Annotated in this window: 54 protein-coding genes and 1 tRNA gene (1 of these 55 only partly in view); 13 read left to right on the top strand and 42 right to left on the bottom strand. The window is 70.6% G+C overall.

Going from position 1 to position 55806, the window contains the following annotated elements:
- The 3 genes in view from ABD882_RS02895 to ABD882_RS02885 are tightly spaced (at most 40 nt apart) and all read right to left on the bottom strand, a layout consistent with a single transcriptional unit that may run on beyond the window.
- Nucleotides 1-1111 carry the 5' portion of a sensor histidine kinase gene (locus ABD882_RS02895; RefSeq protein ID WP_345184165.1) on the bottom strand. The gene continues 242 nt to the left of window position 1, outside the view, so the window shows 1111 of its 1353 coding nt (coding positions 1-1111); the start codon lies at nucleotides 1109-1111; the stop codon falls past the left edge of the window.
- A 40-nt stretch (nucleotides 1112-1151) separates the two neighbouring features.
- Nucleotides 1152-1973 carry an ABC transporter permease subunit gene (locus ABD882_RS02890; protein WP_345184163.1) on the bottom strand — a complete coding sequence of 274 codons (822 nt, stop codon included), beginning with the start codon at nucleotides 1971-1973 and terminating at the stop codon, nucleotides 1152-1154.
- A complete protein-coding gene (locus tag ABD882_RS02885) occupies nucleotides 1970-2914 on the bottom strand; it encodes an ABC transporter ATP-binding protein (protein WP_345184161.1) in 945 nt (314 codons plus the stop codon). Before ABD882_RS02885 ends, ABD882_RS02890 begins: the two co-directional genes overlap by 4 nt.
- Before the next feature lie 171 nt (nucleotides 2915-3085).
- On the opposite strand from ABD882_RS02885, the gene ABD882_RS02880 reads away from it, so the two are divergent.
- The 6 genes from ABD882_RS02880 (at nucleotide 3086) to ABD882_RS02855 (ending at nucleotide 7616) form a co-directional block, all read left to right on the top strand.
- Nucleotides 3086-3159 (top strand) — tRNA-Gly (locus ABD882_RS02880).
- A 162-nt stretch (nucleotides 3160-3321) separates the two neighbouring features.
- Nucleotides 3322-3741, top strand: a complete 420-nt coding sequence (locus tag ABD882_RS02875; RefSeq protein ID WP_345184159.1) for a hypothetical protein — start codon at nucleotides 3322-3324, stop codon at nucleotides 3739-3741.
- Between the two features lie 212 nt (nucleotides 3742-3953).
- A complete protein-coding gene (locus tag ABD882_RS02870; RefSeq protein ID WP_345184157.1) occupies nucleotides 3954-4868 on the top strand; it encodes a cyclase family protein in 915 nt (304 codons plus the stop codon).
- A gap of 36 nt (nucleotides 4869-4904) precedes the next feature.
- Nucleotides 4905-5480, top strand: a complete 576-nt coding sequence (locus ABD882_RS02865; protein ID WP_345184156.1) for a GNAT family N-acetyltransferase — start codon at nucleotides 4905-4907, stop codon at nucleotides 5478-5480.
- Nucleotides 5481-5527: 47 nt separating this feature from the next.
- Complete coding sequence (locus ABD882_RS02860; RefSeq protein ID WP_345184154.1) at nucleotides 5528-7177, top strand: acyl-CoA dehydrogenase family protein; 1650 nt, start codon at nucleotides 5528-5530, stop codon at nucleotides 7175-7177.
- A gap of 10 nt (nucleotides 7178-7187) precedes the next feature.
- A complete protein-coding gene (locus ABD882_RS02855) occupies nucleotides 7188-7616 on the top strand; it encodes a hypothetical protein (RefSeq protein ID WP_345184152.1) in 429 nt (142 codons plus the stop codon).
- Nucleotides 7617-7729: 113 nt separating this feature from the next.
- On the opposite strand, the gene ABD882_RS02850 is transcribed toward ABD882_RS02855, so the two are convergent.
- The 3 genes from ABD882_RS02850 to ABD882_RS02840 form a co-directional block, all read right to left on the bottom strand.
- Nucleotides 7730-9460, bottom strand: a complete 1731-nt coding sequence (locus ABD882_RS02850; RefSeq protein ID WP_345184150.1) for a phospholipase C — start codon at nucleotides 9458-9460, stop codon at nucleotides 7730-7732.
- A gap of 129 nt (nucleotides 9461-9589) precedes the next feature.
- On the bottom strand, nucleotides 9590-10885 hold the full coding sequence (locus ABD882_RS02845; protein WP_345184148.1) for a cation:proton antiporter: 1296 nt from the start codon (nucleotides 10883-10885) through the stop codon (nucleotides 9590-9592).
- A gap of 42 nt (nucleotides 10886-10927) precedes the next feature.
- Nucleotides 10928-11887, bottom strand: a complete 960-nt coding sequence (locus ABD882_RS02840; RefSeq protein WP_345184147.1) for a LysR family transcriptional regulator — start codon at nucleotides 11885-11887, stop codon at nucleotides 10928-10930.
- 82 nt (nucleotides 11888-11969) lie between these two features.
- Here ABD882_RS02840 and ABD882_RS02835 point away from each other — a divergent pair, with 82 nt between their 5' ends.
- Nucleotides 11970-13013: a YeiH family protein gene (locus ABD882_RS02835; protein ID WP_345184145.1), complete on the top strand. Its 1044-nt coding sequence runs from the start codon at nucleotides 11970-11972 to the stop codon at nucleotides 13011-13013.
- 28 nt (nucleotides 13014-13041) lie between these two features.
- Here the strand turns inward: ABD882_RS02835 and ABD882_RS02830 are convergent, their stop codons facing one another.
- The 6 genes from ABD882_RS02830 to ABD882_RS02805 all read right to left on the bottom strand — a co-directional run bounded on the left by ABD882_RS02830 (nucleotide 13042) and on the right by ABD882_RS02805 (nucleotide 19553).
- The gene (locus ABD882_RS02830) at nucleotides 13042-14058 is read right to left on the bottom strand and encodes a magnesium and cobalt transport protein CorA (RefSeq protein ID WP_345184143.1); all 1017 of its coding nucleotides are present in this window, start codon (nucleotides 14056-14058) and stop codon (nucleotides 13042-13044) included.
- Between the two features lie 59 nt (nucleotides 14059-14117).
- A complete protein-coding gene (locus tag ABD882_RS02825; protein WP_345184141.1) occupies nucleotides 14118-15398 on the bottom strand; it encodes a serine hydrolase domain-containing protein in 1281 nt (426 codons plus the stop codon).
- A gap of 134 nt (nucleotides 15399-15532) precedes the next feature.
- A complete protein-coding gene (locus ABD882_RS02820) occupies nucleotides 15533-16204 on the bottom strand; it encodes a response regulator transcription factor (RefSeq protein WP_345184139.1) in 672 nt (223 codons plus the stop codon).
- Complete coding sequence (locus ABD882_RS02815) at nucleotides 16201-17472, bottom strand: sensor histidine kinase (RefSeq protein WP_345184137.1); 1272 nt, start codon at nucleotides 17470-17472, stop codon at nucleotides 16201-16203. Before ABD882_RS02815 ends, ABD882_RS02820 begins: the two co-directional genes overlap by 4 nt.
- A complete protein-coding gene (locus tag ABD882_RS02810; protein ID WP_345184135.1) occupies nucleotides 17469-18056 on the bottom strand; it encodes a hypothetical protein in 588 nt (195 codons plus the stop codon). Before ABD882_RS02810 ends, ABD882_RS02815 begins: the two co-directional genes overlap by 4 nt.
- A 111-nt stretch (nucleotides 18057-18167) precedes the next feature.
- The gene (locus ABD882_RS02805; protein ID WP_345184133.1) at nucleotides 18168-19553 is read right to left on the bottom strand and encodes an ATP-dependent DNA helicase; all 1386 of its coding nucleotides are present in this window, start codon (nucleotides 19551-19553) and stop codon (nucleotides 18168-18170) included.
- A 124-nt stretch (nucleotides 19554-19677) separates the two neighbouring features.
- Between ABD882_RS02805 and ABD882_RS02800 the strand changes: the two genes are divergently transcribed.
- A complete protein-coding gene (locus ABD882_RS02800; RefSeq protein ID WP_345184131.1) occupies nucleotides 19678-20793 on the top strand; it encodes a hypothetical protein in 1116 nt (371 codons plus the stop codon).
- A gap of 22 nt (nucleotides 20794-20815) precedes the next feature.
- Here the strand turns inward: ABD882_RS02800 and ABD882_RS02795 are convergent, their stop codons facing one another.
- From ABD882_RS02795 to ABD882_RS02740, 12 genes are all read right to left on the bottom strand, one after another.
- Nucleotides 20816-22873 (bottom strand): bifunctional copper resistance protein CopD/cytochrome c oxidase assembly protein, encoded by a 2058-nt coding sequence (locus ABD882_RS02795; protein ID WP_345184436.1) that lies wholly within the window; start codon nucleotides 22871-22873, stop codon nucleotides 20816-20818.
- Between the two features lie 175 nt (nucleotides 22874-23048).
- Nucleotides 23049-23336, bottom strand: coding sequence for an HU family DNA-binding protein (locus ABD882_RS02790; RefSeq protein WP_045250850.1), 288 nt, complete (start codon nucleotides 23334-23336; stop codon nucleotides 23049-23051).
- Between the two features lie 279 nt (nucleotides 23337-23615).
- On the bottom strand, nucleotides 23616-23921 hold the full coding sequence (gene rpsN / locus ABD882_RS02785) for a 30S ribosomal protein S14 (RefSeq protein WP_345184128.1): 306 nt from the start codon (nucleotides 23919-23921) through the stop codon (nucleotides 23616-23618).
- Nucleotides 23922-23924: 3 nt separating this feature from the next.
- The gene (rpmG, locus tag ABD882_RS02780) at nucleotides 23925-24095 is read right to left on the bottom strand and encodes a 50S ribosomal protein L33 (protein WP_045250846.1); all 171 of its coding nucleotides are present in this window, start codon (nucleotides 24093-24095) and stop codon (nucleotides 23925-23927) included.
- Entirely contained in the window at nucleotides 24095-24331 is a 237-nt protein-coding gene (gene rpmB, locus ABD882_RS02775; protein ID WP_345184126.1) for a 50S ribosomal protein L28, read from the bottom strand. The genes rpmG and rpmB overlap by 1 nt, the downstream gene beginning before the upstream one ends.
- A gap of 162 nt (nucleotides 24332-24493) precedes the next feature.
- Nucleotides 24494-25330, bottom strand: a complete 837-nt coding sequence (locus ABD882_RS02770) for a DNA-3-methyladenine glycosylase (protein WP_345184124.1) — start codon at nucleotides 25328-25330, stop codon at nucleotides 24494-24496.
- Nucleotides 25330-27198 (bottom strand): Ig-like domain-containing domain, encoded by a 1869-nt coding sequence (locus ABD882_RS02765; RefSeq protein WP_345184122.1) that lies wholly within the window; start codon nucleotides 27196-27198, stop codon nucleotides 25330-25332. Before ABD882_RS02765 ends, ABD882_RS02770 begins: the two co-directional genes overlap by 1 nt.
- Nucleotides 27188-28018, bottom strand: a complete 831-nt coding sequence (locus ABD882_RS02760; protein WP_345184120.1) for a TIGR03943 family putative permease subunit — start codon at nucleotides 28016-28018, stop codon at nucleotides 27188-27190. The genes ABD882_RS02765 and ABD882_RS02760 overlap by 11 nt, the downstream gene beginning before the upstream one ends.
- Nucleotides 28019-28022: 4 nt before the next feature.
- Entirely contained in the window at nucleotides 28023-29030 is a 1008-nt protein-coding gene (locus ABD882_RS02755) for a permease (RefSeq protein WP_345184434.1), read from the bottom strand.
- 73 nt (nucleotides 29031-29103) lie between these two features.
- The gene (locus tag ABD882_RS02750; RefSeq protein WP_345184117.1) at nucleotides 29104-29505 is read right to left on the bottom strand and encodes a Fur family transcriptional regulator; all 402 of its coding nucleotides are present in this window, start codon (nucleotides 29503-29505) and stop codon (nucleotides 29104-29106) included.
- A gap of 241 nt (nucleotides 29506-29746) precedes the next feature.
- Nucleotides 29747-31045: a coiled-coil domain-containing protein gene (locus tag ABD882_RS02745; protein WP_345184115.1), complete on the bottom strand. Its 1299-nt coding sequence runs from the start codon at nucleotides 31043-31045 to the stop codon at nucleotides 29747-29749.
- Nucleotides 31046-31218: 173 nt separating this feature from the next.
- On the bottom strand, nucleotides 31219-31809 hold the full coding sequence (locus tag ABD882_RS02740; protein ID WP_345184113.1) for a TetR/AcrR family transcriptional regulator: 591 nt from the start codon (nucleotides 31807-31809) through the stop codon (nucleotides 31219-31221).
- Between the two features lie 89 nt (nucleotides 31810-31898).
- Here ABD882_RS02740 and ABD882_RS02735 point away from each other — a divergent pair, with 89 nt between their 5' ends.
- On the top strand, nucleotides 31899-32585 hold the full coding sequence (locus ABD882_RS02735) for a DUF899 family protein (protein ID WP_345184111.1): 687 nt from the start codon (nucleotides 31899-31901) through the stop codon (nucleotides 32583-32585).
- A gap of 13 nt (nucleotides 32586-32598) precedes the next feature.
- On the opposite strand, the gene ABD882_RS02730 is transcribed toward ABD882_RS02735, so the two are convergent.
- The 8 genes from ABD882_RS02730 to ABD882_RS02695 all read right to left on the bottom strand — a co-directional run bounded on the left by ABD882_RS02730 (nucleotide 32599) and on the right by ABD882_RS02695 (nucleotide 41721).
- Nucleotides 32599-33993 (bottom strand): YibE/F family protein, encoded by a 1395-nt coding sequence (locus ABD882_RS02730; protein ID WP_345184108.1) that lies wholly within the window; start codon nucleotides 33991-33993, stop codon nucleotides 32599-32601.
- Between the two features lie 83 nt (nucleotides 33994-34076).
- Nucleotides 34077-34964 carry a metal ABC transporter permease gene (locus ABD882_RS02725; protein ID WP_345184107.1) on the bottom strand — a complete coding sequence of 296 codons (888 nt, stop codon included), beginning with the start codon at nucleotides 34962-34964 and terminating at the stop codon, nucleotides 34077-34079.
- Nucleotides 34961-35800 (bottom strand): metal ABC transporter ATP-binding protein, encoded by an 840-nt coding sequence (locus ABD882_RS02720; protein ID WP_345184105.1) that lies wholly within the window; start codon nucleotides 35798-35800, stop codon nucleotides 34961-34963. The genes ABD882_RS02725 and ABD882_RS02720 overlap by 4 nt, the downstream gene beginning before the upstream one ends.
- The gene (locus ABD882_RS02715; RefSeq protein WP_345184103.1) at nucleotides 35797-36741 is read right to left on the bottom strand and encodes a metal ABC transporter solute-binding protein, Zn/Mn family; all 945 of its coding nucleotides are present in this window, start codon (nucleotides 36739-36741) and stop codon (nucleotides 35797-35799) included. Before ABD882_RS02715 ends, ABD882_RS02720 begins: the two co-directional genes overlap by 4 nt.
- 86 nt (nucleotides 36742-36827) lie before the next feature.
- Nucleotides 36828-38507, bottom strand: a complete 1680-nt coding sequence (locus ABD882_RS02710; RefSeq protein WP_345184101.1) for a glycoside hydrolase family 13 protein — start codon at nucleotides 38505-38507, stop codon at nucleotides 36828-36830.
- A gap of 114 nt (nucleotides 38508-38621) precedes the next feature.
- On the bottom strand, nucleotides 38622-39509 hold the full coding sequence (locus ABD882_RS02705) for a carbohydrate ABC transporter permease (protein ID WP_345184098.1): 888 nt from the start codon (nucleotides 39507-39509) through the stop codon (nucleotides 38622-38624).
- Nucleotides 39509-40420 (bottom strand): carbohydrate ABC transporter permease, encoded by a 912-nt coding sequence (locus tag ABD882_RS02700; RefSeq protein WP_345184096.1) that lies wholly within the window; start codon nucleotides 40418-40420, stop codon nucleotides 39509-39511. The genes ABD882_RS02705 and ABD882_RS02700 overlap by 1 nt, the downstream gene beginning before the upstream one ends.
- Nucleotides 40417-41721: an ABC transporter substrate-binding protein gene (locus tag ABD882_RS02695; protein WP_425563318.1), complete on the bottom strand. Its 1305-nt coding sequence runs from the start codon at nucleotides 41719-41721 to the stop codon at nucleotides 40417-40419. Before ABD882_RS02695 ends, ABD882_RS02700 begins: the two co-directional genes overlap by 4 nt.
- 133 nt (nucleotides 41722-41854) lie before the next feature.
- Between ABD882_RS02695 and ABD882_RS02690 the strand changes: the two genes are divergently transcribed.
- Nucleotides 41855-43066 (top strand): ROK family transcriptional regulator, encoded by a 1212-nt coding sequence (locus ABD882_RS02690; protein ID WP_345184092.1) that lies wholly within the window; start codon nucleotides 41855-41857, stop codon nucleotides 43064-43066.
- A gap of 33 nt (nucleotides 43067-43099) precedes the next feature.
- On the opposite strand, the gene ABD882_RS02685 is transcribed toward ABD882_RS02690, so the two are convergent.
- From ABD882_RS02685 to ABD882_RS02670, 4 genes are all read right to left on the bottom strand, one after another.
- Complete coding sequence (locus tag ABD882_RS02685) at nucleotides 43100-44452, bottom strand: dihydrolipoamide acetyltransferase family protein (RefSeq protein ID WP_345184090.1); 1353 nt, start codon at nucleotides 44450-44452, stop codon at nucleotides 43100-43102.
- A gap of 30 nt (nucleotides 44453-44482) precedes the next feature.
- Complete coding sequence (locus tag ABD882_RS02680; protein WP_345184432.1) at nucleotides 44483-45448, bottom strand: alpha-ketoacid dehydrogenase subunit beta; 966 nt, start codon at nucleotides 45446-45448, stop codon at nucleotides 44483-44485.
- Between the two features lie 77 nt (nucleotides 45449-45525).
- Entirely contained in the window at nucleotides 45526-46647 is a 1122-nt protein-coding gene (locus tag ABD882_RS02675) for a thiamine pyrophosphate-dependent dehydrogenase E1 component subunit alpha (RefSeq protein WP_345184088.1), read from the bottom strand.
- A gap of 198 nt (nucleotides 46648-46845) precedes the next feature.
- Nucleotides 46846-47916, bottom strand: coding sequence for a histidinol-phosphate transaminase (locus tag ABD882_RS02670; RefSeq protein WP_345184086.1), 1071 nt, complete (start codon nucleotides 47914-47916; stop codon nucleotides 46846-46848).
- Nucleotides 47917-47977: 61 nt separating this feature from the next.
- On the opposite strand from ABD882_RS02670, the gene ABD882_RS02665 reads away from it, so the two are divergent.
- A complete protein-coding gene (locus ABD882_RS02665) occupies nucleotides 47978-48382 on the top strand; it encodes a phage holin family protein (RefSeq protein ID WP_345184084.1) in 405 nt (134 codons plus the stop codon).
- A 4-nt stretch (nucleotides 48383-48386) separates the two neighbouring features.
- On the opposite strand, the gene ABD882_RS02660 is transcribed toward ABD882_RS02665, so the two are convergent.
- Together ABD882_RS02660 and ABD882_RS02655 are read right to left on the bottom strand one after the other, a co-directional pair.
- On the bottom strand, nucleotides 48387-49793 hold the full coding sequence (locus ABD882_RS02660; RefSeq protein WP_345184082.1) for a hypothetical protein: 1407 nt from the start codon (nucleotides 49791-49793) through the stop codon (nucleotides 48387-48389).
- A 5-nt stretch (nucleotides 49794-49798) separates the two neighbouring features.
- Complete coding sequence (locus tag ABD882_RS02655; protein WP_345184079.1) at nucleotides 49799-50044, bottom strand: hypothetical protein; 246 nt, start codon at nucleotides 50042-50044, stop codon at nucleotides 49799-49801.
- Between the two features lie 112 nt (nucleotides 50045-50156).
- Between ABD882_RS02655 and ABD882_RS02650 the strand changes: the two genes are divergently transcribed.
- Nucleotides 50157-50675, top strand: a complete 519-nt coding sequence (locus tag ABD882_RS02650) for a low molecular weight protein-tyrosine-phosphatase (RefSeq protein ID WP_425563313.1) — start codon at nucleotides 50157-50159, stop codon at nucleotides 50673-50675.
- A 65-nt stretch (nucleotides 50676-50740) separates the two neighbouring features.
- Nucleotides 50741-52114, top strand: coding sequence for an adenylosuccinate lyase (gene purB, locus ABD882_RS02645; protein WP_345184430.1), 1374 nt, complete (start codon nucleotides 50741-50743; stop codon nucleotides 52112-52114).
- Nucleotides 52115-52153: 39 nt separating this feature from the next.
- Here purB and ABD882_RS02640 read toward each other — a convergent pair whose 3' ends face one another.
- From ABD882_RS02640 to ABD882_RS02625, 4 genes are all read right to left on the bottom strand, one after another.
- Nucleotides 52154-53596 carry an MFS transporter gene (locus tag ABD882_RS02640; RefSeq protein ID WP_345184077.1) on the bottom strand — a complete coding sequence of 481 codons (1443 nt, stop codon included), beginning with the start codon at nucleotides 53594-53596 and terminating at the stop codon, nucleotides 52154-52156.
- Between the two features lie 70 nt (nucleotides 53597-53666).
- On the bottom strand, nucleotides 53667-54041 hold the full coding sequence (locus tag ABD882_RS02635; protein WP_345184075.1) for a hypothetical protein: 375 nt from the start codon (nucleotides 54039-54041) through the stop codon (nucleotides 53667-53669).
- A complete protein-coding gene (locus ABD882_RS02630; RefSeq protein ID WP_345184073.1) occupies nucleotides 54038-54733 on the bottom strand; it encodes an acyl-CoA synthetase in 696 nt (231 codons plus the stop codon). The genes ABD882_RS02635 and ABD882_RS02630 overlap by 4 nt, the downstream gene beginning before the upstream one ends.
- A gap of 46 nt (nucleotides 54734-54779) precedes the next feature.
- Nucleotides 54780-55757, bottom strand: a complete 978-nt coding sequence (locus ABD882_RS02625) for a DMT family transporter (protein ID WP_345184071.1) — start codon at nucleotides 55755-55757, stop codon at nucleotides 54780-54782.
- Nucleotides 55758-55806 lie beyond the last annotated feature (49 nt).

The raw sequence follows: 55806 nt of genomic DNA, 5'->3' as shown, positions 1-55806 counted from the left end.
CGGATCCGGATCCTGTTCCGCTCACCCCGTCGTTCACGATCTCGATTACGATCGGATCCGCGTCGTGGTCGATGCGCACGTCGATGAGGCTCGCGTGCGCGGCATGCCGCATCGCGTTGGTGACGCCCTCCTGCACGATCCGGCCGATCGCGAAGCGCAGCGCAGGTGCGACCTCGGCGTCGCCGCGCACCGCGAGCGTCGCGTCGAAGCCGGCCCGCTGCGCTTCGGCGACGGTTTCCGCAGGGCTCGCGGCGACCAGCGGGGCGAGCGGCGCGTCGGCAGCGCCGTCCCGGAGCACACCCAGCATCGAGCGCATCTCGGTGAGGGCGTCGCGCGCGGTCGCCGCGGCCGCCGTCGATGCGGCCCTGGCCCGGCCGCGGTCGGGCGTCGCGGCCGCGCCTTCCGACAGGGCGACGACCACGGTCAGCGAGTGCGAGACGATGTCGTGCATCTCGCGGGCGATGCGATCCCGCTCGGCGGCGGCAGCCAGCTGCGCATGCTGGTCGCGCTCGACGAGCAGCTGCCGGGAGCGGTCGATGACCGCCTCCAGATAGCGCTTGCGGTTGCCGACGTTGATGCCGATGAGAGCGCCGATGAGACCGAGCACGAGGTTGCCGATCACGGCGTTGATCGCGACCGCGAACGAGATCGCACCGCTCGCCGAGAGCGTGAACGACAGCACGCTCAGCCCGCCCAGCCCGATCCCGGATCCGATCCAGCAGGCCCGAACAGACCGATAGACCGCCAGCGAATAGGTGGCGATGAGCACGAGCGATCCGCCGACGACCGTGGTGCCCTGCAGCAGATAGGAGGCCGCTGCCACCCAGGCCGCGACGAAGACGACGATCGGCCAGCGTCGTCGCTTCAGCAGCAGTGCGCTGCCGGCGAGCACGGCGAGCGGCGTCAGGAACGCCGTGGCCGGCCGCGGGTCGCCACCGATCGTTCCCGGCGTCGAGAGCGCGAGGAAGATGAGCGCGATGAGGATGTCGGTGAACAGCGGATGCCGCGCCCAGAACCGCCGGATCACGCCAGGCGGACGCGGCAGCCGCAGCTCCTCGTCCGCCGGGACGGATCCCGGGGACAAGTCGCTGCGGCTGAGCGAGGTCGACATGCTCACGACCCTACGCGGGCGGGCGCGGAGCGGCGGGCGATCAGGCGTCCCGCGTGCGCAGCACGGCCCAAGCGCCGAGCATCCCGGCGACGACCCACAGACCGAGCGTGAGGAAGGCGACGGGGGCACTGAGGGGTGCGCTGTCGTGCGGCGAGATCGCGTACTGCGCGGCGGAGAGCGGCAGGTAATTGCTCGCGTCCAGGATCCACTTCCAGCTCTTCCCGGCCATCGAGAACATGCTCGCGACGATCGGCAGCACGAACAGCAGCCCGACGGTCGCCGCGATCGCGCCCGCGCCGGAGCGCAGCACGTAGCCGAACGAGACCCCGATCAGCGCGCACACGGCCATCGCGAGCGACGCGGCGAGCAGCGGCACGATCGTCGCCGACGGCGTGCCCCAGTCCAGCGCCATGTCCTTTCCGGCGAGGACCGGCGACACGATGAAGGCGGCGGCGAAGAAGATCACGAGCGACGCCACGAACAGGAACACCGCCAGCACGATGGCCTTCGCGGCGAGTACGCGTCCGCGCACCGGGTCGGCGGTGAGTGTCGAGCGGATCATGCCCGTGGAGTACTCCCCCGTCACAGCGATCGCGCCGAGGATCCCGGCGAGCAGAGCCGTGAACTGGATCGGTGAGACGACCGCGAAGATGCCCTCGAACCCCGAGGTCCCTGAGGGGACCGACGAGGCGATGAGCACCGCGATCCCGATGGTGAGCAGTGCGGTGATCCCGATCGACCACCACGTGGAGCGCAGGGTCGCGAGCTTGATCCACTCGCTGCGCAGCGTGCGCGGCAGGGTGAGCGCGAACCGGGTGGCCGGGACGTGCGTGGCGCGGGTGGGATGGGTGGTGACGGTCATGCCACGACCTCCTCGAGCGGCGCGCCGTCGGCGGGGACGGCGCGGGTGCGGTATTCGACGGCCTCGCCCGTGAGCGCGAGATAGGCGTCTTCGAGCGACCCGCTGGTCGGCGTGAGCTCGTGCAGCGGGATGCCGCGGTCGGCGGCGAGATCGCCGATACGCCAGGCCTCGAGGCCGGCGATGTCGAGCGTGTCGGGGCTGGTCGAGACGACCTCGATATCACGTCCGGAGACGAGGGCGGCGAGCTCGGCGGCCCGAGGGCTGCGCACGTGCACGCGGGCCGTGGTCCAGGCCCGCACGAGCTCGGGGAGGGCGGCGTCCGCGAGGACCTTGCCCCGGCCGAGCACGATCACGTGATCGGCGGTCTGCGCCATCTCGCTCATCAGGTGGCTCGAGAGCAGCACCGTGCGCCCCTCGGATGCCGCGTGCCGCACGAACTGGCGCACCCAGCGCACGCCCTCCGGGTCGAGGCCGTTCACCGGCTCGTCCAGGATCAGCGTGTGCGGGTCGCCGAGCAGTGCGGCGGCGATGCCGAGCCGCTGCCCCATGCCCAGGGAGAACTTGCCCGCGCGCTTGCGGGAGACGGATCCGATGCCCGCGATCTCGATGACCTCGTCGACGCGCGCCGACGGCAGGCCGTGCGTCGCGGCGAGCGCACGCAGGTGGTTGCGGGCCGAGCGGCCGGTGTGCACCGCCTTCGCGTCGAGCAGCACGCCCACCTCGGTGAGGGGCGCGCGGAGGCGGCGGTAGTCCTGCCCGTTGACGGTGACCCGGCCCGCGCTCGGGCGGTCCAGCCCCACGATCATGCGCATCGTGGTCGACTTGCCCGCGCCGTTCGGCCCGAGGAAGCCCGTGACCGTGCCGGGGCGGACCGTGAACGACACATCGTCGACGGCCGCCTTGTCGCCGTATCGCTTGCTGAGTCCCTCTGCTGTGATCATGCCTTCGACGCTAGGGCGCAGGGTGCGGGCGGCGCGTCCCCCGCGAGGATGACTTCGGCGAGGGGCGTGGTACTGGGGTGCCATGTGGGTGGGGGGCGGCGGGTGGGCGGGGGGCTCGCGCGCAACAGGCACGCGCACGTTTGTTATGCTGGCCAGGCGTCTTCGACGCACGGGGCTGTAGTTCAATGGCAGAACTTCTGCTTCCCAAGCAGATAGCGCGGGTTCGATTCCCGTCAGCCCCTCCACTTGTTCCGCTGTCGAATCGCCACGATTCTCGATGCTGAGGCGCGCCGGTCCCCCTGCTCGAGCACCTCGTGGTCGAGACGACGTCGACCTGGGACTCTCCTTCCGTGTATCAGGAGGCTCTCGTGAGCTCTCTTTGAGAGGTGTAGGTCACACCTCGATCAATGGAGAACATCATGGACGTCTCGGAAGCCCGACTTCGTTTCTTTGCCCAGCAGAATCAGTACATCTGGGAGATCATCGGCGGCGGACCGCTCGGGTGGAATGCCCTGAACCCACAGCCGCTTCCTCCCCAGGCGATCGGCGCAGCGTTCGTCTCGATTCTGGCCGAGCGGGCTTCGATCGCCGGCAGCTTCTCGCAGTTCGCGGATGAGGTCGACGTCTGGTGCCTGACCGGGCATCCGCGCCACATTCCGAAGCCCAAGGGGACGGGCCCGGATCCGCTGCCGTGGCAGGTCTTCCTGGGCGCCGCGGTCGCGGCCGTCGAACTGGCCCACGGGCTCGAGGCCGAGGACGCCGAACAGGTCGGCGGCGCGGCACAGCAGCTCTTCCGGCAGGCCCAACAGATGGACTCCTCAATGTGATGTCGAGGGCCTGTTTTCGTGAATCGCTGCTGAGCTGCTGATCGCGGCCATCCTCGTCGCGTTCATTCCGGCCGCGAAGAAGTCCCCCGCCACGGCGGCCACCGCGACATCCGCATCCGCCGACGACGACACCGCGTCGGCCGCGAGCGGCCCCGAGCCTGAACTCGTCGGCGCGACCGATCCGCGGTGACCAGGGCCGCCATACTGGCCTGATGACACCGACCGACTACCGCGCGCACTTCGGCTTCGACATCACGTTCGCGAACGGCGGCGGGATGCACGGCGAGGGCTTCCGTCTCGATCTGCCCGCCGCCGATCTCGACGCCGATGCGATCGGCCTGCTCCTCATCCGGCACCTCGGCCTCGCGCTCGTCGAGTCGGTTGTGCTGAACGACCTCGAGATCGTCGCGGAGCAGCACCGCGGCAGCCGTGGCGTCGAGGCGTCCACGGCCGCAACCGGGCGCCGCATCGTCGACCTGTCCCACCCGATCCACGCGGGCCTCATCACCTATCCCGGCCTGCCCGCGCCGACGATCACGCCGTTCCTCACCCGGGAGGACTCGCGCGCGAAATACGCGCCCGGCACCGAGTTCGCGATGGACGTCATCACGATGATCGGCAACACCGGAACCTACGTCGACTCGCCGTTCCACCGCTATGCCGAGGGCGGAGACCTGTCGTCGATCCCGCTCGAGAAGCTCGTCGACCTGCCCGCCGAGGTCTTCCACCTCACCGACTCCTGGTCGGCCGACGAGCGTGGGATAGCCTCCAGGACCCTGGCGGACCGGGATCTGCGCGGTGCGGCAGTGCTGCTGCACACCGGCTGGGATCGCCTGTTCGGCACCCCGGAGTACGGGCACGGCGCCCCGTTCCTCACCGGCGACGCGGCACAGTTCCTCGTCGACGCGGGCGTCGCGCTCGTGGGCATCGACTCGCTCAACATCGACGACACCGAGTCCGGCGGCGAGCGCCCCGCACACTCGATCCTGCTCGCCGCGGGGATTCCGGTGGTCGAGCACCTCGCGCATCTGGACACCCTGCCGTCCCGCGGCGCGCGATTCACCGCCGCTCCCCCGGCGGTGGCCGGGTTCGGGACGTTCCCCGTACGGGCGCACGCGATCGTCTGAGCCGCGATGTCGGGGGCCCCAGGTAGCGTGTGACTCATGCCGTCACAGCCCGTCGTCACCCTCCGTGCCCGCACCGCAGCGGATCTGGACGCCCTGTATGCGATCGCCGCAGACCTGGACACCTGGGAGGAGCGCAATCCCGGCAGGCCCGCCGTCCCCACGCGAGAGGCGTTCGAGGCGCGGCTCGCCGAGCGCGACGCCACCCGGAGCGGGAACCTCGGCTTCGTGATCGACGTGGACGGCGAGACCGTCGGCACTGTGGGCCTGTTCGACATCGACGAGCTCTCCCGGCACGCGGAGGTCGGGATCGCGCTGAGCCCTGCCGTGCGCGGCAGGGGCATCGGGACCGATGCCATCCGGCAGATCGTGGAGTTCGCGTTCGTGCGCGCCAACCTGCGCCGCGTGCACCTCGAGGTGATCTCGTCCAACGCGGCAGCGATCCGGGTCTACGAGAAGGCGGGCTTCATCGTCGAGGGGCGCCAGCGCGAGCACGCCTGGGTGCGCGGCGGCTACGAGGACATCGTCCGCATGGGGCTGCTCCGGTCGGAATGGAGCGCCGGTCGAGGATCCTCAACCCCGGCGAGCATTGGCGACGGGACGATCGGCGTCTAGCTGCCCGGACGGCGTAGCGTCGGACCAGACGATCGAAGGGGATCCGCATGGCGACGCACACCGTGACCAACCAGGCGCCACCGCGCGAGGACGTGGACGAGTACGCGCTCGACCTGCCGCTGGTCGAGGGCGTCCGCCGGCACGGCGCAGCGTGGGCCGAGCCCGCGCTGACGGCGACCGGGCGGCTGGTCGGCTCCGCCGGGTTCCAGCACGACGCCGAGCTCGCGAACGTGCACGAACCCGAACTCGTCGCCTTCGACCGCTGGGGCCGCCGGATCGACGAGGTCGAATACCATCCGTCGTATCACCGGGTCATCGTGGCCGCGGTGGCGGCCGGTGCGCACACCTCGGCATGGGCGGATCCACGGCCTGGCGCCCAGGTGGCACGCGCCGCGCAGTTCCTGCTGTTCGCGCAGGTCGAGCCGGGGCACGCCTGTCCGGTCTCGATGACCCACGCGGTCGTCCCCGCGCTGCAGCAATACGCACCCGCCGACCTGCGGGACGAGTGGATCCCCCGGCTGCTGGCCCGCGACTACTCCCCCGCTCTCGTCCCCGGCAAGACCTCGGCGCTGTTCGGCATGGCGATGACCGAGAAGCAGGGCGGATCCGACGTGCGCGCGAACCGGACGACCGCGGCTCCGGCGGGAGACGGATCCTGGATCCTCACCGGGCACAAGTGGTTCTGCTCGGCACCGATGTCAGACGGCTTCCTCGTGCTCGCGCAGGCGCCCGCCGGCCTCAGCTGCTTCCTGGTGCCGCGGGTGCTGCCGGACGGATCCCGCAACCCGTTCCTCATCCAGCGTCTCAAGGACAAGCTCGGCAACCGCGCGAACGCGTCGAGCGAGGTGGAGTTCGACGGGACGATCGGATGGCTCGTGGGCGAGGAGGGTCGCGGTGTCCGCACGATCATCGAGATGGTCAATCAGACGCGTCTCGATTGCATGCTGGGCACGGCCGCGGGGATGCGGCAGGCGACGGCCGAGGCGATCTGGCACGCGCAGCACCGGTCGGCGTTCGGCGCGCTCCTGGTGGCCCAGCCGGCGATGACTCAGGTGCTCGCCGATCTCGCGGTCGAGACCGAGGCCGCGATCGCCGCCTCGCTGCGGGTCGCCGCGGCCTACGAATCCGACGCGCCTGCCGACGATGAGCCGTTCCGCCGGCTGGCGACGGCGGTGCTGAAATACTGGATCTGCAAGCGCGGGCCCGGCCACGCGTACGAGGCGCTGGAGTGCCTGGGCGGCAACGGCTACACCGAGGCCTTCCCGCTCGCGCGGCGCTACCGGGAGCAGCCCGTGATGGCGGTGTGGGAGGGATCCGGCAACGTCATCGCGCTCGACGTGCTGCGCGCGATCGCCCGCGAGCCCGAGACGGCGGATGCCCTGCTCGCGGAGGTGCGCCTGGCCGCTGGCGCGGATGCGCGCCTCGACGCGCACGTCACCGCCACGGAGCAGCTGCTCCGTGCGGCGCAGCGCGATCCCGCCTCCGCCGAGGCGCAGGCCGGGGCGCGCCGGCTCACCGAGGCGCTCGCGGTGGCGCTGCAGGGATCCCTGCTGATCCGGCACGCTCCGGCCGCGTTCGCCGACGCGTTCGCAGCGTCGCGGCTGGGCGATGCGCGCGGGTTCCTCTACGGATCCGCACCGGTGTCGGCCGCGCAGGAGATCGTGGCCCGCCACGCCGGGGACGCCGGCCGACGGTAACCTCGAGGGCATGGCTCCGGATCGACGGCTCGTGGCACTGCTCGGCGAATGGACGGGGACGGAGGAGCTGTTCGCGACCGCGTGGACCCAGGCCGGCACCGCCCGCGGCGCGCTCACGGTCGAACCCGGACCGGACGGGATCCTGCTGGACTACGTCTCGCAGAATGATCAGGGTCACCTCGTCGCGCACGGCGTCGTCGCCGGCGCCGGTTTCTGGTGGTTCGACACGTACGGTTTCACCCCCACGACGCCCGGCTCGGCGAGCTGGCACGGCGACGTCCTCGTCCTGGACCGTCGCTCGGACCGGGGTCGCACGGTAATGCGCCTGCGCGCGGACGGCGAACGGCTCGCGCTCGAACTCGACACCGCGGTTCCGGCGGATGCGGATCCGCTCCCGCTCGTCCGCGGCACGTACACGCGCCAGCCGTCCCCGGCCTGAGGCCGAGAAACCAGATCCTGCATGAGACACCAGTTCTGAGGTGGTGTCTCATGCAGGAAGTGGTTTCTCGCGGGACGCCCTGACGACCGACGGGCTAAGTCCAACGGGCCGCGTCAGCGGCAGCCGCCGCCCTGGCCGTTGTGGTTGCCGTTGTTGCCCGCGCAGTAGGCCGGCTGAACGACCGTGCCGTTCGCCGGATCCAGGGTCAGGTTCGCATCCTTGCGCACGTGCGAGAAGTCGAACATGCCGCCGAGCGATCCGGCAACGGCGTCCAGGGATCCGTCGCCGAGGCGCCCGAGACCCCAGTTGTCCTCGATGAAGCGTGAGATCGACGACTGCTGCGTCACCGTGTGGTCGACGAAATTCTTCTTCGCGAACGGCGAGACGACCAGCAGCGGCTGACGAGGGCCGGGGCCGCAGCGGTCGGCGTAGCCGCCCAGGATGGGCGTGCCCGCCGCGGCCGCGTCGAGGCACCAGGCCGCGTCGTTCTGCGGGTCGTTCGAGGCGTTCGTGACGGTCGCGGCGACGTGGTCGTACCAGCCGTCGGAGTCGTCGTAGGCGAGCACGATCGCCGTGGAATCCCAGTTCTTCGACTTCTGGATGGCGTTGATCTGGTTCACGACGAAGGCCTGCTCATCGATCGGGTCGGAGTACGAGGCGTGCCCGTCCTGGTAGTTCGGAGCCTTGAGGTAGGAGACCGCCGGCATGTTGTCGCTGTTCACGACCCGGTCGAACGCGGTGATGTCGTACTGGTGGTTCGCCTGCCCGGCGTGCCCGATCTCGGCGTCGGAGGCCGGCGCGAGGTGGTGCGGGTTGGCCGTCGAGGCGAAGTACTGGAACGGCTCGTGGTGGGGGTTGTAGTCGGTCGACGAGATGCCCGCGATGTTCGTGTGCGTCGTGGTGCACTGCGCGTAGTCGACGCCGTTGATCGTCTTCGTCGACTGCGGCGTGAACCCGCCCTGGAACCAGCCCCACGACACGTTCTTCGCGGTGAGCAGGTCGCCGATGTTGCGGCCCTGCATCGCGGCGAGCGCGTAGGTCTTGGCGTGGCTGTTGTCGGAGCAGTCGTCGAAAGCGGGATCCGGATCCTCGGTCATGGTGCCGACGCCCTGTGCGTTCGGGCTCTTCACGGTGTACGCGTCCGGGGTCGCGGTCTGCTTCCCGGTGAACGGGTCGACGCTGATCACGCCGTGCGTCTGCCCGGAGACGAGGTTGATGGCACCGGGGCTGGACGGGCCGAACGTGTCGGAGAAGCTGCTGTCGCTGAGCGCGTAGTGCTGCGCGTAGTTCCACAGCCCCGTGACGGTGTTGCCGTCGTAGTAGTCCATGGTCATGCCGGGGGTCGCGTAGCGCGGGTCGCCCGCCGCGCCGCAGGTGTCGGTGCTGGTGTTCTCGACGAACTTGTCCATCGCGCCGCCGTTGTAGGCCTTCTGCTCGGCGAGGTACTCGTGGTCCTGATCGCACGTGACCGCCTGGCCGGGCGTGAGCCGCGTCGGCTGCGACGAGTTCGGGTTGTTCGGCGCCAGCAGCCCCGCGTTCGCGAGCGTGCCGATGTCGGCGGGCGTGTTCGCCGCGGCGGTGAACGTCGCGGCCGCGGCCCCCGTGCCCTGCACCGTCTCGCCGGCGATGTTGGCGGCGTTCGGGTAGGTGGCGAAGTAGTGGTCGAACGAGACGTTCTCGCCGAAGATCACCACGACGTGCTTGATCGGGGTGGACGTGTCGGAGGCCGGTGCCGTGTGCGCGGAAGCGGATCCGATGGGGAGTGCGCCGGCAGCACCGCCGGCAGCCGCGGCGAGCACGAGAGCGCCGAGCGCTCCCGCCGTGCCAAGTCGGGACAAGGACATCGAGCAACCCTTTCGTCAGAGGAAGGGCCCGGTGCTGTGGGTCGTGATGCCACCCGTCATCGGTCCCGCATCGACGTTAGGCCGTCGAGCGCTCCAGCAGAAGAGGACGCGAAAGATTTCCCGCGCTGTTCACCGGATCCGCCTCACGCGGTCCATCCGGCGCAGCACGAGCGGGGCCGCGACCCCGTGCAGCAGGATGCTGCCCACCACGGTGACGACCATGATCAGCAGGACGGTGTTCGCCTCCACGGTGTCCACGCCCAGCGCGTTGTACGCGAGCAAGCCGAACACGATCGTCGCGGTGCCGCGCGGGCCGAGCAGGCCGATCTTCACGCGATCCGCCCGGCTCACCGTGCTGCCCATGAGCGACAAGTACACCGGTCCCAGCCGCAGCAGGGTGAGCGCGAGCAGGACGAGCACCAGCACCCGCCAGTCGAAGGAGGTGGTGAACGCGAGCAGCGCCGCCCCGCCCAGCATGTACCAGACGAAGTTCGCGGTGAGGGTGCCGACCTCCTCGACGAGCAGCAGCTCCTCGTGCGGGATCACCCGCACCGCCATACCGCGCGTGCGCGTCACGCGGTAGATGAGCCCGGCGACGAAGGCCGCGACGAACCCGTTCGCCTCGATCGCCGGAATCGTCGCGATCCCGAAGGCGATGAGCGGGAGCAGCAGCATGGCGTAGCGTGCGCCGCCCTCGCTCGCGACCCCGCGGTCGCGTGCGACCCGCAGCGCCAGTCCGATGAGCCCGCCCAGCACGACCCCGATCACGATCGCCGCGAGCGTGGCGGGCACGGCATTGACGAACGCCTCGACCATCTTCTCGGCGTTGTGGCCGAAGTCCTTCTCATCCACCGTGAGGGTGTCGGCGCCCGACTCGATGTACTTGCGCACGAGCGGTGCGAGCACCACGGCGACCGGCAGCGCCATGCCGAAGATCGGCGAGATGAGACCGTCGTTGTAGCCGCTCTCCACGTTCAGGATCGCGCGCATCCGCTCGGGCAGGAGCTTCGAGCGCAGCAGCCGGGTGGCGGGGGCGAAGTCGGTCGGCATGATCACGCACGCGATCACGACGATCACTACGAACGACTCCGGGACCAGCAGGGCGCTGACGATCGCCGTGAGGATGAGCGACAGCGGCAGGGCGATGAGCACGAGCCGGGCGGTGACCCTGCCCTCGCCGCCGAAGAGCCCGCCGCGCACCTCGGTGGCGTCCGCGAACAGCAGGATCGAGAGGATCACCTCGACGACCTTCTCGGTGAACGGGGAATCGAGCGCCGACGCGTAGGTCGGCAGGTCCCACACCGTGGTCGCCGCGCCGAGCACGAGCAGCATCGCCGGCCCCGCCACGCCCCAGCGCTCGAAGCGGTGCGACACCAGCGACCACAGCAGCACGGCGACCAGGCCGAAGAGCACGAGCGTGGGCATCCGATTCCTTCCGTGTGCGACTGCGTGTGCGACGAGGTGAGACTATCGCGCCCGCGGGCTGCGCCTCGCGGCTTCCGCCCGTGCCGTGGCCACGGCGACCTCGATCAGCTCCCGGCCGACGGCGGACAGGTCGCGGGGGGAGCCGCGCCACAGCGCCGTGATCGGCCGGGTCACGGGATCCCCGACGAGGCGGACCGCGCGGAGCCGCCCGAGCCGGATGTCGTCGGCGGCCTCGCGTCGCGACATCACGGCGGCGCCCAGCCCGTTCGCGACGGCGGAGCGCACGGCGGCCGAGGTCGGCAGCACGACCGCCGGCTCTGCGGCGTCGCGGCCGAGCCGGCGACGCACCTCGTCCTCCCAGGCCCGGCGGGTGCCGCTGCCCTGCTCCCGGGCGACGAGCGGTTCCGCCGCCGCGACCTCGAAGGCGATCGGGCCGCTCTGGCCCCAGACATGCTCCGGTGCGATCACGATCACGAGTTCGTCCTGGCCCACGGTGGTGGTGCCGAGATCCGCGGGCACCTCGGACGATTCGATGAACGCGAGATCCGCGCGTCCGTCGCGCACCCGCATCTCGGCGTCCGTGCTGTTGCCCGAGAGCAGCTGCACCGCGGTCGGCGTGTGCCCGGCGTCGACCTGGCGCCGGCGCAGTCCGACCAGCCAGAGCGGCAGCATGTGCGCTGACACGGTCTGGCTCGCCGCGACGGTCAGCCGCGCCGTGCTCTCCCCGCGCAGCGTGCGGGTCGCCGCGCGGAAGCGCCCCGCCGCGGCCAGCACGTCGTCCGCCCACGAGGCGACCACCTCGCCTTCGAGCGTCGGCTGCGTGCCCGACGGGGAGCGGTGGAACAGCGACAGACCGAGCTGGCGTTCCACCGCGCGCAGCCGGGCCGAGGCCGCCTGTTGCGTCACGCCGGTCTCCCTGGCCCCGCCCGAGATCGACCCGGTGCGCACGACGGCGACCAGGAGCTCGAGGGATCCGATGTCCGGCATCGTTCCGTCTGCCATGACGTTGCCTACAATCTCTGCCTGTACCCTCATCGACGATAGCGGGATACCGGCGCGGCCGCACCCCGAGGAGGCTGAATGCATGATGTTCCGCCCCGCCCGCACGCTCCCGTCCCGCCTCGCGCTGCGCGGTGTCGAGGTGCTGCCGGGGCTGGGGCTCACCGTCCCGATCGCCCTCGTCGCCACGGTGATCGGGACCCTGGTGCCGGTGCTCGGATCCGCGCTGCCGGCGATCGTGATCGGCGTCGTCGTTGCGGTGATCCGCCGCCCGACCGCACGGTTCCAGCCGGGCGTCGAGTACTCGGGGAAGTTCCTGCTGCAGCTCGCCGTCGTGCTGCTGGGGGCGCAGCTCTCGCTCGGCGCGATCCTCCAGGTCGGCGCGGAGTCTCTGCCGGTGATGCTCTCGACCCTCACGGTATGCCTGATCGGCACCTGGCTGATCGGGCGGGCGCTGCGGATCCCGTCCCGGCTGCGCACCCTGATCGGCGTCGGGACGGGCATCTGCGGCGCCTCCGCGATCGCCGCGGTCGCGCCGGTGATCGGAGCGCTGAGCGCCGAGGTGTCCTACGCGGTGTCGACGATCTTCACGTTCAACATCCTCGCGGTGCTGCTGTTCCCGCTGCTCGGCCACGCGCTGGGGATGGATCCGCACACCTTCGGCCTGCTCGCCGGCACCGCCGTCAACGACACCAGCTCGGTGGTGGCCACGGCGAGCGTCTTCGGCGCCTCGGCGCTGGGGTTCGCCGTCGTTGTCAAGCTGGTGCGCACGCTCATGATCATCCCGATCTCGGTCGGGCTGAGTGTGATCGAGTCGCGGCGCGCGGTCGACGGTCGCCGGATGACGGCGCGCGGCGCGCTCGGCCTCGTGCCCTGGTTCCTGATCGGGTTCCTCGGCGTCGCGGTGTTCGGATCCCTCGGCGCGATCCCGGCCGGCCCGCGCGACGCGATGGTGCACGCGAGCGGGTTCCTCATCGCCACGGCGATGGCGGGGATCGGGCTGTCCACGGACGTCGCAGCCCTGCGCCGCGCCGGCTGGCGCCCGCTCGCGCTCGGCGCGATCCTGTGGATCCTGGTCACCGCCACCGCCCTCGCCGTGATCACCCTGACCTCCGTCTGGGGTCGTTGAGCGAGGACGCCGAGGGGGCCGGATCCCTTTACAACCAGCCGCGCTTCTTGAACACGAGGTACAGCACCCCGGCGCCGCCCACCATCAGCCCGATCGCCATCGGATAGCCGAACGGCCAGGCCAGCTCGGGGATCACGTGGAAGTTCATGCCGTAGATACCGGCGACGATGGTCGGCGCGAAGAAGATGGCGGCCCAGCTGGAGATCTTCTTGACCTCTTCGCCCTGCCGGATGCTCTCCTCGGTCATCCGGCGCATCTCCTCGTTCTGCCGGCGGGCCACGATCGTGGCCTCGACGGTGAGCGCGTTGTCGAGGTTCGCCCGGAAGGTCGACACCCGCTCCGACAGGGTCAGGATGTGGTCGAGCACGTCGCGCAGGTACCGCTGCAGCTCGAGGTCGACGGAGTACTTCGCGGAGCCGCGCAGCAGCGCATCCAGCATCGGCTGCAGCGGCTGGGTGGCCTTCTGGAAGTCGATCACCTCGCTGCTCAGCTCGTAGATGCGCTGCGTGACGTCGGACTCGTCGACGAACAGCTGCGCCTCGATCTCATCGATGTCGTTCTCCAGGCCGGCCAGTACGGGCGAGTACTCGTCGACGAGCTCGTCGAGGATCGCGTACAGCACGGCTTCCGGACCCCGGGCGAGCAGCTCCGGATCCCGCTCCATCCGCCCGCGCACGCGGCTGAGGCTGGGCGTCTCGGCGTGCCGGATCGTGACGACGAAGTTCGGGCCGACGAACACGTGCAGCTCGCCGAACTCGACCTCCTCCGTGGCGTCCAGGTAGCGGGCGGGGCGCAGCACGATGAACAGGGTCTCGCCGTAGCGCTCCAGCTTCGAGCGCTGATGCCCGGTGAGGGCGTCCTCGACGGCGAGCTCGTGCAGGCCGAACTCCGCGGCGACCTGCCGCACCTCCTGCTCGCTCGGCCGGTACAGGCCGATCCAGCCCATGCCGCCCCGGTCGTGCATGAGCTCGAACGTCTCGTCGAGCGTGTGAGGGGTGTCGGTGCGCAGCCCGTCCACGTAGATGCCGTTGTCGACGATCGCCATACTGCTCCTCTGCGTCGGCCCTCGGCCGGGTGCTGCGGACCGGCGCCGAGTGGGCCGGGTCAGCCCTGCGGCAGCGGGCAGATCGCCGCGCCGTCGACGGCCTTAGCGTAGTCCTCCGGCGTGAACGGCAACGCGAAAGCCGGCGCCTTCTGCCCCTTCGCCGCGGGCGCCTTCGAGGCGATCGCCGCGAGCTCGAAGGAGAGATCTCCGATCAGGGTGCTGCCGGCACTCGAGTCGTTCAGCACGATCGCGACGGTGAATCCGCTCGTCGGGTCGGCGTACGCCGCGGTCAGATAGCCGGCCGTCATGCCGTGCTGTCCGATCATGGATCCGACCAGCATCGCCCCGCCGGTCGCCTGATACCAGGACGGCGCCCCTGCGGCGGCGGGCAGCGGCGCCCCGAAGCGCTTCGGCGTGGTCTTGGTGCGCAGCGCCTGCGCGGCCTCCGCCTGCGCGTACTTGCCGAGATCGGCGATCGTGGACGTGACCCCCGAGTCGGTGTAGCCCATGCTGGACGAGCTCACCGTGATGTCGGTGGGCTTGGCACACTGGTAGGCGCCGTTCTCCTGCGGCAGGAACGCGCCCTTGAGCGCCGGTGCGGGAGCCGGCGCGGCGGCCTTCGAGCCGGGCAGGGCCGTCGACGACAGCCCGAGTGGAGCGGTCACGTACTGGCGGATCAGCTGCGCCGCGGTCTGTCCGCTGGCACGCTCGAGCGCGGCGCCGAGCAGCAGATACCCGGCGTCCGAGTCGCGGTACGCGGTGTGCGCGGGGGTGCGGTTCTGGCCGAGCCCGTACGAGGCGAGCTCCTTCGGCTCCCACACCCGATCCGGGTTGTTCAGCCAGGCGGCCAGCGCGATGCTCTGCGAGGAGCCGATGCCCGCCGTGCCGTTGCAGAGATCCAGCAGCGACACATCCTGCAGATCCGCCACGCCGGAGACGTAGTCGGGGAGCTTGGCGTCGAGCTTGACGACGCCACGATCGGCGAGCGCGTACAGCACGTCGCAGGTCATCAGCCGGGTCACGTCGCCGATCCGGAACGACATGTCGGTGTCGACCGGAGTCTTGTCCCCCGTCGCGACCGTGCCGAGGCCGGCGACCCAGGTTCCGCTCCACGGCGCCCAGACGCCGACGATCGCGCCGCTGGATCCGCTCGCTGCCATCGCGCGTTCGACCGCCGCCTTGAGTTGATCCTGGATGTCGGTGGGCAGGGATCCCTGCACCTGCGGCTTCGGCGTGTACGCCGGAGCCTCCGGGGTTCCCGTGCACGCGCTCAGTGCGAGCGCGACCGCGAGGGCGCCCGCCACGAGCGCGCCCGCACGGCGAAGAGTGATCCGTCGCATTCAGCCCCCTGACATTCCTCCCGATTCTAGGCGGATGCCCTTGGTGTCCCCGTCATCCTCGAGGATGATCCCCGCGGCCGCCGCCGGATCGTGATGCGCGTCGCCGCACCCCAGCCTCGAGACGCCGCCGGGCCTCAGGGCCCGGTGCCGAGCCCGCGGGCGATCGCCTGGGCCCGGTCGCGCACGCCGAGCTTCGCGAACAGCGCGTTGATGTGCGTCTTCACCGTCGAGACGCCGACGAACAGCGCGTCGGCGATCTCACCGTTGGAGCGGCCCTGGATGATGAGCCCGAGCACCTCGCGCTCACGGCCGGTGAGCGCGGGGAACCGGACGGCCAGCGCCTCCGGGGAGGCGGGATCAGGATCCGCTGCCGCGGCAGGTGCGCCGATCCTGCCCAGCAGCACGTCGCGCACCGGTTCGGAGAAGGTGGACTGCCCCGCCGCGACGGCCCGGATGGCAGCGGCCAGCTCGACCCGGCCCGCGTCCTTGGTGAGATAGCCGCGGGCCCCGGCGCGGAGGGCGGCGACGATGTCGGCGTCGTCGGCGAAGGTGGTGAGCACCAGCACCGCGGTGCCCGGCGTCTCGGCCGTGACGCGGCGGGTGGCGGCCGCGCCGTCGAGCATGGGCATCCGCAGGTCCATCAGGGCGACGTCGGGATGCTGCGCGGCGATGAGCGCCACGGCTTCCGCGCCGTCCGCCGCCGTGCCGACGACTTCGAAGTCGGGCACAAGGCCGAGCACCGTCTCGAGGCCGTCGCGGATGATCGCCTGATCGTCGGCGATGACGATCCGGATCCGCCCGCTCATGCCGGAGCCTCCACCCGCAGCACGAACCGCCCGGACTCTGAGCCCGACCCGGTCCCTGAGCCTGTCGAAGGGCCCGCCACGACACCGGCGGTCACCGTCCCGCCCAGCGCCGCGAAGCGTTCGCGCACGCCGCGCAGGCCGTACCCGCCGCCGGTCGCCGCCAGCTCGGCCGTGCCCCCCGACGCGCTCGAGACCGGGTTCTCGACGATGCAGTCCACCCGGTCAGGATGCCAGATCAGCCCGATGTGCACAGCCGATCCCGGGGCGTGCTTGCGGGCGTTGCTCAGCCCCTCCTGCACGGCACGCACCAACGCCTCGGCGAGCGCGACGGGCAGGGCGCGCCCCGCGCCGGTGCACACCAACTCGATGCCGCCCGCGATCGGTTCGTGCGCGTGGATCAGCGCCTCGATCCGTGCCGCGAGCTCGGCGGGCTCGATGCTCCCGGCGAGCGCCGCACCGTCGTGGGCGGAGTCGCCGTCGGCCGGCTCGCGCAGCGTCCGCACCGCCTCGCGCGCCTCGCGCAGCCCGTCGACGGCGAGTCGTCGCGCCGCCGCCACCCGCGCCGCGGCGCTGCCCGCATCCCCCGCATCGAGCAGAGCCTCCGCCGCGTCCAGCTGCACGACCAGCCCGCCCAGACTGTGCGCGAGCACGTCGTGCAGGTCGCGGGCGATCGCCACGCGCGCTGCCGTGGCCTGCGCCTTCAGCGCGGCCATGCTCGCCCGCTCCCGTTCGGCGAGCAGCACGCGCTGAGCCCGGCGACCGGATCCGACGACGACCGCGGCCAGCGGCGCCGCGAGCGCCGCGAGGAGTCCGAACACGTTGGCCCGCGCGGGACCGGCGACCCCGGCGGTGGAGAGCAGCGCGCCGGCCGCGATGCCGAGGATCCCGACCAGCACCACCCCGCCCCACACTGTCACAGGTGTCTCGGGATCGCTCGTCATCACGAGCACGGCGACGATGAGCAGCGCGACGCCCGGCCCCTGCGAGGGCACGGCGGTCACGCTCCCGGTGAGCACCATCACCGCCACGAGGACAGCCGCCGTGGTGCGGATCGCCGGCCCGTCTTCTCCGACGCCGCGTTCGCTCTCCGAGCCCCGGCGCACCGCGAGAAGCGTGCGCACGACCCACGCGACCAGGCCGGCGGCCGCCGCCCAGACCACCCAGGCGGCGGTTCCCGGTGCGGCGCGCCACAGGCCGTAGCCGACGGCGAGAGCGCCGGCGAGGTTGATGCCGGCGCTCCACCAGGTGAGCGGATTGATGCGGGTCACGAGACCATGATGCGCGCCGATGCGTCCCGCGGCTCGGTACCGCGCGGCGCCGCTGCCCGAGCCAGCGTGCGGTTGTGCAGCACGAAGATCCGCGCGGCGCGGTTCGCGGCGAGCATGAGCAGGATGAGCCCGCCCGAGATGCCGAGATGGCTGCCGAGCAACTCGAACGCGAAGGACAGGCCCACGCGCACGCCGATCAGCACGACCAGGAGCGCGAGTCCCCACGGTCCCGTGCGGGTCTCGAACTCGGCTGCGGCCTGCGCCGCCGCCCTGGCCGACAGGCCCGCTGTCGCGGGCGCGTACCCGGCAGGACGCGGGATGGCGCGGAAGTGGGCGATCGCTCCCATGCCGATGCCGATGGCGACCGCGATCACCACCTCGACCACGAACGCGACGACGTCGATGAGGCCGATCGGCTGCCCGTTCGGCGATCGCATGAGCAGCACCGCCCCCACCACCGCGGCGAGCCCGGGGAACATCCAGTCCCTGGCGCCGAGCACCGGGCGCCAGGTCATCTGCCGCACGGCGATCCAGCCGACGGCGAGGAGGACCAGCAGGACGTTGGAGAGCAGTGAGAGGTTCATGGGTTCGATGCTCCCCGGATCCCGGATCCGACGGCACCACCGGGGGGTGGAGATCCGTGCCGGGCGGGTGGAGATCCGCAGGCGGCCTGCACGTACGACGCTGAGCCCGACTCAGCCCCCGACCTGCGGCGTCGAGTCCCCTTGGCGGGCCTCCCACGCGGCACGCATGAACCGGCGCACGTCCTCGTCGACGCGGATGTCGCTCGGGCGCAGCGCCCGCGAGAGGTAGAGCCCGTCGAGCGAGGTCAGCCGAGACAGCGCGACGTACGTCTGCCCGGGTGCGAACGCGCCGGATCCGAGATCCACGATCGCCCGGTCGTAGGTCTTGCCCTGCGACTTGTGGATCGTGACCGCCCACGCCAGCCGCAGCGGAAACTGGGTGAACTCCGCGGCCACCTCGCGGGACAGCGTCTTCGTGCCGGGGTTGTAGATGTAGCGGTAGCGCTCCCAGACCGCGGGCTCGACGTCGACCTCGTCGCCGTCGATCTCCACGCGCACGGCATCGCCGAGGATCCGCACCACCGTGCCGATCGTGCCGTTCACCCAGCGCGGCGGCTCGGGAGCGGCCGAGATGTCGTTGCGCAGGAACATCACCTGCGCCCCCTCCTTGAGCTGCAGCTCGGCGTCGGCGGGATAGTTCGCCTCACCGCGGCCGAAATCGCCGGAGATGTCGGCCTTCGCCTTCTGCACCTTGCCGGGCAGGGCCGCGAGATGGCGGGCGTTGATGCCGTTCACGATGTCGTTGCGGGTGGCGAGCGTGATGATCGGGATCTCCCCGGGTGCGGGATCCGGCGGCGTGCGCACCCCCGCCTCGTTGAGCGCTGCGGCGATCTCCGCCGTCACCCGGCCGTAGCGCACCGCGTTCAGCATCGCCTTGAACCCCGCGTCGGCCTGCCGGTGGATGTGCACCAGCTCGCGCACATGCAGCGTCGCCCCGTGCGTGCCGATGTCGAGCAGTCCGTCGGTGGCCTGGCCCCCTGTCCACACCTTCGCGTCGAAGAACCAGAACGAGCGGTAGTGATCCTGCACGTAGCGCAGCTCGTCGCCGCGCGGCGGCACCGGAGCCAGCTGATACGGATCCCCGAACATCACCACCTGCACGCCGCCGAACGCCTCGGCCCGCCGTCCGCGCGCCTGCCGCAGCGATCGGTCGATCGCGTCCATCAGATCGGCGTTGACCATCGAGATCTCGTCGATCACGAGCGTGTCGATCGCGTTCAGGATCTTGCGGGTCGCGTCGGACTGGTCGATCTCGCCGTCGGCGATCAGGCCGATCGGCAGCCGGAACAGCGAGTGGATCGTCTGCCCCTCGACGTTCAGCGCGGCGACGCCCGTGGGCGCGCACACCGCGATCTGCTTCTGCGTGTTGTAGGCGAAGTGCTGCAGCAGCGTCGACTTGCCGGTGCCGGCGCGACCGGTGATGAACACGTGATCGCGGGTGTCCTCGATCAGCCGGAAGAGTTCATCCTGTTCGGCGGAGAGGGTCGGCGTGCTCACAGTCTTCGGAGTCTACCGCGACCACCCTCTCTGACCGCGAGACGGGCGCGGTCTGGAGCGCGCGGGCTGAAGGGCTCGCGGGCCACTCGGGGTTCCTGCAGGCGGCTGTTCGTAGACTGGCGCCATGGTGCAGTCGGCGGGGGTGCTGGCGCCACGCGCGCGGCCGCGTCGGGCGCGGACGGCGCGCCGCCCTGCACCGCTGTGGTCCGATCTCGCGATCCTGACCCTCGTCGGGGTCGCGCTGGTCGCAGCCCTCGCCGCCGGCGGCGTGACCGTCTACCGCGAGTTCTACAGCCCGTCCGCCTTCGTCACGCGCTACCTCACCCTGCTGAGCGACGGGCGCGCCGCCGACGCGCTGCGTCTGCCCGGCGTCGCGATCGACCGCTCGGAGCTCGACCAGGGCTCGTTCCAATCCGCCTCCGACGCCCTGCTGCGCCGCGCGGCGCTCGCCCCGCTGACCGAGGTCACGGTCACCCAGGAGCAGCCCGGGCACGACGAGACGGCGGTCACAGTGAGCTACAAGGCCGGCGGGCATCCCGGCTCCTCGACCTTCCGCGTGCACCAGATCGGCTGGATCGGCGTCGCGCCGTCCTGGGGTTTCGCGCAGAGTCCGCTCGCGGTCATCGACTTCACGATCCGAGGATCCGACCGGTTCGCGGTGAACGGCTTCGAGCTCGACCGCCGGCAGGTCGCGGCGAAGGGCGCCGACGCCTCGCCGCTCGAGCCGGTGCCCATGCTGGTCTTCTCACCCGGCCTGTATGCGGTGTCGGTGCAGACCGCCGCGGCCACGGCCGGCGGGATCGGTGTGCTCGCCGACAAGCCCCTCGCCGAGGTGCCGCTCGATGTGCAGACGCATCCCACCGACGCGTTCGTGAAGGTCGTGCAGCAGCGGGTGAACGACTTCCTCACCCAGTGCGCCACCCAGCAGGTGCTGCAGCCCACGGGCTGCCCGTTCGGCATGACCGTGCCGAACCGGGTCACCCAGCCGCCGACGTGGAGCATGGTCGAAATGCCCGCGATCACGCTGGAACCGTCCGGGGCCGGCTGGAAGATCCCGTCCACTCCGGCGACCGCGCACATCGTCGTGGAGGTGCAGTCGCTCTTCGACGGCTCGATCCACGAGGTCGATCAGGACGTGCCGTTCCACGTCGACGGCACGATCCAGTTCCTCGAGGACGGATCCGCGTCGATCAGCATCACGTCACCGGATCAGCCGACGCACGCCGCGCCCCACGACTGACCGGTGCCGCCCGGCGCGTAGGTCAGCGGGTGCGGGCCGCGCTGCGGCGATCCTTCTCCGCAAGCTCCGCGAGACGCGCGTTGTACTCCACGAGCTCGGCGTCACCGGTGCGGTCGGCGTTCCGGTCGGAGCGCTTCTCCGCCTTCGCGTCGCTGCGGCTCCACAGGATCGCCACGGTGATCGCGAGGATCACGGTCGGGATCTCGCCGACCGACCAGGCGACGCCGCCGCCGACGTACTGATCCTGCATCGGAGTGGCGCCCCAGGTGCGCCCCATCGATCCGAACCACTCCGCCACCAGCAGGCCCGACTGCATCATGATCGCGATACCGAAGAACGCATGCGTGGCCATCACGGCGATGAGGATGATCAGGCGTCCGGGGTAGGGCAGGCGCCGCGGCACCGGATCCGCCCCGATCAGGCTCAGCACGAACAGGTAGCCCGAGATCAGGAAGTGGATCGTCATCCACTCGTGCCCGATGTGGTCGGTCATCGCCCAGCGCACGAGATCGGTGAAGTAGAACGCCCACAGCGAGAGCACGAAGATCGCCGCGGCCACGAAAGGGTTCGTGACCGCACGCGAGAACGGCGACCCGACCGCCCACAGGATCCACTCCCGCCCGCCGCGCGTGCCGTCGCCGCGCTTGTCGATCGCGCGCAGGGCGAGCGTGACCGGGGCGCCCGCCACGAGCAGCAGCGGGATCGCCATCGACAGCATCATGTGCCCGAGCATGTGCACGCTGAACAGGTACTCCTGGTAGGCGTTGATCGCGCCGCCGGTCACCCAGACCAGCCCGACCATGCCCAGGATCCAGAAGATCGTGCGGTGCAGCGGCCAGGCGTCACCGCGTCTGCGCAGACGGTGCACCGCCGCGAGGTAGAAGAACACGCCGAACCCGGCGGCGAGCGCCCAGATCAGGTCGAGGTTCCATGCCGTGAGCCAGCGGTCAGGAGTGAGTTCCGAGGGCAGGGGGGAGCCGGTGAGGATCTCGGCCGGCGTGCGCACGGCGGCCGCCTCGGTGCCGGTGGGCGGAGGCGTGCGGGCCAGAGCGACGGCGAGGCCCGAGGCGATGCCCATCAGCCCCAGCTCGAGCAGCACCAGCGTCCAGAACGGGCCGGATCCGCCGCGGCTCCCGGGCGCCGAGGCGTCGATCTTCGGGATCAGCCGGGTGCGGTAGCTCGCGCCGAGGGCGCCCAGCAGGATCAGCACGATCGCCTTGGCGACGATGATGCCGCCGTACGGGGTGAGCAGACCCGCCCAGTCGCCGACCGCGATGATCGAGCGGGCGACGCCGGAGATCGCGACCACGATGTAGGCCGCGAGCGCGATCGCCGAATAGCGGCGCACGATCGCGGCATAGGTCAGGCCGGTCTTCGGGCCTCGCTTCTTCGTCTTCGACGCCGTCTTGGCCGCTACCGTCTTGGCCATGACGCCGCTGCCGATCTCGGTGCGGGATCCGCGCAGCACGATCAGCAGCAGCAGGCCTCCGAGCCAGGTCGCCGCGCCGACCGTGTGCAGCAGCAGCGAGTTCACGGCGGCGTCGTGTCCGCTCAGGTCGCCGGCGTGGCCCTGGGTGGCCAGCGGGATGAACGAGGCGGCGGCCAGGACCGCCGTGAGCAGGGTGGCCGTCCAGCCGCGGAACGCGAAGGCGGCGATCGTGATCACCGCGCCGCCGATCACGGTCATCAGCCAGGCCTGGCCGAGCGGCAGTTCGAGCAGGAACCGCCCCAGCTGCGCGCCGAACTCCGGCCCGGCGCTGAGCTTCACGCCCATCGTCTGCAGGAACGTGAACAGGCCGGCGACCGCACCGGCGACCGTGAACACGGCCGCGCCGATCGAGGCGGTGTCCAACGCGATCTCGAAGGAGCGCGCGCCGCTGCGCAACGCGAACAGCGCGAGCATGAGGGAGCCGAGCATCGCCGCCGCCCCGAGGTTCTTCATCATGGTCGCGACCGGCAGCCCCCAGCGCACCACCGGACCGGGATCCAGCAGCAGGTTCGGCGCCGCACCGCCGCCGAACGCGAGGCCCGCGATGACCGCGAGGATCCCCGCGATGACGAGGATCAGGGGTCCGGTCACACGCAGCGACGCGGATCCGGGTGCCGCAGGGGCGGACCCCGCGCCGGTCGACGGGCGGGTCCCGGTGGAGGGACGATTCACCCCTCCAGCCTAGGCGTGTGCGGTTCGGCATCCGCCGGGAAGCCCACGCAGAAAGGCCGCCCCTCCGAGGAGGGACGGCCTTCCGAGGCTCGAATTACTTGACGGCGGCCTTGAGCTTGGAACCAGCGGTCACCTTGACGCGCTTGCCGGCCGGGATCTTGATCTCGGCGCCGGTCTGCGGGTTGCGGCCGGTGCGGGCAGCGGTCGCGACCTGCTCGAAGGAGATCCAACCCGGGATCGAGACCTTGCTGCCCTTGGCAACAGCGTCCGAGACCGTGGCGAACAGGGCGTCGAGAACGCCGGAGACAGCAGCCTGGCTCTGGCCGGTGGCGCTGGCGATGCTCGCGACGAGCTCGGTCTTGGTGATGGACTTGTCAGCCATTTCATCCTCCAGCGACGGGGATCCCGTCGCTTCGTATCAGAGTTCCGGATGGGCGGATGCCCCCCGTTGGTCGAACGACCGCCTTGAATGTACCAACCAAACCCTGCTTTTCCGCGTCATTTCGCGGGTTTTGACATTTTTGGGCGGCGTGTCGCACCTCATCCGTCACACCAGTCACACCCGGGCGCCCTCGCGAGGACCGGCCCGGGTACGCAGAAGGGGCGGGGATCCGAAGATCCCCGCCCCTTCGCGTCCCTGATGCTCAGGGACCGGTGAGACTTACCAGCTCGACTTGGTCACGCCGGGCAGCTCGCCGCGGTGCGCCATGTCACGGAAGCGGACACGCGAGATGCCGAACTTCGTGAGGACGCCGCGAGGGCGGCCGTCGATGGCGTCACGCGAACGGACGCGCGCGGGCGACGCGTTGCGCGGGAGCTTCTGCAGCCCGACGCGGGCGGCCTCGCGGGCCTCGTCGGTCGCGTTCGGGTCGACCAGGGTCTTCTTCAGCTCGGCGCGGCGGGCGGCGTAGCGCTCGACGACGACCTTGCGCTGCTCGTTGCGCGCGATCTTGCTCTTCTTAGCCATGGATCAACGCTCCTCTCGGAATTCGACGTGCTTGCGGACCACCGGGTCGTACTTCTTCAGCACGAGACGGTCGGGGGTGTTGCGACGGTTCTTCTTGGTCACGTACGTGTAACCGGTGCCTGCCGTCGAACGCAGCTTGATGATCGGACGGATGTCCTGTGCCTTCTTGGCCATTAGAGCTTCACACCCTTCGCCTGGAGGTCTGAGACAACCTTCTCGATGCCACGGGCATCGATCACCTTGATGCCCTTGGCGGACACGTTGAGCGTGATCTTACGACCGAGCGACGGAACGAAATACGTCTTCTTCTGCACGTTCGGGTCGAAGCGGCGCTTCGTCCGGCGGTGCGAGTGCGAGACGTTGTGACCGAAGCCGGGAACAGCTCCGGTCACCTGGCACACTGCTGCCATGATGACTCCTTCTATACCGTGAGACCGGACGGCCTCACCCAAGATCCCTTGTCTGCACGCCTCTCCCATCGCCGCCCTGCGCGCTTCGACGAGCTCAGCGAAACAGGGAATGAAAGGGGGGAGGCATACGAACTGCGCACAGGAGTGTGCGCAGACAAAGAGCTACTCTAGCACGGGTCCATCCCCGGGCGCGTCACGGCCAACGGCGGCCTCGGCCGCGCCCCTGCCCCACCGGAACGGCGAGACCGTCGGATCCTGCGGGATCCAGAACCTCCACGGGAACGCGTCCGTGCCCGCGACTCCCGCGACGCCGACGCGAGGCCCGGTCGCGATCTCGTCGAGCGGATCCGCCAGCCACAGCTCGGCCCGCGCCCCGGCGCGCTCGGCGCCGCTGATCGCGTCGATGCCGTCGTGGCGCGGGTGCCGCAGCCCAGAGGCCTGGCCGAATCGGCCGGGCCCGCGGGCGAGGTCCCTGAGCTGCCGTGTGCTGAACTCCGCCGAATCTGCATCGACCGGAGCCCGTACGCCCATCCTGCCCTCGGATCGACTGAGTTCGGAACCGACTTCTGGCCGGACCCCGGGCCCGAACCCGCCCCGGACCCCGCGCCGCACCGCCGCCACCGCGGCGCCGGTCTCCACCTTGCCCGCGCGCAGCAGGACTCCGCCGGCCGACCCCTCCGGGCCCGACACCACGTTCACGCAGGAGTGGATGCCGTGGCTGAGATACACGTAGAGATGCCCGGGCTCGCCCCACATCGTGGCGTTGCGGGCCGTGCGGCCCATGCGCGCGTGGGATCCCGGATCCGGGATCCCACCCGTCCCGGCGCCGTGGTACGCCTCGACCTCGGTGATCCGGATCCGCACCTCCTCGCCGTCCACCACCGTGCAGAGCCGCGCCCCGAGCAGCCGCGGGGCGATGTCGACGGGAAGCCCGAGGAGGTCGTCCCTGGTCGCGCGCCGCAGCCCTGCGCCCTCGGAGGGGAGATCGAGGCCCGACATCAGCGGTGCGGAGCCGCCGCGCACCACGACGGGTCGAAGCCCGCGAGCACGACTAGCTCCTTGCCCGTCTTCGTGTCGAGCAGGTGGGTCTGCAACGTGGTCGGCAGCGGCAGAAGCGACTGGTCGTACGGGTTCTGCACCAGCTTCGGTGCGACGACCACGGCGCTGTACTGCCCGCTCGGCGACGGGCACGCCTGCATGATGGCGTCGGATCCGGTCACGCTGAACAGCTTCACCGCCTTGCCCTTGTCGTCGACCCGGGTGATGATCTGACCGGTCGGCAGCCCCGTCGCGTCGCGCGTGGCGACCTGGCGCAGGGTGCCGCCCGGGAACGGCGCGATCGTGCTCGGCACGCCGAAGTCGGGGGACGACGCCGCGAGCGGCTTCTCGGATCCGTCCGCGAGGTTCAGCTCGATGAGATCGTTCGCCCGGCTCACGATGGCCGTGTAGGTGCCCCGCGAGATGCCCTCGATCGTCTGCGCGTGCCCGAGCGCCGTCGGGGCCGGCTTCGCCGCAGCGCGGTCCTCCACGTAGAGCGCGCCGGTGAAGTCGATGAACAGCACCGAGGAGGTGTCCGGCACGAACGCCCACTGCGCCGTGCTCGGCTCCTTGTCGCCGATCGTGACGATGCTCGGCTTGGCGTCGCCGGTGAGCGACTGGGTGACCAGCACGCTGGCGCGCCCGCCGGCGGCGCTGATGCCCTTGTCCGTGAAGGTGTAGCCCACGAGGTTGCCGCGCTCCGACACCTGCATCGACGACAGGAACCCCGGCCCGGGCAGCGGCAGCTCGCGCTGGTTCTTGCCGTGCCGGTCCATCACCAGCAGCACCGAGTTGCCGTCCTTCTCCGTGACCACGACGAGGCTGTCCGCCGTCGCCCGGAAGTCGTCGATCTTCGTGTGCTGGAACACCGGCACGGCGTTCTTGCCGCCGAGATCCGTGAGGAAGATCTTGTCGTCGCCGGACGCGTCGCGCTGCAGCAGGAAGATCGTCGACTTCGGCGTCTGGAACGTCGCCTGCAGCGTCCCCGTGCGCTGCCGGTCGGTGCCCGCCGCATCCTTCACCGAGACCGTGTACTTCGTGTCGTCGTCGAGCGGGACGGTGAAGCGGATCCCGAGTGTGCGCCCCGAGGTGTCGACCGTGAAGGGGGCGCTGGGCGTGACCGTGACCTGCGACGCGGAGACCTTCGCGAGCGGCTCGCTCGCGGTGAGGATCAGACGCGTGCCTGACGCGTCGATCGCGGACTGCGCGTCGATCTTCACGCCGGTCACCCGCGGCCCCTGCAGCAGACTGATGACGGCGAACCCGGCGACGACGAGCACGAGCACGCCGACCACGGAGCCGATGATGAGCGGGAACCGGCGGCGGCGGCGCACCGCCTCCGGCGTCGGGTGCGGCTGCCAGGCGGGAGGTTCCGCGTCGCGAGTCGGTTCAGGATTCGGTGCCGGTTCGGGATCCGGTGTCGGTTCAGGTTCCGCTCCGCGAGGGGGCTGTCGGAGGTCCTGTCCCCCGCCGCCGATGGGTCGTTCGTCATGGCCGCCGGGGCGGCTCCCGCCAGTCCCGATGCCAGGACCTCCGCCAGCCCCCTCGCTGCGCTCGGGAGCGGCGGAGGGCGCCGGGTCTTCGACCGGCGGGTTTGCGGTGCTCGCCGGGTCTTCGACCGGCGGGTTCGCGGTGCGGCGGGGACCCGGGGTCTGGTTGTGGGCGGGGGTGATGTTCTGAGACGGGTCGGGGACGGCCGAGCGGGTCACGGGCGCCACGGGGACGTCGGGGGCGGCGGGGACGTCGGCGGCCGGTTCGGCCTCCTCGGCCTCGCGGCGGGCGCGCAGCTCGGCCCGGGTGAGCGGGCGATCCGCGTCGTCAGTGCTCATAGGGGTCCTTCGGCTGCGAGATCTTCGACACGGTGGCCGGCACGACGGAGAGCTTTCCGTCGGCGGACGTGCGCACGGTGCCCTTCACCTGCACCCAGTCACCGACCGCGTACTGACCCTTCCAGCCGCTGATCTGCACCGGCACGGATGCCGGCTGCGCGTCGATCACGCAGTGCGTGATGACCATGCGGGTCAGATGGGCCTGATCCGTCGCGGATCCGTCCGGGGTGAGGAAGCCGGTGAGCGTCACCGTCGTGCCATCGTACTTCTCCGGCCGGGCGCCGGTGGCGAACACGCTCGCCCATCCGCCCACGCCGAACGTGCTGGTGTCGGTGTTGGCCCCGAGCGCGACGCTGTCGGCGCCGGCGAACAGGACGTTGCCGACCGGGGCGCGCTGCATCGCCATGTCGACGGAGAGAGCGGCGGGCGGCAGCAGCAGGGCTCCCGCGGCGACCGCCGTCGCGATCACCCCGCCGGTCGCGGCGAGCGCGATCCCGACGACCCTGCGCGCGGATCGGCGCGGTGCGCGCGCATGGCCATGCCCGTGGTCATCGTGAGCGGCGGGTGCTGCGCCGTGGTCGTGCCCGTGATCCTGCTCCGCGCCGAGCGGCAGGGCGCACGACCAGACGACGCCGATGAGGGTCACGATCGCCGCCGCCACCGCGAACCACACCGTCTCCGGGCTGATGTAGAGGATCAGCTGCCCGGTGGCGGCGAGCACGAGCGTGGCGATCGCGAGCAGCGCGGCGAGACCCGCGCCGAGCCAGCGCGCGCCGAGGGATCCTGCGCGGGAGGACGCCGCGTCGTCAGAGTGCGACACCTGCTCAGACAAAGACGTTCACCCCGATCCCCAGGGCGAAGCCGAACAGGATCACGATCGTGACGATCCCGGCGAGCGTGCGGGCGGTGAAGGTGGTGCGCAGCAGCGCGATCATCTTGATGTCGACGAGCGGGCCGACCAGCAGGAACGCGACGATCGCGCCGGGCGAGAACGTCGAGGCGAACGAGAGGGCGAAGAACGAGTCGACGTTCGAGCAGATCGCGACCGAGATCGCGAGGGCGATCATCGCGACGACCGAGAGCAGCGGGTTCGACCCGATCGCCAGCAGCACGTCGCGCGGCACGATCACCTGCACCGCGCCGGCGATCGCGGATCCGATGATCAGCGCGGGCATCACGGCCCGCAGCTCGACGAGGAACTGCGCGAGGCTGCGCCGCATGGGCGTCCCCTGCTCGTGCGCGACCAGCTCGCAGGTGCTGCGGAAGCGCTCCGTGAGCAGCCCGTCGGGTGAGGGGTGACGGCTGTAGACCCAGCCGATCAGGTTCGCGACGACGTAGCCGCCCGCGATCCGCGCGATCACGATCCCGTTGTCCCAGCCGAAGGCGGCCTGGGTGGTGAGGATCACGATCGGGTTCACGATGGGGGCCGCGATGAGGAACGTCAGCGCCTCGGCGGGCGCGAGCCCGCGCATCATCAGACCGCGCGCGAACGGCACGTTGCCGCATTCGCAGACCGGGATCAGCATGCCGAGCAGCGACAGCACGGCGCGGCGGGCCCAGCCGCGCCGGGGCAGGATCCGCTCGATCACCCCGTCCGGCAGCCACACCTGCACCACGATCGACAGCAGCACGCCGAGGATCACGAACGGCAGCGCCTCGAACAGCACGCTGAGCGAGAGCGTCAACCCGTCCTGCAGGCGGTTCGGCAGCGAGGCGCGGAACAGATGCGGTGCGAACAGATCGATCGCGACGAGCGCGGCGATCACGGCGACGCCGATCACGGCCGCGAGCGCCGCGTTCCGCCCGGACAGGCGCGGCGGCTCGGTGCGCAGTGCGTGCGGGATGGTCGACCGGTCGCGCTCGGACGACGCGCGGCGGCTCGGTGTGGTCAGGGTCACGCCGGACTCAGCCTTCTGCGGCGGCGTTCGCGCACGAGGCGCAGAGACCGAAGATGTCGACGACGTGCTCGGCGTCGCGGAACCCGTGCAGCGCGGCCGTGCGGCGGGCCCACTGCTCGACATCGGTCGCCTCGATCTCGACGGTCAGCCCGCAGGATCGGCAGATCAGGTGATGGTGATGGCCCGAGGTGCTGCACGCCCGGTAGAGCGCCTCGCCCTCGGGGCTCTGCAGCGAATCGGCGTCGCCCGCGGCGGCGAGTCCGGCGAGCGCGCGGTACACGGTGGCGAGTCCGATGCCGGTGTTGGCCTCACGGAGAGCGGCGTGCAGCGACTGCGCGCTGACGAAGCCGCGCGTCTCCGCGAGCTCCTCACGCACGCGTTCGCGCTGCCACGTGTTCCGCTGGGCCATGCCCCGAGTCTAGATCGGCGCGCTGTCGTGCGGCTGGGAGGGACCGGAGGAACGCCCCGGAGGCCGCCGGGCGTGGCTGGGGACCGTCTCCGCAGGGCGGGCGATCTCCGTAGGGATGGAAAACGCTCGTGCCGGGAGGCCCGCAGCACCGAGATCCATCTCTACGAAGACGCGGAGGTGGAAAACGTCGCTGTCACCGCAGTGTCGGCGACGTTTTCCATCTCTGTGCTCGCGGGGCGAGTCAGGCGTCCTGCTCGGCCGTGGGCGCCGCGGGCTCCTCAACAGCCGCGGGCTCCTCGGCGGCCGCGGGAGCGGATCCTGATGCCTCGCTGCCGAGGGCGCCGTCGGGGCGGATCAGCTCGCGCACCTCGGCCATGAAGCTGGTGAGCTGCTGCTGCTGCCAGCGCAGCTGCCGGGCGCGGTCGTCGGCGTCGCGCACCACGTTCGCGGTGTGCGTGGTGACCATGTCGACGATCTTCTGCGACTTGGTGCGGGCGCGGTCCAGCGTCTCGCGGGCGCGCACCTGCGCCTCGGCCTCGATCGCCGCGGCCTGCGAGCGCATCAGCCGCTCGTAGTCATCCGCCTTCGCCGAGATGCGCTCGGCGTGCGCGAGGGCCGCGGAGACCTGCTCGTTCGCGTCGGCGGTGATCCGCTCGGCGTGCGCGACGGCCTGGTTGTGCAGCACCAGGAACTCCTGCTGGGCGTCATCCTGGCGGCGGGTGATGGACTCCTCCATCTCCAGCACGCGGGCGTTCATCTCGCGCACCTCGCGCTCGGCCGAGACACGCAGATCCGTGGTCTCGCGGGTCACCATCGCGCGCAGGGCCGCGGCGCCCTTGTCCGCCTCGGTGCGGATCGCGTGCGCCTCCTGCTCGGCGTGGCCCCGCTTCTCCTGCGCGTGTGCCGCCTCGCGCTCGACCTGCGCGGTGTGCGCGGTGAACTCGGTGTCCATCTTCAGGCGCACCTGGTCGGCATCGCGCTCAGCCTGCGCGGTGATCCGCGCGACGTCGGCCTCGAGCTCTGCCCGCTTGGTGGCAGCCTCCTCGCGGGCAGCCTCCAGCAGGCGCTCGGCCTGCACCGCCGCGTTCTGGATGAGCACGCTCGCCTGCTCCTCGGCGACGCGCAGCACGGTCTCGAACTGCGATCGCGAGGTCGCCTCGTCGATGTCGTCCTGGTTGCCGGCGAGCGCCGTGCTCAGCGACTGGATCTGCTGCGCCGACTCGGCGACCTTCGCCTGCGCGGTCGCGAGATCCGATTCGAGCTGCTCCGTGCGCTTGCCGTGCTCGGCCTGCGCCTTCTCCAGCTCGCGGCGGTGCTTCGCCTGGGCCTTGTCGAGCTCCTCGCGCAGGTGGCCGTCGGTCTTGGCGCTCGCCTCCGTCGCCCGGCGCAGCTCCTCCTTGAGCGCGATCAGGTGCGTGTCGACCTCGGTCTTGTCGTATCCGCGGAAACCGATCGTGAATGACTGCGGGCTCGACGGACTGTCCAGGAGCTGATCGAAGAAGTCTCCGTGCTGTGCCTTGTCCTCGGTTGCCTCAGCCACGTGCGGCGCCTTTCTGATCATGCCCCCTCACCGACGCAGCGGGGGCGCGTCGGATGGGTGTTCCGTGGAGGGGGATCGCGCACGTCCGGCTCCCTGGGGGTGGGGCCGCGATCCGCGCGTGATGTCGTGTCGATCCTAACCCGCGCGACCCTGCCGCGGACAGGGGATCCGGGTCAGGCGGCGGATCCTCCGGTGCGCGCGATCCCGGCGATCACGGCACGGATCGCGGCGTCGCCGCGGCGGCGCTGCTCCGCCCGGTCGAGACCGGCGAGCGGACCGCGCAGGCACAGCTCGGCGAACCCGTGCACGGTCGCCCAGCACGCCCACGCGGCATCGTCGCGACCGTCTGCCGGAAGCGCACCCGCCGCGACCAGATCTTCGAGGGCTGCGCTCAGTGCCAGGAACGCCGGCGCCAGCTCGACCCGTGCAGGATCCGGGGGGCGGATGCCGAAGAACACCACGGCGAACCAGCCGGGCTCGTCCAGCGCGAACGCGACGTAGGCGGCGCCGATCCGGTGCAGTCGCGCGATCGGGGACGGATCCGGGTCCTCGGTCATCGCGGCCGCCAGACCCTGCTGGATCGCTGCCGCCGTCGCGTCGAGGAGTGCTGCCCGGTTCGGGAAGTGCCGGTACGCGGCGTTCGGGGAGACCCCGACCCGGCGGGTGGCCTCGCGGATCGTCACCGCGGCCGGGCCGCCGTCGCGGCTGAGCTCGAGTGACGCGTCCACGAGAGCCGTCGCGAGATCGCCGTGATGGTAGGCCACCGGATCCCCCTCCCGCCCTTGTCCCCGCGGAACGTGATGTGTACGGTGTGAACATAGCAGATGTGGACACCGTGAACATCGGAGGAGTCATGACCGCCCTGCCCTCTGTCGTCGACGAGCAGACCTGGCGTGAGGAGCTCGCGCGACTACGTGTCCGCGAGAAGGCCGCGACCCGTGAACTCGACGCGATCGCCGCCGCCCGCCGCCGCTTGCCCGCGGTGAAGCTGCCGCGCTACACGCTCATCGCCGAGGACGGCAGCCTGGTGAGCCTGGCCGATGTCTTCGACGGACGGAGCCAGCTCGTGACCTACCACCACATGTGGACCGACGGCGCGCGCTGGCAGTGCCCCGGCTGCACCGGTGCCACGTCGCAGTGGACGCGCACCGAGGCCCTCGCCGACCTGGATGCGCGGCTGGTCATCGTCACGAACGGTCCGATGGACGAGATCCTCGCGTACAAGAAGCGCGTCGGGAACGTGATGACGTTCTACTCCTCCGCCGAGTCGTCCTTCGGCGCCGACATGGACGCGGGCCCCAACGAGGGCTTCGGCTACAACGTGTTCCTCCGCGACGGCGACGACGTCTACCGCACCTGGCACACGAACGGCCGGGGCGCCGAGCAGTTCATGCTGTCGTTCGCGGTCTCCGACGTGCTCCCCTACGGTCGCCAGGAGCAGTGGCAGGACGTGCCCGACGGCTGGCCCCAGCACCCGACCTACGAGGGCGGACGCACCTCGAAGGACATCGCCGCGGCATACGGCGATCCGGAGGCGTAGCCCGCGAGAGTGCTCAGCGCGTGCCGTCGCCGCCGAGGCGCGGCAGCTCGACGTCCCGCGGTGTGCGTAGCCAGTCGACCTTCGCCGCGTCGTCCTCGCTGAGCGCAGCCGGGGCCGGATCCCCTGCAGTCGCAGACCCGGGCGGGAGCAGCGCAACGGCGATGGCGGTGGTGAGCGGCACGGCGAGCACGAGGCCGATCCCGCTGCACAGTGTGCGGATGATCTCCGTGGCGATGTCCTCGAAGCTCAGCACGTTCAGCATGGGCTGGTCGTAGACGTAGAGCAGCAGCACGATGCTCAGCGACGCCCCCACGTAGGCGAACACGATCGTGTAGATCGTGGACGCGATGTGGTCGCGCCCGATGCGCATCGCCCTGCCGAAGAGCTGACGGCGCGACAGTCCGGGCGCCACCGTGCGCAGTTCCCATACGGAGGAACTCTGCGTGATCGTCACGTCGTTGAGCACGCCGAGCCCCGCGATGATGATCGCGCACGTGAGCAGCCCCTGGAAGTCGACGTGCGGGACCATCGGCGCCAGGAATCCGGCGCTCTCATCGATCCCGCTGAGCCGCGTGGTGACCACGGCCAGCTGCGCGACCACCGCTGTGATGACGACACCGCCGAGCGTGCCGGCCAGCGCCGCGCTCGTGCGCATCGAGACGCCGTGCGCGAGATAGAGGACGACGTAGAGGATCGCCGATGCGCCGACGAGGGCGATCGCCGTCGCAGGCCCCGCACGCAGCAGCGCGGGCAGCATGAACATCACGATCATGCCGCCGCTGAACACCAGGCCGACGAGCGCGAGCAGTCCCCGGTGCAATCCCACCGCCGCGACGACCAGCACGAACAGCCCCGCCCACACGGCCAGCGGGACCGCCCGCACGACTCCGAACACCGAGACCCCGGGGTCCACGCCGCCGGGCTGCGCGACGCGCGGGCGCCCGGCGAGCGGGGTGATCATGAGTTCGAGCTGGTCCCCCTGACGGAGTCCGGCATGAGCGAACGGCCCGTTCAGCATGACGGTGACGGTCTCGCCCGCGCGGCTCCCCGACCCCAATCGCACCTGCGCCATCGCACAGGCGGTCGCTGCGGCACCCGCCCCCGGCACGCCGCCCGAACCGGAAGAGGTCGTGCCAGCGGAGCCGCTGCCGGACGACGGAGCCGTCTGCGGCCCGGAGCAGTCCGGCGTGATCCGTACGATCTCCCCCGTCGGGAACGTCGTCCCGTTCGCCGTCATGCCTCCGGAGGCCGCAACACCGGCGCCTCCGCCGTACGGCCAGAGCACGAGCAGTCCGACGATCGTGGCCACCCCCACGACGATCAGGACCGTCAGCAGGATCCTCTTCGGCGTCCGGGCGATCCCGACGTCCCGAAAAGCAGTGGTACCGTGCGTGTGCCCGTGGCCCATCAGAGGTCTCCTCGGCTCGATCCAGGGGCGATGTTACGCCGCGAGACCCGGTCGGGTCGGCACGACGGAGCGCGCGTCGATCATCACTGGGGGGCCGTCGGAGCGGAGGCGGAGGCGGAGCGCACCACCCGATCCCTGCGGGATCCGATCGCGCGGCACACCAGGTAGATCACGAACGAGACGGTCGTGATGTAGGGGCTCACCGGGAGCGTCCCCATCACGGCGAGCAGGATCCCGCCGACCGCGGACACGACGCCGAACACCGCGGCCAGCAGGGGCACGGAGAGCGGGCCGGTGCGCACGCGCATCGCGGCGGCCGCCGGCGTGACCACGAGCGCCATCACGAGCAGGGCTCCGATGATGTGCACGGCGACCGCGACGACGAGCCCGAGCAGCAGCATGAAGGCGAACGAGACGCCCACGGTGGGCACGCCGCGTGCGGCCGCCGACTGGGGGTCGAGCGAGTCGAAGCGCAGCGGGCGCCAGATGATGAGCAGCCCCAGCAGCACGATGGCGCAGATCCCGATCAGCCAGCCCAGCTGATCCGACTGCACCGAGACGATCTGGCCGGTCAGCAGGCTGAACCGTCCGGCCGCGCGACCGTTGTAGAGCGATAGGGCGAGGATTCCGACGCCGAGCCCGAACGGCATGAGCACGCCGATGATCGAGTTGCGGTCGCGCGCGCGGGCGCCGAGCCAGCCGATGATGGCCGCGGCGAGCAGCGATCCGACGATCGAGCCGGTGACGACGTCCACGCCCACGAGCAGGGCGACGGCGGCCCCCGCGAAGGACAGCTCGCTGATGCCGTGCACGGCGAAGGCCATGTCGCGCTGCATCACGAAGACCCCGATGAGGCCGCCGACCAGGCCCAGCACGGCGCCGGCCCAGACGGAGTTCGTCACGAGCGCGAGGATCTCCCCGTACTGCGAGAGGCCGCCGAACATGGCCTGGCCGATGTCGCCGATGTTCATGCGCCCGCCTCGCCCTCGGGTCCGTCGTGGTGATGTGCGGCGGTCTCCGCGTCGGGCGCGCCCACGACCACGAGCCGCCCGCCGATCTCGGACACGAACACGGGGACGCCGTAGAGGTCGGAGAGCACCCGGGTCGTGAGCACCTCGCGCGGGGTGCCGAGCGTGAACCGGCCGTTCGCGAGGTACAGGATCCGGTCGACGATGTCGAGCACCGGGTTGATGTCGTGCGTGACCAGGAGCACGCCGGCCCCGGTGCGCCGGTGCCGGTCGATGAGCTCGACGACGGCCTGCTGGTTGGCGAGATCGAGGCTGGTCAGCGGCTCGTCGCAGAGCAGCAGCCGCGGATCGTCGGCCAGCGCCTGCCCGACGCGCAACCGCTGCTGCTCGCCGCCCGAGAGCGTTCCGGCCGGGCGATCGGCGAAGGATCCCGCCCCCACCGCCTCGACCAGGGCCTTCACCCTGGCGCGATCGCCTCGCCGCGGGATCGGGAAGCCGAAGCGGTGCCCGTCCACGCCCAGCGAGACGAGGTCCCGGCCTCGCAGCGAGGTCTCGGCGGGCAGCGGACGAGCCTGCGGGAGGTAGCCGATATGCCGGCTGCCGTGCCCCCGCACCGGCTGTCCGAGCGCCTCGACGGATCCCTCGGACAACTGCTGCAGGCCGAGGATCGCCCGCAGCAGCGTCGTCTTGCCGGATCCGCTCGGACCCAGCACCGCGACGAGTTCGCCGGGTGCCACGTCGAGGTCGAGGTCGCTCCACAGCTCCCGGTCGTCCCGGTGGATGCCTGCACCGCGGATCCGCAGGAGCGGCGCGTCCGTGGGGGCGGCGGGAGAGGTCACCTGTCGAGATTACGCGACAGGGTGGCGATGTTGTCCTTCATCCAGGACAGGTAGTTCTTGCCGTCGGGGACCAGCTCCGTGACCTCCTGCACCGGCACGTTCTTCTCCTTCGCGACGCCGATCACCTTCGTGGTCTCGGCGCCGCCGGCCTGCGCATTGGCGAACAGCACCGAGACGTCGCCGGATCCGACGAGGCGGGTCGCCTCGAGGAGAGTGGCCGGCGGCACGTCCTGCCCCTCCTCCACCGCGTGGCTGAAGGCATCGGGCGTGATGTTCACGAGGCCGGCCGCCGTGGTCAGGTAGAGCGGCACCGGCTCGGTGACGAAGATCTTCTGGCCGTCATGCGCGGCCTTGATCGCCGCGAGCGAGGAGTTCAGGCCCGCCAGGCCCTGTTCGAACGCCGCGAGATTCTTCTCGAAATCGGCCTTGTGCGCCGGGGCGATGCTGCTCAGCTCGCCGGCGACCTTCTTCGCCACGTCGTCGACGACGGCCGTGTCGTACCAGACGTGCTCGTTGAAGCCCTCGACGGTCTTGGCGCCGTCCGTGCCCTGCGGCCAGGTCGGCGCGAAGGTGACAGCCGTGACGACCGGTGCCGGGCTGCCGGACTTCTTCACGAGATCGCCGAAGAATGCGTCGTACCCGCCGCCGTTCTCCAGGATCAGCTTCGCGTTCTTCACCTTGAGCTGATCGGCTGCGGTGACCTCGTACTCGTGCGGATCCTGCGACAGCGAGGCGATGACGGACGTGACCCGCACGTGATCGCCGCCGATCTCCTTCGCGATGTCGCCCCAGACGTTGGTCGACGCGGTGACCGCGATCGCGTCCGCGCTGCCCGAGGACGCCGGATCGCCGGCCGTGCCGTTGGCCGCGGTCGCGGAGCATCCGGCGAGGGCGAGCATCGTGGCGGCGGCGAGGGCGAGGGCGGCGAGGGGCTTCTGCATGCCCTCCACCCTAAGCTAAATGAGAATCATTATCAAAGTGACTCCGTCGGGGTCGTGGAACGACGACCCCGACGGACGGATCTGGCTCAGCCCTGCAGCCAGACCGTGGTCTCGGCAGGCACGGTCCCATCCTTGAGCACGCCCAGCACGACCGCGGCCGAGGCGTCCAGGACGTACGATTCGGTGCCGAAGTTCGTCACGACCCCCCAGCCGTTCGGACGGACGAAGTGCAGCACGTCGTCGCGGCCGGTCTCGATCCACTTCAGGCTCTCGCCGGTCTGCAGCTCGTGCCGCAGCGCGAGCGCGCGGCGGTACGCGTTCAGCAACGACGCAGGATCGGCTTCCTCCGCCTCGACCGCGTACGCACCGAACCACTCCGGTTGCGGGATGTGCGCTCCGGCGCTCCCGAACCCGAACGACGATCCTTCGCGCGCCCACGGCAGCGGGACGCGGCAGCCGTCGCGACCGAGGCCGTCGCGGTCAGGGTCAGCACCGCGGAAGAACGCAGGATCCTGCCGATCCTCGGGCGCAATGTCGGCCACCTCATGCAGACCGAGCTCCTCCCCCTGGTACAGGTAGGTACTGCCGGGCAGGCCGAGCAGGAACAACGAGGCCGCGAGCGCACGACGCCCGCCGCGCTCGAGGTCGATCTGGTCCGCCGGGCCGCCCGCGAGGATCCACGCGGATCCCTGCTTGACCTTGCGTCCGTTCAGCGGCGCGAGCCCGTACCGCGTGGCGTGCCGCACCACGTCGTGGTTCGAGAGCACCCAGGTGGAGCTGGAGCCGGTGGCGGCGCTCTGCGCGAGGTTGTCGGTCACGATGTGCCGGAACTGCCCGGCGTCGAAGTCGGCCTCGAGCAGGTCGAAGTTGAACGCCTGCCCGAGCCCTTCCGGGGTCGCGTACTTCGCGCGGCGTTCGGCGGTGGCGACCCAGGCCTCGGCGACCGCGATGCGCGGCGGGTCGTACTTGTCGAACACCTGCCGCCACTCGCGGTAGATCTCATGCACGGCGTCGCGGTCCCACATCGGGTGCTGCCCGTCGGTGGTGTCGATCGCATCGAGCTCGGCCTGGCTCGGCAGCACCGCCGGGAGGTCCTTGCTGAGGCCGTGCGCGACGTCGATCCGGAAGCCGTCCACGCCGCGATCCGACCAGAACCGCAGCGTGGACAGGAACTCGGCGTGCACGTCGGGGTGGTCCCAGTTGAAGTCGGGCTGCTCGGTGGCGAAGTAGTGGAAGTACCACTGGCCGTCGCCCACGGGCTCCCATGCGGGGCCGCCGAAGCACGACTGCCAATCGGACGGCGGCAGCGCGCCGTTCTCGCCGAGGCCGTCCCGGAAGATGTAGCGGTCGCGCTCCGTCGAGCCCTTCGGTGCCGCGAGCGCGGCCTGGAACAGCACGTGCCGGTCCGAGGAGTGGTTCGGCACGATGTCGACGATCACCTTGATCCCGCGGGCGTGCAGCGCCGCGATCATGTCATCGAAGTCGGCCAGGGTGCCCAGTCGCGGATCCACGTCGCGGTAGTCGGCGACGTCGTAGCCGCCGTCCGCGAGCTCGGACGGGTAGAACGGGCTGAGCCAGACCGCGTCGATGCCGAGCGTGGAGAGGTAGTCGGCCTTGTCCACGACGCCGCGGATGTCGCCGAGACCGTCGCCGTTCGAATCCGCGAAACTGCGCGGATAGACCTGGTAGACGGCGGCCTGGCGCCACCAGGCCGCGTCGGCGGATCCGGTCGCGGGGGTCACGGTCGCGAGGACTGCATCGGTCATGAAGAGGAACTCCTTCGGTGTTGCGGTGGGACGTCGGGCCCGTTCGGCCCCGACGAGGTGAGGTCGGCTCCCGAGCGGCCGGCCGTTCGGCCGTCTCGGGAGCAGGCCGGTCGGTCAGCCCTTCACGGCGCCCTGGGTCACGCCCTCCATCACCCAGCGCTGGGTGAACAGGTAGGCCACGATGGCCGGGGCCATCGCCATCAGGTACGAGGCGAAGGCCACGTTGTAGTTGCTGCTGAACTGGTTCTGGAACAGGTTCTGCCGCACCGGGAGGGTCTGCAGAGCCGGATCCGAGATGATCAGCGACGGCATCATGAAGTCGTTCCACGCGTACAGGAAGGCGAAGATGCCGACCGTCGCGCTCATCGGCCCGAGCAGCGGGAAGATGATCCGCCAGAACGTCTGCCAAGTGCTCGCCCCGTCGATCCGCGCGCTCTCCTCGAGTTCGAGCGGAATCGACCGCAGGAACGCCGTGAACAGCAGCACGCTGAAGCTGAGCTGGAACATCGTGGCGAGCAGGATCACGCCGAACGGGTTGTCCAGATGTGTCAGCCCGGTGAGCTGGATCTGCGGCAGCGCCACCACCGGGAACGGGATGAACATCGCCGCGAGCAGGTAGAAGAACGAGTACCGGAACAGCCGGTGATCCCAGTTGCGCACGATCGCGTACGAGGCGAACGCCGCCAGCACCACGGTCAGAAGCACGGTTCCCGCGGTGACGAGCAACGAGACGCCCGCACCGACCGGGAACTTCGTGAGGTCCCAGGCCTGCGTGAAACCGTCGAAGCTGAACGGCGCCGGGAGCGAGAACGCATTGCCGTCGACCGCCTGCTTCGACGTCTTGAACGCCATCGAGATCGTCACGTACAGCGGGATCAGCACGGTGATCGCGCACAGGATCAGGATGATCGTGCCCGACCAGTTCACCCGCTCCATCCGGATGCGGGGCTTGCGGCCACCCGTGGACAGGGCCTGGGTGGTGAGAAGAGTCTGCGTCGACATCAGAGTGCGTTCCTTCCGCGCGTCACGGACAGCTGCAAGAGCGAGATGAGGATGGCGACGACGAAGAAGATCGTCGCGTTGGCCATCTGGTAGGCGTAGTCGCCGCCGTTGAAGCCCGCGATGATGGTCATCGCGACGCTCCGGGTCGCGGTGCCGGGCCCGCCGTCGGTGAGGCCCTTGATGATGTCGTAGGCGTTCAGGAAGCCCTTGAAGCCCAGGACGAGGTTGATCACGAAGTAGCCGGCCACCAGTGGCACCGTGATGCGGGTGAGCTGCTGGACCTTGTTCGCACCGTCGATGTCGGCGGCCTCGTACACGTCTCCGGGGATCGAGAGCAGGCCCGCGATGTAGATGAGCAGCGTGCCAGGGATCGCCTGCCACGCGGTCACGATCACGATGCCGACCCAGGCCAGGTCCGGGTTCGCCAGGAGGCTCGTGGACAGCCACGGGATCCCCGTCGCGGTTCCGAGAGCCGGGATCGAGTTCGAGAACAGGAAGTTGAACACGTACGCGATGATGATGCCCGAGATGACCATCGGGATCACGAAGATCGCGCGCAGCCCGGTCTTGAACCGGATCCGCGAGACCAGCCCGACGGCCAGCAGGAAGGCGAGCACGTTCACCACGATCACCGTCACGATCGAGAAGCCGAAGGTGAACAGGTAGCTCTGCAAGATGGCCGGATCGCTGAACGCCGCGATGTAGTTGGTGAAGCCGTTGAAGCTCCAGGTTCCGATCCCGATCGAGTCGGTGAAGCTGAAGAAGATGCCCATCACGGCGGGCACGGTGATCGCCAGCGTGAACAGCACCAGCGTCGGCAGCAGGAACAGGTAGTAGATCGGATCGATGCGACGGCTGCTGCGACGGATCCTTCGGTCGCCCCCGGTGACAATGGTCGTTGTCGCGCTCATTTCGCGGTCCCCTTCGTGTCGCTCGGAAGCTTCGGGGCGAGGAAGGCGGCACGCGCCCAGTCCGCGTCCATGGTGCTCAGGGTGTCCTTGACGCTGCCCCCGAGGGCGATCGACTGGACGTAGTTGAAGACGGGGATCGTCTTCGGCACGAGCACCGACGCCCCCTGATAGACCGCGCCCTTGGTGTAGTACGGGATCATCCCCTCGATCCGCGGATCGGTCGGCATCGCCGCGTCCGTGGTCGGACTGAAGCCGAGCTGCGAAGCGTTGTACGCGTCGACGATCTTCGGCTGGTAGAGGTAGGCGAGGAAGTCCCGGGCCGCCTTCTGGTGCTGCGATCCGGTCGGGATCATCGCCGCGAGGTCCATGTTCACCCTGACCTTGAGTTCGTCCGGGTTGTCGGTCATGGGCAGCGGGAAGCTCCCGAGCTGCAGGTCGGGGGATGTCTTCGCGATCTCACCGAAGGCCCACGGACCCTGCAGGTACATGGCCCCCTGACCCTTGGCGAAGGCGAGGTTCCCGTCCACGTAGGCCTGGCTGCCCGCGTTCGGCTGCGTGTACTTCTTGATGAGCTCGACCATCTGGTCGACCGGCTTGGCGAAGTCCTTGGAGAAGGATGTCTGCGAGTTCGGCCCGACGGTCGTGCCCTCCTTGTTCAGCTTGGTGAAGAAGTCGACGACCGGCACCTCGCCTCCGACCGCATAGTCGTACCAGCCCTGGCCGATCGTCCAGTTGTCCTTGAACGTGCCGTAGAACGGCGAGACCCCTGCGACCTTGAGCTTGTCGCACGCGGCGATCAGCTCGTCCCAGGTCTTCGGGACCTGGATGGCGTACTTCGCGAAGATCTCCTTGTTGTAGATCACCGAGGCGGCCATCACCGAATAGGGCAGCACGGTGGTCTTGCCCGGGCACACGCCGTACTGGTCGAGCAGGGGCTTCAGATCCTCCCTGATGCGCCCGGCCTCGGGGGTGTCGGCCAGGTCGGTCAGCGCGCAGCGCTGCACGAACCGGGCGACCTCGAAGTTGTAGTTCGCCAGCATGAGGTCCGGCGGGTTGCCCCGCACGAAGCTGGCCGAGACCACGTCGACTCCGGACGTGTCGATGACCACGTTCACCTTGTCCTGCGAGGCGTTGTAGTCGTTCACCACCTTGGTCATGAAGTCGATCGCCTCACGCTTGCTGAACGTGAAGCGGATCGTCTCGCGGCTGTCGGCGGAGCAGGCCGCCAGGCCTCCCGCCGCGAGCGCGAGCACCGCTGTGACGGCCAGGGCCCTCACAGCCCGCCTGATCTTTGCAGACACCATCGTCCTCTTCTCCGCCCCCTGGTCCGCGTCGCCCCATCGCCGATGCGTATCTTCGGGGATTAGATTTTGTACCCGAATCAACTCGGACGAGAGATACTCTGACAGAACCCCACCCGAGAGGTCAAGCATCATGTCGACACCCGCCGTCGAGCCGGGCAGCGCACGGCCCAGCCTGGGCCAGGTCCTGGACTTCGCCTGGGGGCGCGGTCCGTTCACCGCCACCGACGCGATGGCCGGAGCATCACTGACCCGCTCGACGACGATCGACACGCTCGACACGCTCGTCGAGCTGGGAGTGGTGCACGAGCTCGCGAACGCCCGTGACGCCGGCGAGTACTCCGGAGGGCGCCCTGCCCGTCGCTTCGAGCTGCCCGCGGGCCTCGGCGCCGTGATCGCGATCGACGCCGGCGATGCCCACCTCGGCATCATGGTGACCGACCTCGCCCGCGCGCCTCTCGCGCACGTGCGCACCGACCTCGATCCGGAGCACACGGTCGGTCAGCGCAGGCGGGCGATCCTGCGCCACCTGGAGGCCGCGCTCGCGCAGAGCGGCGTGCCGCGGGACCGGATCCTCGCGCTCTGCGCCGGCGTCGCGGCTCCCGTCGCGCGGGACGGATCCTCCCCGCCGCATCCGTCCGGCTTCTGGGAGCGCACCAACCCGGGCCTCGCCCAGGCGCTCGTCGACTGGGCGCCGGTGGTGCAGATCAAGAACGACGCGTGCCTCGCCGCCGCCGCCGAGGGCGATCTCGGGGAGGCCGTCGGCTGTCGTGACTACATCGCGCTCGTGGCCGGGGAGCGGCTCGGCGCAGGTGCCGTCGTGGACGGACACATCCTGCACGGAGCGCACGGCGGCGTGGGCGAGATGGTGCTGTTCGACCATGTCCGCGGCGTCGACTCCGCGGACGGGCTCGGCCCGGTGACGTCCCGGATCGCGCGGGAGCTGATCGCGGCAGGTGACGCCGCGCCCGACGGAAGGCTCGCGGCCCTGGTCGTGGACGGGCTCCCGCCGGAGCGGATCCTGGCGCTCGCGGCCGCCGGCGATCCTGATGGCATGCAGGTGGCTCGTCGCGTCGGCGAGTTCCTCGCCCGCGTGGTCGCCGTGCTCGGCAGCACCTACGACCCGGAGCAGGTGATCGTCTGCGGTGCGATCGCGGACGGCATCGAGCCGGTGCTGGACGCGGCCCGCGACGCGCTGCGCCCCCTGCTCGACCTGCCCGCACCGAAGATCCTGCGCTCGCGCCTCGGCGCCGACATCGTGCTCACTGGTGCGGTCTCGACGGCCCTCGCGGCCGCCCGCAGCACCGGCCTGCCCTGGCTCGTGGCGCAGCGCCTACGCGGCTGAGCCGCGCAGGCTGACGCGTCGAGGCGTCCTTTATCAGTCCACCAGCAGTGCGGGCTCCTCGAGCACGGCGGCGACGTCGGCGATGAAGCGGCTCATGCCGTCACCGTCCACGACGCGATGGTCGAAGGATCCCGCCACCGTGGTCACCCAGCGCGGACGCACCTCGCCGTCGACGACCCACGGCTTCTGGCTGATCGTGCCCATGGCGACGATGCCGGCCTCGCCGGGGTTGATGATCGGGGTGCCCGCGTCCATCCCGAACACGCCGATGTTGGTGATCGTGATGGTGCCGCCCTGCTGATCGGCGGGCGTCGACTTGCCCTCGCGCGCGGTCGTGGTGAGGCGGTTCAGCGCCCGGGCGAGGTCCTTCAGGCCGAGATCCTGCGCGTCCTTGATGTTGGGCACGAGCAGTCCGCGCGGGGTGGCCGCCGCGATACCGAGGTTCACGTAGTGCCGCACCGCGATCTCGGCGCCGTCGGCGGTGTCGATCCACGCGGCGTTGACCATCGGCGTGCGACGCACGGCCCAGATCACGGCGCGCGCCACGATCAGCAGCGGCGACACCTTGATGTCGGCGAAGTCGGGCGATGCCTTGAGCCGGCGGACCAGCTCCATCGTGCGGCTGGCGTCGACCTCCTTCCACACGGTCACGTGCGGCGCGGAGTACGCGCTCTGCACCATGCCGGCGGCGGTCACCTTGCGCACGCCCTTGACCGGGATCGACTCGGTGCGACTCTCGTCGGCGCCGGCCCGTGCCGGCGCGATCCCGCGAGCGAGGCCCACCGGAGCGGCCTGCGGGGCGGGCACGGTCTCCTCGCGCACGTCACCCCACTCGGGCGTCTGGATGTTGCGGAACACGCTGGCCTGCTCGGCGTGGCCCATCACATCGTCGCGGGTGACCTCGCCGTCCGCACCGGTCGGCGTCACCGACGCGAGGTCGACGCCGAGGTCGCGGGCGAGCTTGCGGATCGGCGGCTTCGCGATCACGCCGACCGAGGAGCGCACGGGCCGCTCGGCCGGGCGGCGACGACGCGAGGTCGCCTCACCGCCGGATCCGTAGCCGACGAGCACGGATCCGGATCCCTCCTCCGCGGCCGGTGCGGCCGCTCCGTCCTCCGGCCCCTGCGCCTGTCGAAGGGCGGGGGCGGCCGTCAGGAACGTGATGATCGGCGTGCCGACGTCGATGGTCTTGCCCTCCTCGACGAGCAGCTCGCCGACGGTGCCGGCGTGCGGCGAGGGCAGCTCGACGAGCGACTTGGCCGTCTCGATCTCGCAGATCACGTCGTTGACCGCGACCGTGTCGCCGGGTGCCACCTTCCAGGTGACGATCTCGGCCTCGGTCAGCCCCTCGCCGACGTCCGGGAGGGTGAAGGTCTGGGTGCTCATGATCGGGATCCTTTCATCGATTCGGGGTCGTCAGTAGGCCAGGGACCGGTCGACGGCCTCGAGGATCCGGTCCGGATCCGGCAGATAGACGCCCTCGAGCTTCGCGGGCGGGAACGGGGTGTCGTAGCCCGACACTCGCAGCACCGGGGCCTGCAGGGCGTAGAACGCACGCTCCATCACGGTCGCGGCGATCTCGCTGCCGAGGCTCACGAAGCCCGGCGCCTCCTGGGCGCAGATCATCCGGCCCGTGGAGCGCACGGAGTCCAGGAGCGGCCCGTAGTCGATCGGCGACAGCGAGCGCAGGTCGACGACCTCGCAGCTCGTGCCCTCGGCCTCGGCGAGCGCCGCGGCCTGCAGCAGGGTCGACACCATCGCGCCGTGCCCGACGAGGGTCACGTCGGTTCCGCGGCGCACGATCCGCGAGGCATGCAGGGGCAGCGCGGGGGCGGCCAGATCCACCTCGCCCTTCGGCCAGTACCGGCTCTTCGGCTCGAGGAAGATGACAGGGTCGTTCGAGGCGATCGCCTCCTGGATCATCCAGTAGGCGTCGTTCGGGGTCGACGGCGAGACCACGCGCAGGCCGGGCGTGTGCGCGAAGTACGTCTCCGGGCTCTCCTGGTGGTGCTCGACGGCGCCGATGTGCCCGCCGTACGGGATCCGGATCACGATCGGCATCGAGATCCTGCCTTCGTGCCGCGCCGTCATCTTCGCCAGCTGCGTGGTGATCTGGTCGAACGCCGGGAACACGAACCCGTCGAACTGGATCTCGATGACGGGCCGGAAGCCGCCCATCGCGAGGCCGATCGCGGTGCCGACGATGCCGGACTCCGCGAGCGGGGTGTCGAGCACGCGCTGCTCGCCGAAGTCACGCTGCAGATGCTCGGTGACGCGGAACACCCCGCCGAGACGGCCGATGTCCTCGCCCATGAGGATCACCCGAGAGTCATCCTCCATCGCCTTGCGCAGCCCTGCGTTCAGTGCCTTGCTGAACGGCATCGTCTCGATGCGCGCCACGGCGCTGGTGCCGGCCGCCGCGCTGGTGTCGGCCGCCGCCGTCTGGTCGATCACGGTCATCACTCACCCTCCTGGAACGAGGCCTCGTACTGCGCCTGCCACGCCTTCTGCGCGGTCATGAGCGGATGCGGCTCGCTGTACACGTTGTCGAAGATCGCCTCCGGCCCGGGAGCGGTGAGCGCGAGGGTGCGCACGCGCAGGTCTTCGGCGGCGTCCGCAGCCTCGGACTCGACATCGGCGAAGAGAGATCCGGCGGCGCCCCGGTTCTCGAGGAACGCGCGCATCCGGGTGATCGGATCGCGCCGCGCCCACTCCTGCTCCTCGTCGCTGCCGCGGTACTTGGTCGGGTCGTCGCTCGTGGTGTGCGCGCCCATGCGGTACGTGACCGCCTCGATCGCGCGGGGTCCCGCGCCGCCGCGAGCCTCGTCGAGCGCACGGCGGGTCACGGCGTAGCTCGCGAGCACGTCGTTGCCGTCGACCCTGACCGACTCGATGCCGTAGCCGGCGCCGCGCTGCACGAGCGGCACGCGGGACTGGGTCGAGACGGGCACCGAGATGGCCCAGTGGTTGTTCTGCAGGAAGAACACCTCGGGCGTCTGGTAGCTCGCGGCGAACACCATCGCCTCGTGCACGTCGCCCTGACTGGACGCGCCGTCGCCGTAGTAGACCATCACGGCCTCGTCGCGGTCGACGTCGCCGGTGCCGCACTTGCCGTCGAAGACCAGGCTCATCGCGAGGCCGGTGGCGTGCAGGGTCTGCGAGCCGAGCACGAGCGTGTAGATCCGGGTCTTGCCGTTCTTCGGGTCGGACGGATCCCAGCCGCTGTTCGAGGTGCCGCGCATCAGCTTGATGATGTCGACGGGATCGACCCCGCGGATCCGGGTGACGGCGTGCTCGCGGTACGACGGGAAGATCGTGTCCTGCGGGCGCGAGGCGCGGGCGGATCCGACCTGCGCGGCCTCCTGACCGCGGCTCGGCGGCCACAGCGCGAGCTGCCCCTGCCGCTGCAGATGCGTCGCCTGCTCGTCGATCGCGCGGATCACGACCATGTCGCGATAGAACTGCTCGAGGTCGCTGTCGGGCAGCGCCTCGATGAGCGAAAGGTACTCGTCGGCGGCGGGACTCGGAGCGAAGGCTCCCTCGGCGTCGAGGACGCGGACGGTGGCGGAATCGGCGGTCACGTTGTCTACGGTAACCGAGCTTTCCGCGTCAGCAGTGGAGGGTGCGCACAAACGATGCCGCGGCTCCTGTGACGATCCCCACCGACGCATGCGCCTGCGCGGATATCCAGGCCTCCCACGCATTTATGCCAGGTCCCTCTAGCTTTTTGCATGGGAGTCCTTGCATCGGCGGATCCTGCCCGCGTATCAGCGGCGGGCTCAGCCCCGCTGGGTGGCCGCGACGTCGAGCACCCGCTGCAGGGACGCCTCCTCGCCGACCGAGATGCGGATCCCGTCGCCGGCGAACGCGCGGACGATGAGCCCGGCCTGCTCGAAGGCCGCGGCCACGTCGACGGTCGCCGCGCCGGTCGGCAGCCAGACGAAGTTGCCCTGGGCATCCGGCACGTCCCAGCCCTGGGCGCGGAGACCCTCGACCAGCACGGCGCGGCGCTGCACGATCACGGCGACGCGGGCGAGCAGTTCGTCCTCGGCGTCGAGGCTGGCGATGGCGGCGCGCTCGGCGGCGGCGGTCACCGACAGCGGCACGGCCGTGCTGCGGGCCGCGTCCAGCACCCGCGGGTGGCCGATCGCGTAGCCCACGCGGAGGCCCGCGAGCCCGTACGCCTTGGAGAACGTGCGCAGCACCACCACGTTCGGGTGCGCGTCGAAGATCCGCGCGGCGAGCCCGTCGACCGCGTCGGGCGCGGTCACGAACTCGGCATAGGCCTCGTCGAGCAGGATCAGCACGTCGGCCGGAACCTTCGCCAGGAACGCGGCGAACTCGGCGCCGGTGACGATCGGACCGGTCGGGTTGTTCGGGGTGCACACGATGATGACGCGGGTGCGCTCGGTGACGGCCGCGGCCATGGCGTCGAGATCGTGCCGGGAGTCGGCCAGCAGCGGCACCTGCACGCCGGTCGCGCCCGCCACGAGCGGCAGCCCGGGATAGGCCTCGAACGAGCGCCACGCGTAGATCACCTCGTCGCCGACGCCGGCGGCGGCCTGCACGAGCTGGTACAGGATCGCGACACTGCCGGATGCGACATGGACCCCGTCGGGGGCCACGCCGTAGCGCTCCCCCAGCCGCGCGCGCAGCGCCCCCGCGGTCGCATCGGGGTAGCGGTTCATCGGCGTCGTGTCGGCGAGGGCCGCGACGACCTGCGGCAGCGGGTCGAACGGGTTCTCGTTGCTGGACAGCTTGAACGCGTCGGCGCCCGCCTGCTTGCCCTGGCGGTAGGGCGGCAGGGCCGCGATCTCTTCACGGATACGGGGCAGGATCGGAGCGCTCACGCGTCGAGTCTAGATCCGGATTCCCCGGCCGTTCCCGGGCTGTGGTGCGAGAATCGGCGTCATGAGGTTTCTCATCCGCGTCATCGTGAATGCGTTCGCCATCTGGGTGGTCAGTCTGATCTCGATCCTCGAGGTCACCGTCACCCCCTATCCGCCGGGCGGACAGATCCCGCTGATCGTCACGCTGCTCGTGATCGGGGCGGTGTTCGCGATCGTCAACACGATCATCGGCACGGTGCTCAAGATCGTGGCGTTCCCGCTGTACATCCTGACGCTCGGGCTGATCTCGCTCGTCATCAACGGATTCCTGCTCTGGATCGCCGCCTGGATCACCGGATTCTGGGGCTGGGGGCTGCACGTGGGCGGCTTCGGCTGGACGATCCTCGCCGCGCTGCTCATCGCCATCATCAACGCCGTCTTCGCCGGGATCCTGCGCCCGCAGCGGCACCGCGACCGCGACCGCTGACCGCTCACCACTGCGGTGACGCATCCGGGAGCACGGTCGTCGCCGTGTAGTCCCGGGAGGTGATCTTCGCCCCGTCCAGCGCGGCGAAGTGCTCGCGGATGACGTCCATCCGGGGGTCGCCGGACTGCTCCGCGCGACGCACCGTCTCCTGGTACTCGGCGAGCTGGTGCGCCGGCATGTGCGGGTCGATGCCATGGCCCGGCACGGCCGTGCGCGTGATGACGAGGCTGTCCGGCGACCCGGTCCCGTCCGCCGCACCGCCCCCCGCGAGCACGGCGACGAGGTCGTCGGTGTGCCGCACGGCGACGTCGAGCACGTCGGCGGGCAGCTGCGGCTCGATCGGCGAGCCCACGGTGAAGACGCCCTGCACGTCGAACTCGCCGGACTGCGCGATCAGGCCCGTGATCATCCCGCCCTGCGAATAGCCCACCAGGTCTACCGGAGTGCTCGCATCGGCCCCCGCGTCCTTGAGCGCGGCGACGGTCGCCTTGTACGAGTCCGACTCTTCGTGGTCGAGGTAGGCGTCCTTGTTCGAGCGCATGTTCCAGGGCTCCGCCTTGCCGCCCGCGGGACGGGTGCCGTCCACATACGCCACGAAGCGCCGGGATCCGTCGTTCAGCTCGTAGGTCTCGACACGCACCTGCGGCGCCTTGCCGCTCGGCACCCGCGCGATCGCGTCGGTGAGCGAGGCGGGAGCCCGACGCACGGGCACAGGATCCGCGCCCCGGGTCACGAGCACATCGCCGGGACGCAGTGCCGGGGCCGCCGCCGGGGCATCCGCCCCGCGCACGACGGCGACGCCGGGCGTCGCCGTCAGCGGCTTCGATGCCGGCACCACCCCGCCGGAATCCCCCACGATCGCGATGCCTGCGCTCAAAATACGGCCGGCCGACAGCAGCGCGAAGAGCCCCGGGGTGATCGGCCCGAGCATGAGCGCCGCCAGGTTCTCGGGGGCGAGCGGGGACGGATCCTCCCCGAGCACGAAGCCGTCGGTGCGATGACTGTCCCACTCCTGACGCAGGGCGGCCTCGACCGCCGGAAGGTGCACGTTGTTCCGCAGCAGCTCGTCGATGCGGAGCTGGTACGCCTGCTCGAGCCGCCGATCCGTGCCCGCGATCAGATGCTGCTGCGCCCGCAGTTCGGCCAGCTCGTAGACGTCGGACAGTGTTCCGGTCGTGCTCGCGAGCCTGGTGAGCGCCTCCCCCGCGGAGCGCAGCTGCGTCGTCGCCGCCCACAGGCACGGCATCGGGCCGACGGTGGTCGCGGCGATGATGTCGGGGATCGCGAGCAGCTCCTGCTCCGCGAGGTCCACCGCGACGGACGCGTACAGGATCCGGTTGCCGATCCCGCGCAGGTCGTCGGGATCGATGGCGATGATGCCGCCGCGGGTGATGTCGATGTCGTCTCCCATCGCGCTCACCCCCGCTGCAGCGCGGACTCGATCGAGTCCACCTGGACCAGGGCGGCGAGGAGGTCGTTGCGGCGGCGCTCGAGCTCGCTGTGCACGAAATCGTTCGCTCTCGCCTGCCAGACGCACCCCTCGTCGATCGCACGCAGATCGGCGATCGTGCGCTCGATGCGCTCGCGCGCGCGGTCGCAGCGCAGCAGCGCCTCGCTGAGCAGCCAGGATCCCTGGGCGGAGTCGGGTGCGATGGTGAGCATGGGTCCACCCTGCCGATCTCGCGCCCCGCGCGGGGGCCGCGATGCGCAACCGGGGGGATCCTCGCCGGAGCGCCCGATTGTGGAGGGAGGGCGGGACGGCCCTTGCGGCAGAATGGGTGCCATGACCGAGCCGGATCCGTTCCGCGTGATCTTCGTGTGCACGGGGAATATCTGCCGGTCCCCCATGGCCGAGGTGGTCTTCCGCGACATCGCGGACAAGCAGGGCCTCGGCGACCGGATCCTGTCCACCAGCGCCGGAACCGGCGACTGGCACGTGGGCGAGCAGGCCGACACCCGCACGATCGAGGCGCTGGCCCGGCGCGGATACGACGGCACCCGGCACCGTGCCCGCCAGTTCACCTATGACGCGTTCGCGACGAACGACCTCGTGGTGGCGCTGGACCGTTCGCACGAGCGGATCCTGCAGCAGTGGGCGCGCGACGAGTCCGAGGAGGGCAAGGTCACCCTGCTGCTGTCGTTCGAGCACAACCCGTCGGTGCTCGACGTCCCCGACCCCTACTATGCCGACGCCAGGATGTTCGACGAGGTGCTCGGTATGATCGAGAGCGCGAGCCACGGCCTGTTCGGCCAGCTCGAACCCGCCATCCGGCCATCGGCACCCCGTATCTGACGTCCCCCTCCGACGCCAGCGGTGCCTCGATCAGGAGGTCTCCCCTGACTGCTCAGCTTCCGGCCCTGTCGCCGCTTCCGGCACAGCCGCTCAGCCCGCTCGACGGCCGCTACCGCACCGCGGTCGCTCCGCTCGCCGACTACCTGTCCGAGGCGGGTCTGAACCGCGCGCGGGTCGAGGTCGAGGTGGAGTGGCTGATCGCCCTCACCGACCGCTCGCTGTTCGGCACGGCGCCGCTCGCCGACACCGACAAGGAGCGCCTGCGCGGGCTGTACCGCGATTTCGGCCAGGCCGAGATCGACTGGCTCGCCGAGAAGGAGGCGGTGACCCGGCACGATGTGAAGGCCGTGGAGTACCTCGTCCGCGACCGTCTCTCCGCGCTCGGCCTGGACGCGATCGCCGAGCTCACCCACTTCGCCGCCACGAGCGAGGACATCAACTCCGCCTCGTACGCGCTCACCGTGAAGCGCGCCGTCGAGCGGGTGTGGCTGCCCGCACTGCAGGACATCATCGCGAAGCTGCGCGAGCTCGCCTCCGAGCACGCCGACGCCGCGATGCTGTCCCGCACGCACGGCCAGCCGGCCACCCCGACCACGATGGGCAAGGAGCTCGCGGTGTTCGCGTGGCGCCTGGAGCGCGTGGCGAAGCGGATCGAGTCCTCCGAGTACCTCGCGAAGTTCTCCGGCGCGACCGGTACCTGGTCGGCGCACCTCGCCGCCGAGCCGACCGTGGACTGGCCCCGTGTCGCCCGCGAGTACATCGAGGGGATGGGGATCGACTTCAACATCCTCACCACCCAGATCGAGTCGCACGACTGGCAGGTCGAGCTGTACGACCATGTGCGGCACGCGGGCGGGATCCTGCACAATCTCGCGACCGACATCTGGACGTACATCTCGCTCGGCTACTTCGCGCAGATCCCCGTCGCGGGAGCGACCGGATCCTCGACCATGCCGCACAAGATCAACCCGATCCGGTTCGAGAACGCCGAGGCGAACCTCGAGCTGTCGGGGGCGCTGCTCGGATCGCTGTCCCAGACGCTGGTGACCAGCCGCCTGCAGCGCGACCTCACCGACTCGACCACGCAGCGCAACATCGGCGTCGCGTTCGGGCATTCGCTGCTCGCGCTCGACAACCTGCGCCGGGGTCTGAACGAGATCTCGCTCTCGCGCGACGTGCTGCTCGCCGACCTCGACACCAACTGGGAGGTGCTCGGCGAGGCGATCCAGACCGTGATCCGCGCCGAGGTCACGGCCGGACGCTCCACGATCCAGGATCCGTATGCGCTGCTCAAGGAGCTCACGCGTGGTCACCGGGTCGGCGCCGCGGAGCTGGCCTCGTTCGTGCAGGGCCTGGAGATCGGCGACGACGCCAAGCAGCGCCTGATCGCGCTGACCCCGGCGACGTACGTCGGCCTCGCGGAGACGCTCGCGAAGTAGCGGGGTCCTCGGGGGTCGCGCCTCGTCGCGACCGGACCCTCAGGCCTCGGCGGGGATCGCGGCCGGCAGGACCGCGCGCTCGCCGGCGCGGTCCTTCGGCATCGCGAAGATCGCGCACAGCAGGAGCGCGGCCGTCGTCGCCGCGGCGATGAACACCCAGGTCGAGGCGTGCACGACCGCCACGGGATTCTGCGCGCCACCGCTCTGCGCCATGATCGCGTTGGAGATGGCGCCGTAGATGGCAACGCCCACCGCTGCGCCCGCCGAGCGCGCGAACGTGTTCATGCCGGTCACGGCGCCGCGTTCGCCCCAGCCGACCGAGGCCTGCGCGACGATCAGCGTGGGCGCAGCCGTCCAGCCCAGGCCGAAGCCGATGACGAACGCCACCCCGGCGACGACGAACGCGTTCGGATAGGGGCCGACCAGCGCCAGCCCGATCCCGCCCACCGTCGCGATCGTCGCCCCGATCAGCGCGGTGAAGCGGAAGCCGTGCCGCAGATAGAGGCGTCCGGCGTTCGCGGCGGAGAGCGGCCAGCCCAGCGTCAGCGCTGCCACGGCGAGGCCGGAGAGCAGCGGGACGACGCCGATGGATCCCTCCAGGTAGGCGGGGGCGAAGCTCGTGATCCCGGTGAGCAGCGCGCCGATGGCGAACGAGGCGAGCGTGGTGGTGAGGATCAGCCGGCGGGAGATGACCCGGGGGTCGATGATGGGTTCGGGCGCCCGACGCTCGACGAACACGAACGCGACCAGTGCGAGCATCCCGCCCACGAAGCAGATCGCGCTCGGCAGCGACAGCCAGGCCCACGCGTTGCCGCCCTCGAGCACGCCGAGGATCAGCCCGGTGAGCCCGATCGTGAGCAGCACCGCGCCGGGATAGTCGATCCGGTGCCGACGGCGTTCGGTCTGCTCGTGGAAGTGCCGCGACAGCATCCATCCGGCGAGCAGGCACAGCGGGATGTTGATGAAGAAGATCAGCCGCCAGGCGTCGAACTGCGCGAAGATGCCGCCGAGCGCGGGGCCGACGACCGAGGCCACCGCCCACACGCTCGCGATGTAGCCCTGCACGACGGCGCGCTCGGCGATCGTGTACACGTCGCCCACGATCGTCATGCCCATGGGGGCGACGGCGCCCGCGCCGAGACCCTGGACGAGCCGGAACAGGATCAGCGAGGTCATGTTCCACGCCAGTCCGCTGAGGATCGATCCGAGCAGGAACAGCGCGATCCCGAACATCAGGATCGGCTTGCGGCCCACGGTGTCGGAGAGCTTCGAGTAGATCGGCACGCTCACCGCCTGCGCGAGCAGGTAGATCGAGAACAGCCACGGGAACTGCTGGTAGCTGCCGAGGTCGCGCACCACGCTCGGCACCGCCGTGGCGAGGATCGTGGCGTCCATCGCGATCAGGCCGGTGGTCAGCATGATCGCGAGCAGCACCGGTCCCCGCTCGGAGCGGAAACCCACGCCGCCGCGATCGATCGTCATGCTCACCCTGGACACAAGCCTGTGAGGGCCGCCACTATTCCTGGGCGGACGCCGCGGCCCCGGCCGCCGGTCAGGACGTGGCGTCCCGCGGGCCGTCCTCGGCGGCGCCCTGGGCGGTTCCGTCGCCGGATGCGGCAGCGTCGTCTGCCTTGTCGTACAGCACCGGGCCGCTGTGCGGCTTGACGAAGTCGGCCGGGTCGATCGCGAGGATCAGGATCGACAGGATCAGCAGCGCGACGATGAAGATGCCGCCGGTGACGATGAAGGAGAGGTTCCACGGCGGGATCGCACCGTAGGTGCCGTTCGCCACGCGGCGCATGACGTCCTGGGTGAACGCGCCCGTGGCGATGAGCGTGACCGCTCCGGCGAACACGCCGCAGAGCAGGGACAGTCCGACCAGCTGAATCGGGCGCATGAGGTCGCGGCGCCGGGTCTTCTCGGTCATGCGGATCCTTCGTTCTCGGCCGGTGCCGTCGCGACGGCTCCGGCGATGGTGGGCGCCGAGGCGGATCCGTGGCCCGCCGCCTCGGCGACCCGCGACGAGCGCGGAGACAGCCCGGCGATGCCCAGGAAGACGGCGACGATCGCGGCGTAGGCGCCGAAGATCCCGACGGCGAGGGTGATGCCGGTGAGCGTGAACGACCCGGCCTGGGCGATCGAGTACTTCAGCGCGTAGGTGCTGGGCACGCAGGCCAGCGCCACAGCGAGCGCGAGCCCCAGCGATCCGATCAGGATCGCGTCGCGGGCGCCCTCCGGCGCGGGGAGGTTCTCGGCCCGGGCGATCCTGCGCGCACGGATGCCGGCGATGAGCTCGATGAACCCGGCGAGCGCTCCCCAGACGATGACGAGCACGAAGAACAGCGGCGTGGTGCGCCACATCGGAATGCTGGCCGCCATTCCGGTGAGACCGGCGACGACCGCCATCAGGACGTACGGCCAGCGCCAGCCCGGGCGGGCGGCGAGCCATCCGCCGAGCACGAAGATGAGGCCGCTGACCAGAGCGAAGCCGCTGAACACGGCGAGACCCACCGCCGCCGAGTGATCGGCGGAGAAGGTGACCATCAGCGCCGCGACCGCTGCGAAGGCGGCGCGTGCGAGCTGCACATGGTGCAGCTGGAACGTGCGGGTGGCGGGCATGACGGATCCTCGGTCGGGCGGACCCTGCCAGTCTACGCGGGGGATCCTAGGCGCCCGCTCGGGACGACGGTCCGGCGCCGGGGGCGCCGTCGGGCTCCGGCTCGTGCTCGGGGTCGGGATCCGGATCCTCCGCCGCGCGCCCGTCCCGGCGGCGGGGCTGCAGCTCGCTGAGCAGCGTGCCGGCGATGATGAGCGCGGCGCCGAGGATCGCGAGCGGGGGGATCCGCTCCCCTGCGATCCGTCCGACCACACCCGCCCAGACCGGCTCGCCGGTGTAGATGATCGTGGCGCGGGTCGCCGACACCGAGCGCTGCGCCCAGTTCATGGTGAGCTGGATCAGTCCGCTCGCGAGCCCCATCGCGATGCCCGCGATCAGCCAGACCGGATCGAACGCCGGGATCGCCTCGCCGACCGCCGGCATGGTCGAGAAGCCGAGCAGGGACGCCGTGAGCAGCTGCACCACGGTGAGCCGGCCCACGTCGAAACGGCTGCCGAACAGGCTGATCAGGATGATCTCGGCCGCGATCGGGAGGGTGCTGATGAGCGTCAGGATCTCGCCCTGACCGAGGTGGATCCCGCGGGACCCGATGCCGGCGACCAGCAGCAGCCCCACGAAGGCCAGGCCCGCGCCGACCAGGGTGAGGGCCCGCGGCGGCTTGCGCAGCACGAGCCATTGCAGCAGCGGCACGAGCGGCACGTAGAACGCCGTCATGAACGCGCTCGTACTGGAATCGATCGTCTGCAGGCCCGCGGTCTGCAGACCGTATCCGCCATAGATCGCGGCGCCGATGGCCGCGCCGGCGCCGATCTCGCGCCTGCTGATCCCGCGCAGCGAGCGCCAGAAGATCGCGGCCGCGAACAGCGCCGCGGCGAGGAAGCGGAACCCGACGAAGAACCACGGGCCGGAATGCTGCATCGCCGTGTGCACGACGAGGAAGGTACCGCCCCAGATGACCGTGATGGCGACGAGCGCCCACTCCTGCGGGATCAGCCCCAAGATGCGGCGAGAGACGGGCTGGTGCACGGGACCACGTTACGGGAGATCGCCCCGGGGTCCGCCAGGTCGTTGCGGC

The sequence above is a fragment of the Microbacterium panaciterrae genome, from assembly GCF_039541635.1.
Lineage (GTDB): Bacteria > Actinomycetota > Actinomycetes > Actinomycetales > Microbacteriaceae > Microbacterium > Microbacterium panaciterrae.
This window is presented reverse-complemented; position numbering and strand designations above follow the sequence as displayed.

What these genes read in the sequence shown, in the direction of transcription:
- ABD882_RS02850 (WP_345184150.1), bottom strand. Translation starts at nt 9,460, where the DNA reads ATGTCCTTGTCCCGACTTGGCACGGCGGGAGCGCTCGGCGCTCTCGTG.
- ABD882_RS02820 (WP_345184139.1), bottom strand. Translation starts at nt 16,204, where the DNA reads ATGAGCGGGCGGATCCGGATCGTCATCGCCGACGATCAGGCGATCATC.
- ABD882_RS02830 (WP_345184143.1), bottom strand. Translation starts at nt 14,058, where the DNA reads ATGGCGATCGTCGACAACGGCATCTACGTGGACGGGCTGCGCACCGAC.
- ABD882_RS02750 (WP_345184117.1), bottom strand. Translation starts at nt 29,505, where the DNA reads ATGGCCCAGCGGAACACGTGGCAGCGCGAACGCGTGCGTGAGGAGCTC.
- ABD882_RS02705 (WP_345184098.1), bottom strand. Translation starts at nt 39,509, where the DNA reads ATGTCGACGCAGACTCTTCTCACCACCCAGGCCCTGTCCACGGGTGGC.
- rpmG (WP_045250846.1), bottom strand. Translation starts at nt 24,095, where the DNA reads ATGGCCAAGAAGGCACAGGACATCCGTCCGATCATCAAGCTGCGTTCG.
- ABD882_RS02810 (WP_345184135.1), bottom strand. Translation starts at nt 18,056, where the DNA reads ATGAACCTCTCACTGCTCTCCAACGTCCTGCTGGTCCTCCTCGCCGTC.
- ABD882_RS02800 (WP_345184131.1), top strand. Translation starts at nt 19,678, where the DNA reads ATGGTGCAGTCGGCGGGGGTGCTGGCGCCACGCGCGCGGCCGCGTCGG.
- ABD882_RS02875 (WP_345184159.1), top strand. Translation starts at nt 3,322, where the DNA reads ATGGAGAACATCATGGACGTCTCGGAAGCCCGACTTCGTTTCTTTGCC.
- ABD882_RS02640 (WP_345184077.1), bottom strand. Translation starts at nt 53,596, where the DNA reads ATGACGATCGATCGCGGCGGCGTGGGTTTCCGCTCCGAGCGGGGACCG.
- rpsN (WP_345184128.1), bottom strand. Translation starts at nt 23,921, where the DNA reads ATGGCTAAGAAGAGCAAGATCGCGCGCAACGAGCAGCGCAAGGTCGTC.
- ABD882_RS02685 (WP_345184090.1), bottom strand. Translation starts at nt 44,452, where the DNA reads ATGAGCACCCAGACCTTCACCCTCCCGGACGTCGGCGAGGGGCTGACC.
- ABD882_RS02870 (WP_345184157.1), top strand. Translation starts at nt 3,954, where the DNA reads ATGACACCGACCGACTACCGCGCGCACTTCGGCTTCGACATCACGTTC.
- ABD882_RS02735 (WP_345184111.1), top strand. Translation starts at nt 31,899, where the DNA reads ATGACCGCCCTGCCCTCTGTCGTCGACGAGCAGACCTGGCGTGAGGAG.
- ABD882_RS02680 (WP_345184432.1), bottom strand. Translation starts at nt 45,448, where the DNA reads ATGCCGTTCAGCAAGGCACTGAACGCAGGGCTGCGCAAGGCGATGGAG.
- ABD882_RS02660 (WP_345184082.1), bottom strand. Translation starts at nt 49,793, where the DNA reads ATGGGAGACGACATCGACATCACCCGCGGCGGCATCATCGCCATCGAT.
- ABD882_RS02630 (WP_345184073.1), bottom strand. Translation starts at nt 54,733, where the DNA reads ATGCCCGCCACCCGCACGTTCCAGCTGCACCATGTGCAGCTCGCACGC.
- ABD882_RS02700 (WP_345184096.1), bottom strand. Translation starts at nt 40,420, where the DNA reads ATGAGCGCGACAACGACCATTGTCACCGGGGGCGACCGAAGGATCCGT.
- ABD882_RS02840 (WP_345184147.1), bottom strand. Translation starts at nt 11,887, where the DNA reads ATGGCAGACGGAACGATGCCGGACATCGGATCCCTCGAGCTCCTGGTC.
- ABD882_RS02865 (WP_345184156.1), top strand. Translation starts at nt 4,905, where the DNA reads ATGCCGTCACAGCCCGTCGTCACCCTCCGTGCCCGCACCGCAGCGGAT.
- ABD882_RS02890 (WP_345184163.1), bottom strand. Translation starts at nt 1,973, where the DNA reads ATGACCGTCACCACCCATCCCACCCGCGCCACGCACGTCCCGGCCACC.
- ABD882_RS02710 (WP_345184101.1), bottom strand. Translation starts at nt 38,507, where the DNA reads ATGACCGATGCAGTCCTCGCGACCGTGACCCCCGCGACCGGATCCGCC.
- ABD882_RS02860 (WP_345184154.1), top strand. Translation starts at nt 5,528, where the DNA reads ATGGCGACGCACACCGTGACCAACCAGGCGCCACCGCGCGAGGACGTG.
- rpmB (WP_345184126.1), bottom strand. Translation starts at nt 24,331, where the DNA reads ATGGCAGCAGTGTGCCAGGTGACCGGAGCTGTTCCCGGCTTCGGTCAC.
- ABD882_RS02845 (WP_345184148.1), bottom strand. Translation starts at nt 10,885, where the DNA reads ATGCCCACGCTCGTGCTCTTCGGCCTGGTCGCCGTGCTGCTGTGGTCG.
- ABD882_RS02725 (WP_345184107.1), bottom strand. Translation starts at nt 34,964, where the DNA reads ATGAACATCGGCGACATCGGCCAGGCCATGTTCGGCGGCCTCTCGCAG.
- ABD882_RS02765 (WP_345184122.1), bottom strand. Translation starts at nt 27,198, where the DNA reads ATGAGCACTGACGACGCGGATCGCCCGCTCACCCGGGCCGAGCTGCGC.
- ABD882_RS02770 (WP_345184124.1), bottom strand. Translation starts at nt 25,330, where the DNA reads ATGTCGGGCCTCGATCTCCCCTCCGAGGGCGCAGGGCTGCGGCGCGCG.
- ABD882_RS02690 (WP_345184092.1), top strand. Translation starts at nt 41,855, where the DNA reads ATGTCGACACCCGCCGTCGAGCCGGGCAGCGCACGGCCCAGCCTGGGC.
- ABD882_RS02790 (WP_045250850.1), bottom strand. Translation starts at nt 23,336, where the DNA reads ATGGCTGACAAGTCCATCACCAAGACCGAGCTCGTCGCGAGCATCGCC.
- ABD882_RS02855 (WP_345184152.1), top strand. Translation starts at nt 7,188, where the DNA reads ATGGCTCCGGATCGACGGCTCGTGGCACTGCTCGGCGAATGGACGGGG.
- ABD882_RS02635 (WP_345184075.1), bottom strand. Translation starts at nt 54,041, where the DNA reads ATGACCGAGAAGACCCGGCGCCGCGACCTCATGCGCCCGATTCAGCTG.
- ABD882_RS02665 (WP_345184084.1), top strand. Translation starts at nt 47,978, where the DNA reads ATGAGGTTTCTCATCCGCGTCATCGTGAATGCGTTCGCCATCTGGGTG.
- ABD882_RS02730 (WP_345184108.1), bottom strand. Translation starts at nt 33,993, where the DNA reads ATGGGCCACGGGCACACGCACGGTACCACTGCTTTTCGGGACGTCGGG.
- ABD882_RS02885 (WP_345184161.1), bottom strand. Translation starts at nt 2,914, where the DNA reads ATGATCACAGCAGAGGGACTCAGCAAGCGATACGGCGACAAGGCGGCC.
- ABD882_RS02650 (WP_425563313.1), top strand. Translation starts at nt 50,157, where the DNA reads ATGGGTGCCATGACCGAGCCGGATCCGTTCCGCGTGATCTTCGTGTGC.
- ABD882_RS02715 (WP_345184103.1), bottom strand. Translation starts at nt 36,741, where the DNA reads ATGCAGAAGCCCCTCGCCGCCCTCGCCCTCGCCGCCGCCACGATGCTC.
- ABD882_RS02655 (WP_345184079.1), bottom strand. Translation starts at nt 50,044, where the DNA reads ATGCTCACCATCGCACCCGACTCCGCCCAGGGATCCTGGCTGCTCAGC.
- ABD882_RS02835 (WP_345184145.1), top strand. Translation starts at nt 11,970, where the DNA reads ATGATGTTCCGCCCCGCCCGCACGCTCCCGTCCCGCCTCGCGCTGCGC.
- ABD882_RS02825 (WP_345184141.1), bottom strand. Translation starts at nt 15,398, where the DNA reads ATGCGACGGATCACTCTTCGCCGTGCGGGCGCGCTCGTGGCGGGCGCC.